This is a genomic window from Desulfocicer niacini, from assembly GCF_054657595.1.
The window spans coordinates 1-57,671 of the sequence record NZ_BAAHYK010000003.1 but is presented as its reverse complement, the minus strand read 5'-3'; the positions used below and the strand labels follow the sequence as shown (position 1 = coordinate 57,671).

The 57,671-nt window shown below is 45.7% G+C and carries 40 protein-coding genes; 19 read left to right on the top strand and 21 right to left on the bottom strand.

The window, feature by feature from the left end:
• Positions 1-47: 47 nt before the first annotated feature.
• Positions 48-2,366 (top strand): phosphoenolpyruvate--protein phosphotransferase, encoded by a 2,319-nt coding sequence (ptsP, locus tag ACYQ2M_RS02195; RefSeq protein WP_459914672.1) that lies wholly within the window; start codon positions 48-50, stop codon positions 2,364-2,366.
• Between the two features lie 34 nt (positions 2,367-2,400).
• Here ptsP and recD2 read toward each other — a convergent pair whose 3' ends face one another.
• The 8 genes from recD2 to nifJ form a co-directional block, all read right to left on the bottom strand.
• The gene (gene recD2 / locus ACYQ2M_RS02190) at positions 2,401-4,572 is read right to left on the bottom strand and encodes an SF1B family DNA helicase RecD2 (RefSeq protein ID WP_459914671.1); all 2,172 of its coding nucleotides are present in this window, start codon (positions 4,570-4,572) and stop codon (positions 2,401-2,403) included.
• A gap of 9 nt (positions 4,573-4,581) precedes the next feature.
• Positions 4,582-5,139, bottom strand: coding sequence for a D-glycero-beta-D-manno-heptose 1,7-bisphosphate 7-phosphatase (gene gmhB, locus ACYQ2M_RS02185; protein ID WP_459914670.1), 558 nt, complete (start codon positions 5,137-5,139; stop codon positions 4,582-4,584).
• 9 nt (positions 5,140-5,148) lie between these two features.
• Complete coding sequence (locus ACYQ2M_RS02180) at positions 5,149-5,946, bottom strand: septal ring lytic transglycosylase RlpA family protein (RefSeq protein WP_459914669.1); 798 nt, start codon at positions 5,944-5,946, stop codon at positions 5,149-5,151.
• Positions 5,939-8,296, bottom strand: coding sequence for an endopeptidase La (gene lon / locus ACYQ2M_RS02175; protein WP_459914668.1), 2,358 nt, complete (start codon positions 8,294-8,296; stop codon positions 5,939-5,941). Before lon ends, ACYQ2M_RS02180 begins: the two co-directional genes overlap by 8 nt.
• A 24-nt stretch (positions 8,297-8,320) precedes the next feature.
• Positions 8,321-8,764, bottom strand: coding sequence for an Hsp20/alpha crystallin family protein (locus ACYQ2M_RS02170; RefSeq protein WP_459914667.1), 444 nt, complete (start codon positions 8,762-8,764; stop codon positions 8,321-8,323).
• A gap of 195 nt (positions 8,765-8,959) precedes the next feature.
• Positions 8,960-10,180, bottom strand: a complete 1,221-nt coding sequence (locus ACYQ2M_RS02165; protein ID WP_459914666.1) for an MFS transporter — start codon at positions 10,178-10,180, stop codon at positions 8,960-8,962.
• Positions 10,181-10,260: 80 nt separating this feature from the next.
• Positions 10,261-10,740, bottom strand: a complete 480-nt coding sequence (locus ACYQ2M_RS02160) for a shikimate kinase (RefSeq protein WP_459914665.1) — start codon at positions 10,738-10,740, stop codon at positions 10,261-10,263.
• 213 nt (positions 10,741-10,953) lie between these two features.
• Positions 10,954-14,463: a pyruvate:ferredoxin (flavodoxin) oxidoreductase gene (gene nifJ, locus ACYQ2M_RS02155; RefSeq protein ID WP_459914664.1), complete on the bottom strand. Its 3,510-nt coding sequence runs from the start codon at positions 14,461-14,463 to the stop codon at positions 10,954-10,956.
• 1,039 nt (positions 14,464-15,502) lie between these two features.
• Between nifJ and rdgC the strand changes: the two genes are divergently transcribed.
• From rdgC to gyrB, 4 genes are all read left to right on the top strand, one after another.
• Positions 15,503-16,117 (top strand): recombination-associated protein RdgC, encoded by a 615-nt coding sequence (gene rdgC / locus ACYQ2M_RS02150; RefSeq protein WP_459914663.1) that lies wholly within the window; start codon positions 15,503-15,505, stop codon positions 16,115-16,117.
• Between the two features lie 3 nt (positions 16,118-16,120).
• Positions 16,121-16,654, top strand: coding sequence for a hypothetical protein (locus ACYQ2M_RS02145; protein ID WP_459914662.1), 534 nt, complete (start codon positions 16,121-16,123; stop codon positions 16,652-16,654).
• Positions 16,655-17,213: 559 nt separating this feature from the next.
• Positions 17,214-18,329: a DNA polymerase III subunit beta gene (gene dnaN / locus ACYQ2M_RS02140; protein ID WP_459914661.1), complete on the top strand. Its 1,116-nt coding sequence runs from the start codon at positions 17,214-17,216 to the stop codon at positions 18,327-18,329.
• Between the two features lie 14 nt (positions 18,330-18,343).
• A complete protein-coding gene (gene gyrB / locus ACYQ2M_RS02135) occupies positions 18,344-20,785 on the top strand; it encodes a DNA topoisomerase (ATP-hydrolyzing) subunit B (RefSeq protein ID WP_459914660.1) in 2,442 nt (813 codons plus the stop codon).
• Positions 20,786-20,917: 132 nt separating this feature from the next.
• Here the strand turns inward: gyrB and ACYQ2M_RS02130 are convergent, their stop codons facing one another.
• The 3 genes from ACYQ2M_RS02130 to ACYQ2M_RS02120 form a co-directional block, all read right to left on the bottom strand.
• Positions 20,918-21,493 carry a 1-acyl-sn-glycerol-3-phosphate acyltransferase gene (locus ACYQ2M_RS02130; protein ID WP_459914659.1) on the bottom strand — a complete coding sequence of 192 codons (576 nt, stop codon included), beginning with the start codon at positions 21,491-21,493 and terminating at the stop codon, positions 20,918-20,920.
• 7 nt (positions 21,494-21,500) lie between these two features.
• Complete coding sequence (locus tag ACYQ2M_RS02125; RefSeq protein ID WP_459914658.1) at positions 21,501-22,715, bottom strand: aminotransferase class I/II-fold pyridoxal phosphate-dependent enzyme; 1,215 nt, start codon at positions 22,713-22,715, stop codon at positions 21,501-21,503.
• 86 nt (positions 22,716-22,801) lie between these two features.
• On the bottom strand, positions 22,802-23,611 hold the full coding sequence (locus tag ACYQ2M_RS02120) for a ZIP family metal transporter (protein ID WP_459914657.1): 810 nt from the start codon (positions 23,609-23,611) through the stop codon (positions 22,802-22,804).
• Between the two features lie 695 nt (positions 23,612-24,306).
• Here ACYQ2M_RS02120 and ACYQ2M_RS02115 point away from each other — a divergent pair.
• From ACYQ2M_RS02115 to ACYQ2M_RS02100, 4 genes are read left to right on the top strand one after another with little or no spacing between them, the layout of a single operon-like run.
• Positions 24,307-24,921: a precorrin-8X methylmutase gene (locus ACYQ2M_RS02115; protein WP_459914656.1), complete on the top strand. Its 615-nt coding sequence runs from the start codon at positions 24,307-24,309 to the stop codon at positions 24,919-24,921.
• A gap of 8 nt (positions 24,922-24,929) precedes the next feature.
• Positions 24,930-26,408 (top strand): cobyrinic acid a,c-diamide synthase CobB, encoded by a 1,479-nt coding sequence (locus ACYQ2M_RS02110; RefSeq protein WP_459914655.1) that lies wholly within the window; start codon positions 24,930-24,932, stop codon positions 26,406-26,408.
• Positions 26,405-27,631, top strand: coding sequence for a cobalt-precorrin-5B (C(1))-methyltransferase CbiD (gene cbiD, locus ACYQ2M_RS02105; protein ID WP_459914654.1), 1,227 nt, complete (start codon positions 26,405-26,407; stop codon positions 27,629-27,631). Before ACYQ2M_RS02110 ends, cbiD begins: the two co-directional genes overlap by 4 nt.
• Entirely contained in the window at positions 27,632-28,300 is a 669-nt protein-coding gene (locus ACYQ2M_RS02100) for an endonuclease III domain-containing protein (RefSeq protein WP_459914653.1), read from the top strand. It abuts the gene before it with no gap.
• A 53-nt stretch (positions 28,301-28,353) separates the two neighbouring features.
• On the opposite strand, the gene pncB is transcribed toward ACYQ2M_RS02100, so the two are convergent.
• The gene (gene pncB / locus ACYQ2M_RS02095) at positions 28,354-29,523 is read right to left on the bottom strand and encodes a nicotinate phosphoribosyltransferase (protein WP_459914652.1); all 1,170 of its coding nucleotides are present in this window, start codon (positions 29,521-29,523) and stop codon (positions 28,354-28,356) included.
• Between the two features lie 123 nt (positions 29,524-29,646).
• The gene (locus ACYQ2M_RS02090) at positions 29,647-30,153 is read right to left on the bottom strand and encodes a shikimate kinase (RefSeq protein ID WP_459914651.1); all 507 of its coding nucleotides are present in this window, start codon (positions 30,151-30,153) and stop codon (positions 29,647-29,649) included.
• A 275-nt stretch (positions 30,154-30,428) separates the two neighbouring features.
• Between ACYQ2M_RS02090 and ACYQ2M_RS02085 the strand changes: the two genes are divergently transcribed.
• On the top strand, positions 30,429-33,233 hold the full coding sequence (locus tag ACYQ2M_RS02085) for a DUF1638 domain-containing protein (RefSeq protein ID WP_459914650.1): 2,805 nt from the start codon (positions 30,429-30,431) through the stop codon (positions 33,231-33,233).
• Positions 33,226-34,212 (top strand): hypothetical protein, encoded by a 987-nt coding sequence (locus ACYQ2M_RS02080; RefSeq protein WP_459914649.1) that lies wholly within the window; start codon positions 33,226-33,228, stop codon positions 34,210-34,212. Before ACYQ2M_RS02085 ends, ACYQ2M_RS02080 begins: the two co-directional genes overlap by 8 nt.
• A 128-nt stretch (positions 34,213-34,340) precedes the next feature.
• Here ACYQ2M_RS02080 and ACYQ2M_RS02075 read toward each other — a convergent pair whose 3' ends face one another.
• The 6 genes from ACYQ2M_RS02075 to ACYQ2M_RS02050 all read right to left on the bottom strand — a co-directional run bounded on the left by ACYQ2M_RS02075 (position 34,341) and on the right by ACYQ2M_RS02050 (position 40,267).
• The gene (locus tag ACYQ2M_RS02075; protein WP_459914648.1) at positions 34,341-35,102 is read right to left on the bottom strand and encodes a DnaJ domain-containing protein; all 762 of its coding nucleotides are present in this window, start codon (positions 35,100-35,102) and stop codon (positions 34,341-34,343) included.
• A 36-nt stretch (positions 35,103-35,138) separates the two neighbouring features.
• Positions 35,139-35,612 carry a CBS domain-containing protein gene (locus ACYQ2M_RS02070; protein ID WP_459914647.1) on the bottom strand — a complete coding sequence of 158 codons (474 nt, stop codon included), beginning with the start codon at positions 35,610-35,612 and terminating at the stop codon, positions 35,139-35,141.
• Positions 35,613-35,872: 260 nt separating this feature from the next.
• Positions 35,873-36,661, bottom strand: coding sequence for a LutC/YkgG family protein (locus ACYQ2M_RS02065; RefSeq protein ID WP_459914646.1), 789 nt, complete (start codon positions 36,659-36,661; stop codon positions 35,873-35,875).
• A complete protein-coding gene (locus tag ACYQ2M_RS02060; protein ID WP_459914645.1) occupies positions 36,645-38,165 on the bottom strand; it encodes a LutB/LldF family L-lactate oxidation iron-sulfur protein in 1,521 nt (506 codons plus the stop codon). The genes ACYQ2M_RS02065 and ACYQ2M_RS02060 overlap by 17 nt, the downstream gene beginning before the upstream one ends.
• On the bottom strand, positions 38,158-38,898 hold the full coding sequence (locus ACYQ2M_RS02055) for a (Fe-S)-binding protein (RefSeq protein WP_459914644.1): 741 nt from the start codon (positions 38,896-38,898) through the stop codon (positions 38,158-38,160). The genes ACYQ2M_RS02060 and ACYQ2M_RS02055 overlap by 8 nt, the downstream gene beginning before the upstream one ends.
• A gap of 19 nt (positions 38,899-38,917) precedes the next feature.
• On the bottom strand, positions 38,918-40,267 hold the full coding sequence (locus ACYQ2M_RS02050; protein ID WP_459914643.1) for a peptidoglycan DD-metalloendopeptidase family protein: 1,350 nt from the start codon (positions 40,265-40,267) through the stop codon (positions 38,918-38,920).
• A 610-nt stretch (positions 40,268-40,877) separates the two neighbouring features.
• Between ACYQ2M_RS02050 and fdhF the strand changes: the two genes are divergently transcribed.
• From fdhF to ACYQ2M_RS02010, 8 genes are all read left to right on the top strand, one after another.
• Positions 40,878-43,643, top strand: a complete 2,766-nt coding sequence (gene fdhF / locus ACYQ2M_RS02045; RefSeq protein ID WP_459914642.1) for a formate dehydrogenase subunit alpha — start codon at positions 40,878-40,880, stop codon at positions 43,641-43,643.
• A 541-nt stretch (positions 43,644-44,184) separates the two neighbouring features.
• Entirely contained in the window at positions 44,185-46,422 is a 2,238-nt protein-coding gene (locus ACYQ2M_RS02040) for a vitamin B12-dependent ribonucleotide reductase (protein WP_459914641.1), read from the top strand.
• Between the two features lie 225 nt (positions 46,423-46,647).
• Complete coding sequence (locus ACYQ2M_RS02035; protein WP_459914640.1) at positions 46,648-47,727, top strand: flavin monoamine oxidase family protein; 1,080 nt, start codon at positions 46,648-46,650, stop codon at positions 47,725-47,727.
• A gap of 195 nt (positions 47,728-47,922) precedes the next feature.
• On the top strand, positions 47,923-48,486 hold the full coding sequence (locus ACYQ2M_RS02030) for a manganese efflux pump MntP (protein WP_459914639.1): 564 nt from the start codon (positions 47,923-47,925) through the stop codon (positions 48,484-48,486).
• A gap of 402 nt (positions 48,487-48,888) precedes the next feature.
• Positions 48,889-49,413, top strand: coding sequence for a (Fe-S)-binding protein (locus tag ACYQ2M_RS02025; RefSeq protein WP_459914638.1), 525 nt, complete (start codon positions 48,889-48,891; stop codon positions 49,411-49,413).
• A gap of 256 nt (positions 49,414-49,669) precedes the next feature.
• A complete protein-coding gene (locus ACYQ2M_RS02020; protein WP_459914637.1) occupies positions 49,670-50,104 on the top strand; it encodes a MarR family winged helix-turn-helix transcriptional regulator in 435 nt (144 codons plus the stop codon).
• A 22-nt stretch (positions 50,105-50,126) separates the two neighbouring features.
• Complete coding sequence (locus tag ACYQ2M_RS02015; RefSeq protein ID WP_459914636.1) at positions 50,127-50,624, top strand: PaaI family thioesterase; 498 nt, start codon at positions 50,127-50,129, stop codon at positions 50,622-50,624.
• Positions 50,614-51,255, top strand: coding sequence for a flavodoxin family protein (locus ACYQ2M_RS02010; RefSeq protein WP_459914635.1), 642 nt, complete (start codon positions 50,614-50,616; stop codon positions 51,253-51,255). Before ACYQ2M_RS02015 ends, ACYQ2M_RS02010 begins: the two co-directional genes overlap by 11 nt.
• Before the next feature lie 48 nt (positions 51,256-51,303).
• Here the strand turns inward: ACYQ2M_RS02010 and ACYQ2M_RS02005 are convergent, their stop codons facing one another.
• Both ACYQ2M_RS02005 and ACYQ2M_RS02000 read right to left on the bottom strand, forming a co-directional pair.
• Positions 51,304-51,747 carry a DUF3783 domain-containing protein gene (locus tag ACYQ2M_RS02005; RefSeq protein ID WP_459914634.1) on the bottom strand — a complete coding sequence of 148 codons (444 nt, stop codon included), beginning with the start codon at positions 51,745-51,747 and terminating at the stop codon, positions 51,304-51,306.
• Positions 51,744-57,248 carry a RecQ family ATP-dependent DNA helicase gene (locus ACYQ2M_RS02000; protein ID WP_459914633.1) on the bottom strand — a complete coding sequence of 1,835 codons (5,505 nt, stop codon included), beginning with the start codon at positions 57,246-57,248 and terminating at the stop codon, positions 51,744-51,746. The genes ACYQ2M_RS02005 and ACYQ2M_RS02000 overlap by 4 nt, the downstream gene beginning before the upstream one ends.
• Positions 57,249-57,671: the final 423 nt, after the last annotated feature.

Sequence of the window (57,671 nt, the reverse complement as noted above, 5' to 3'; positions counted from 1 at the left end):
AACAGGCATAAAAAAAACTGAAACATCGGGGATGAAAGGAAAATAAAATGCAAAAAAAAGATCACCTCGAACTGCTCTGTGATGCCGGAGAAATGTTTGCCCTTCTTTCCGGGGTTTCAGACACGAAAGAAATCTTACAGCGGTGCGTACGTCTTGTGGCAAAACACCTGAAAGCGGAGGTGTGCTCCATTTATCTGCTTGAAACCCGACAACAGGAACTTGTACTCCGGGCCACCACAGGTCTAAATCCGGATTCAGTGGATGTGGTTAAAATGAAGGTGGGCGAAGGGCTTGTGGGAAAAGCCATGGAAACCATGGAAATTATCCTGGAAGATCATGCCAGCCTGAATCCTGATTTTAAATATTTTCCCAGTGCCAGAGAAGAAGCCTTTGAATGTTTCCTGGCCATTCCCATATTAAAGGGAGCTCGGGGAATCGGAGTCATGGTTGTCCAGCGCCAAGCCAACCGCCATTTTTCCCATGATGAGGCCATGGTGTTGCGCTCCATTGCCTCCCAACTGGCCATGCTCATTCAAAATGCAAGGATACTGCTGGGTGTCAAAGAAAACGACTCCCTCCAAAAACATCCCCACTCCCCGCCGGTTTTTGATGAAGAACAGGAGCTTCCACGAATCATTCAGGCCCGGGTGGCATCCCGGGGAACGGCCATGGGAAAAGCCATGCTGGCCCGGCAAAATCCCATACTTGACATGCTCCGAAGTAATCAGAATATCATGGATGATCCTTCCCGAGGTATCGTTGCCCTGGAAGATGCCATTGCGCGGACCATCAGCCAGATCGAATCCCTGGAAAAGGAGATATCCCAACGTATCCCGGAAGCTGTCAGTCTTATTTTTGATGCCCACATCATGATATTAAAGGACAAGGGGTTTTCCGTAAAAATGAAGGAACTCACCAGACAGGGACAGTCTGCCCTATCTTCGGTGGTCAATGTTGCCCGTAAATATATGAACCTGTTTGGTTCAAGCCAGGACACCTATCTCCAGGAAAAAGTGGCGGATGTGGAAGACATTGCCGTACGCCTCATTGAAAATCTGATGCAAACCAGCCAGGAAGGCAACCCAAGCCATGAAGATAAAATATTAATTGCCCGGGATCTGCTGCCATCGGCAGCAGTGCGGTTTGCCATGCAGGGGGTTGCCGGCATTATTCTCACCGGGGGCGGTATCACCTCCCATGCGGCCATTCTTGCCCGCTCCCTGGGGCTTCCCATGCTCATCACCGAACACCTGGATCTGCTCTCCATCACCGGAAATCCTTCCATTATCATGGATGCCGAAGTGGGCAATATTTATTTTAATCCAAATCCAGAAATTGAAGCCAAATTTCATAAATCCATGGCAGCCGATCCCCTGCCCGGTGAAATTCCCCACAAAGAGACCCGCACCGCAGATGGCACACCCATTTCACTCATGGTCAACATCAATTTACTGGGAGAACTGGATTCCGCTGTTCGACTCAATGCATTTGGGGTTGGTCTCTATCGATCGGAATTTCCCTTTCTGGTGAGAAGTAATTTCCCATCGGATGCAGAGCAGACACGGGTGTATGATATTCTTCTGTCAAAAATGGCAGGAAAACAGGTGACCATCAGAACCCTGGATGTGGGGGGCGATAAAATGCTGGGCTACTTTGACAATGCCGGAGAAGCCAACCCAGAACTGGGGCTTCGCTCCATCCGGTTTACCTTTAAATACCCTGATATTATGGCCCAGCAGATACGGGCCATCCTCAGGGCTGCAGCCAAAGCGGACCCGGTCACCGAGGTGAGAATCATGTTTCCCATGGTCTCCTCCCTGGATGAATTTAAAAGGGCAAAACAGATGGTGATGAACTGTTACGAAGAATTAAACAATTCAGACACAAAACACCCGCCCGGAACAATAAAAAACACCGGTCTTACAAAACTTCCCCGCATCGGCATGATGCTGGAACTGCCATCGGTGGTGGAAATCATTGATGATCTTGCAGCGGAGGCGGATTTTTTTTCCATCGGTACAAACGATTTTGTCCAGTATATGCTGGCCGCCGATCGCACCAACGACCGGGTGGCTGACTATTATACCCCACATCATCCCGCTGTATTAAGGGCTTTAAACCGCATTGCAACGGCCGTCACCAGTGCTGGAAAGGACATTTCCGTGTGTGGTGAAATGGCCAAGGAAAAGGCCTTTATTCCATTTTTTATCGGTATCGGCATCCGAAAACTCAGCGTCAACCAGCATTTTCTCTATGCTGTGCAGCAATACATCAACCAATGGACCGTTCTTGATGCACAAAGATATGCGGAACAGCTTCTGAAGCAGACCAGCGAAAACAGTATTGCAAGACTTTTGGCCCGCTGACAAAACAGACATCATGCCTACCATTATAATATCTTTAAATTCGGTCACTTAACCCGGACAACCGGTAATTTGTTCTATTGTTGTTCAACGCAATTTCCACGGCCCTCCGGGAACCCACCAAAATAACAAGGTGCTTTCCCCGGGTCATGGCCGTATACAGAAGATTTCGCTGGAGCAGAGGATAATGCATGGTGGTGATGGCAATAACCACCGCAGAATATTCCGACCCCTGGGATTTATGCACGGACACCGCATAGGCCAGGGTCAGTTCGTCCAGTTCCATGATATCGTAATCCACCAGCCGCCCGTCATAATCCACCACCAGACGGTTCTCCGATGATATCACCTCATCCACCACGCCGATGTCACCGTTAAACACATCCTTCTGATAGTTATTTTTAAGGTGCATTACCTTATCACCGGTCTTAAAAATCATGCCACCGGCATTTATTCCCCCAGGGGTTTTGTTCAGCACTGACTGAAGCTGCTGATTTAAATTAATGGTACCGGCCTCTCCTTTATGCATGGGGGTCAGCACCTGTATTTCATCCACATGGGAAAAGGCTTTTTTAATTCTGCCATGGCAGAGCTCTAGAATGGTTTTCACCACCCGGTCGGGATCATTGTTTTCAATGAAATAAAATTCTGACAGGGCTTTATCCGATTTATCTCGATCCAGACAGGGCATTTGGCCATTTCGGATGCAATGGGCATTTCTCACAATGGGGCTTTGTTCAGCCTGGCGGAAAATCCGGGTCAGGGAAAAGGTTTTCACTGCCCCTGAACGGATGATATCCGAAAGGACATTTCCCGGTCCCACCGAGGGAAGTTGAAAAATATCCCCCACCAGAATCAGTACGGAATTTATGGGAACCGCCTGGACCAGGTGATACATGAGCATGGTATCCACCATGGAAGACTCATCCACAATCATCACATCAATGTCCAGGGGATTTGTGATGTTTCTGCCAAAACTGGCATCATCGGGGTCATACAGCAAAATTCTGTGCAGGGTAAATGCTTTTTTACCCGTAACTTCGGCAAGACGCCTTGCGGCCCTGCCCGTGGGGGCCGCAAGCAGAACCTTTTGTCTCAGTTTGGTAAAAACGGCGCACACCGATCGTACCAGTGTGGTCTTGCCGGTGCCGGGACCGCCGGTGATCACCACCACCCGGTGGGTAAGAATCTGTTTCACCACGGCCATCTGCTCTTCGGAAAGTTTTAATGCCAGCCGGGTAAGGATCTCATTCTCAATGGCATCCTCATCCATTGAAACGGCAGGCGAACCAATGGTAAGCATGGCTCTGATCCGCTGGGCAATACCTTCTTCGGCCTGATGAAGCCGTTTAATGTATATTTTTTCATCGCTTTGTACGGAATCATCTTTTTGACTGTCCAACGACGCTTCAACCACAATCTCTCCACTTTTCTCAAGACCATTCAGGGCCTGGGTCAAATCGTCTTCCACGGCAGATGTCATCTGGCTGCACCGCTGCAGCAGCTGGGAAGCCGGGGCAAACACATGGCCGTCAGATTCCCATTTCAACAACAGATAGATGATACAGGCCTTGATCCGTTCGGGATCATCGCGCTTTATACCGGCGTTAAGGGCAATGGTGTCTGCCACCTCAAACCCGGCTTCGGGAATATCACGGCTGATCCAGTATGGTTTTTTTTGCAGAATATCGAAGGCTCTGGGTCCATAAAAATTAAGAATGGCAGCGGCATGGGAAATACCAATGCCGTTTTTCTGCAGAAACTGCATGACCCGGCGAACGGCATGGTGACTGTCCCAGGCTTTTGTAATATGCCCGGCCTTTGCCTTTCCTATTCCCTGGATTTCCCGGAGGCGATGGGGCTCATTCTCAATAATATCAAGGGATCTCTCCTGAAATCTCTCCACTATTTTATCGGCCATGGTTTTACCGATGCCCTTGATAATACCGGAAGCCAGATATTTTTTAATGCCACCCACCGTGGCAGGCAAAATCACCTCAAAGGATTCCACCTTGAACTGTTCGCCATATTTTACATGGGTAATCCAGGTGCCCTCCAGGGAAAGGGTTTCCCCCTGGGCCACCCCTGCCATGTGTCCCACCACCACAATGGGCTCTTTTGTGCCATGGGCTTTCAGCCTGGCGATGGTATAGTGGTTTTCCGCATTGCGAAAGGTAATCCGCACCAGGGTACCTTTAATGATAATCATGATTCAGGATCACCGGTTATCATCTTCCATCACAAGCATGGCTGCGGCCATTAAATCCGGCACCACATGATCCGGAGATTGGTTCAGGGTTTGAAGTTCTTTAAGGGCCTTTTCGCCATTACCGGTCTGCACCAGTACAGCCTTATGGCAACCGGCATTGCGGGCGCACACAATATCCTTTGCACTGTCTCCCACCATCCAGGTGGTGTCGATATCAATATTATATTTTTCCCTGGCCTGGAATATCAGACCGGGAGAAGGTTTTCGACAGGAACAGTTGTCATGGGGCATGTGGGGACAGAAAAAGATATCTTTGATAGCACCACCTGCCAGACGAATAACTGAAATCATTTTGTTAAAAATGGCATCCAGTCCTTCAGGACTGACCATTTTTCGATTGATGACAGATTGATTAGTGATGATAATAATATCAAAACCATGGGCGGTCAGAAGGGCGATGGCTTCCTTACTGCCGTCAATGAAATGAAATTCATCGGGGGTTTTTATATAATCCGGGGAATCCACATTAATGACACCGTCCCGGTCAAGAAAAATGGTACAAGGCATGATGGGTCTTTATTCCGCCACGGGAAAAGCGTTGTCAACACCGGAAGACATAAGTTTCCGGCTGAAATTTTCGGCATCTTCAAGCTGGCTGAATTTTCCAACCCGAACGCGATAAAAAATTCCACGATAATCGTTATAGGTGGTGATATGGGCATTGTTATACCGGGCGGACAATTTTGCTCGGTACCTGCTGGCATTGGCCGGAATAGAAAATGCACCCACCTGAACGGTGAAATCTCCTTTCCAGTAATCCACCGGAATATAGGTTTTACTCTTTCCACCGTCATTTTTTCCCAGTGCCACAATCCTTACCGGCGCAGTTCCCGGACCCAGCACCCCAAGTTTTTTTGCTCCGGTGTGAGATAAATCAATTATTCTACCCCGGACAAATGGTCCCCTGTCATTGATGCGCACCACTATTTTTTTCCCATTGTTCATATTGGTCACCTGGACCCAAGTGTTAATGGGAAGAGTTTTATGGGCCGCAGTCATGGCGTACATATTATATGTTTCTCCATTGGCGGTTTTTCTACCATGAAATTTTTTACCATACCAGGAGGCCAAGCCCTTTTGAACAAATCCCCTGGCATGGGCCAGGGGATGATAAGTTGTTCCATTGATTTTATAGGATTTAAATGTTCCCGATTGACCTGGTTTCTGGCCGGGGCTTTCCCCCGATGGACCCGTTATAACCGATCCTCCGGGTTTTCCAGGTCCGGGAACAGAGGGAGATCCACCGCAACCCCATATACCCGTAAGGGAGAATATGAAAATAAGAATATATGTGGATCTTGAAAAATTAACCATCCAGCTCCAAGGCCTGATGAATGACATCATCCATCTTGTCAGTGAAGTGAAAGGAAATAGATTGCCTGATATTCTCCGGTATATCTTCCAGATCTTTCTCATTCCACAGGGGCAGGATAAGATTTTTAATACCGGAGCGGCTGGCCGCAATAACTTTTTCCTTGATACCTCCCACGGGCAGGACTTCTCCTCTAAGGGTTATTTCACCTGTCATGGCCAGCCTGGCCTTCACCTTTCTACCGGTAACAAGGGAAGTTAAAGCCGTGAGCATGGTCACTCCGGCGGAAGGGCCATCCTTAGGTATGGCACCGGCCGGTACGTGTATATGTATATCGTGGGTGTCAAAAAAATCTTCCGCAATCTTAAATTTATCGGCATGGGATCTGATATAACTCATGGCCGTGTGGGCGGATTCCTTCATGACATCGCCCAACTGTCCGGTTAGCATCAATCCCTTGCTGCCCTTCATGGCCGTGGCCTCCACAAATAAAATATCCCCGCCAACGGGGGTCCACGCAAGCCCCACAACCACACCTGGCACATTGATATTGGTACCGTTTTCCACCATATTTCTAATGGGACCCAGGTATTCATGGAGATCATTTTTACCCACAGAAATTTTTTCCGCCTCACCCTGGGCGATCTTGCTTGCCACGCCCCGACACACGGAACCAATTTCTCTTTCAAGATTTCTCAATCCTGATTCCCGGGTATATCCTGAAATAATACGCTGTAATGCAACTTTACTGATGGTGATGTCTGAGGCTTTTAATCCATTGGCAATGCGCTGCCGGGGCAAAAGATACTTGGTAGCTATTTTTAATTTTTCTTCTTCTGTATACCCACTCAGCTCCAGCACCTCCATGCGATCCAGCAAAGGAGCAGGAATGGTATGAAGGACGTTTGCGGTGGTCAGAAAAATAACATCTGTCAAATCAAAGGGAACATCCAGATAATGATCGGTGAACGAATAATTCTGTTCCGGGTCCAGAACTTCAAGAAGCGCACTGGAGGGATCTCCATGATAGGAGGAGTTGACCTTGTCAATTTCATCGAGCATGAACACCGGATTACTTTTTCCTGCCCGGCGAATCTCCTGGATAATTCTTCCGGGCATGGCCCCCACATAGGTGCGTCGGTGGCCACGGATTTCGGCTTCATCCCGAATACCACCCAGGGCAATACGAACAAATTTACGCCCAAGAGATCTGGCGATGGACTTACCAAGGGAGGTTTTACCCGTACCCGGAGGGCCTGAAAAGCAGAGAATGGGACCCTTGGAATCATTTTTAAGTTTTCGTACTGCCAGGTATTCAAGGATTCTTTTTTTGGGCTTTTCCAGACCATAATGGTCCTGATCCAGAATCTTCCGTGCGGCTTTTATATCCATCTTATCTTTGGACTTTTCCGCCCAGGGAAGGGAAGTAAGCCAATCAAGGTAGGTGGATGCCACCACATATTCAGAAGAGGACGGATGCATGCGAGACAACCTTGTCACCTCACGTTCCGCCTCTTTTTGGGCTCCTTCCGGCAATTTCTTGGAGGCTATTTTTTTACGATATTCTTCAATTTCAACGCTTTCATCATCGCTTTCCCCCAACTCTTCCCGAATGGCTTTCAATTGCTGGCGCAGATAATACTCCCGCTGGCGTTTATCCATATCCTCCTTGACCTGAGTCTGTATTTTGGAACCCATTTCAAGAATTTCCAACTGGTCATTCACAAGTCGGGTAACCTTGGTCAATCTTGCCTTTACATCCAGAATTTCAAGCACTTTCTGTTTTTCAACGATGGGGGCATTGATGGTAGATGCCACCATATCAGCCAGAACATCGGGCTCCCGTATGGATTTGACCATGCCACCGATCTCGGCCGGTAATCCCGGAGACAGAGATACTATCTTTTCATATTGATCCACCACATTGGACATCAGTGCCCGGGTTTCTTTATCGTCGCTGATATTCCTGCTCTCCACCATTTCAATCTTTGCCTGAATATAAGGTTTACCTTCTATATATTCAGTCACCTTGAATCGGCTCAAGCCCTGAATCAACAGCTGTGCCTTGTTATCCTCCATTTTTGCCATTTTTAATATAATGGCCACGGTACCAATTTTATGCAGATCCTTTGAAGAATGGCGTGAAGATACATCGGAACGTTTTGATAACAGCACCCCTAACATTCTGTCCCCTGCCATGGTTTCATCTATAAGCTTGATGGCCTCATCCTGCATGATCACAAGGGGAAGCACCATTTTAGGAAACAGATTGGTATCCACAATGGGTAAAACGGGAAGGATCTCCGGTATATGATCTGGATTTACATTCACTGAAGACTTAAGTTCACTCATGGGAAATTCCTATGCATTATGCTTTTATCTGTATGATATTTCAACTGTTTCTGTTCGTTCCACGGGAAGCTTTGCAAGGCTGATTTCAAGAAAACCATTGGCGTATGTCGCTGAAACATTATTAACATCAATCAGCGTGGGCAGATAAAGTATCCGCTCAAATCTGCCAAACTGAATTTCAGCAAGTCTGAAAGTGGCCGGGTGTTCCGGTGGTTTTCGACATCGACTCCCCGATATCTTGACAGCCTTGTTGCTTACCTGAATGGTTATATCATCTTTTTCAACACCTGAAATTTCAGCTTGAATGGTGATATAATACCTGGACTCAAATATGTCCATCTGGGGTTTCCAGATACGCTTTGAAAGGCAGAACATGGGATTAATGGAGTGAAACATATCCTGTCCCTCTTTTTCTCCCCGTGAAGAACGATCAAAATCCTCGCCAAAGATAATTTCTAAATATTCCATTACAGAAAACTCCTGAAGCTGTGTTGATTTGAATGAACACTGCAATTAAAAACAGGCAGTTAATGGATAAAAGAATACCACCGGGCTTCCTGCTTGTAAAGCAGGAATAATAAGTCGTTAAAAGGATTGGTAATAAGAATTTAAACTTAAACATCAAGTATAGAATAAAACCTTAATCAAATGCCTGACAGAGCTCTATAATGTTTTTTTATTATCGTCAAGCCCCGTAGATTCCGGATTCCAATTTTTTATCCCCCTCACCAGACAAACATAGGCTGCCAGGTTTAATAGAAAAGATATATAACAAACGGTATTGATCCCCCAATTATGCCATATCATTCCACCGCAAACAGCCCCTATCACCCGCCCCAGTCCTGCTGCACCGAAAAACAGAGACATCATGGTGGCCCTGGCACCGGGAACCAACTCCGTGCACATGGAAATAAAAGACACAATGGTGAATTCAAAAAGAAAAAAAAGAACGAAAAGTGAACCTAAGGCTGCCCCGGCCCAGTATTCAGACAAAGGAATAAGTAAATATGCCAGGGAACACAAAAAAACACCATATTTCACGGCCCGTTTCAATCCCATACGGTCTGCAAGAAGAGCTGTTCCCACAGAACCACAAAGCTCTCCCACACCGATAACAGCCGTACCAAGACCCAGGTCCACCACTGAAAAATGAAACAGTTTTTCCAACCATGCTCCATAAATAACAAAAAGATTATCATTGGCAAAACTGACGAAAAAAGCAAATCCCATGGCACCAATAGCCCGGGGATTTTTCATCAATTCTGCCATGGATAATAAAAATGGCGTATTTTCAACCCTGGATGTTTTTTTATTAGAATCATCTTTTATATACAGCATGACCATGCACAGACAGATTACACCACTGCCTGCCAGAACCCAAAAAGGGGACTGCCATCCCAGCCTGGCAATAATAAGGCCTGCCAGGGGTATTCCCACAAGGGTTGCCACAGACCAGCTGATCTCAAGCACCCCCACCACAAAACCCCTGCGTTTATAATTCACCCGGGTACCCACATAGGCCTGAATGGCAGGATCAAAAAGATTTTTACCAAGCCCGCTTAAAAACATGGCCAGTACAAAGCTGTAATAGAAAGGTAGACACCCCGCCAACATCATGCCGCTGACCATAATAGCAAGGCCCATAATCATCATGGGTTTATAACCGGTGCGATCACCAAAACGGGAGGTGAAAAGACCTATTAGAGCTGTTGCCTGATTCAGGGCAATCACCGATGTCACATCTGTGAGGGGAACCCCAAGTCCCCTGCTTATAACCGCGGCAAAGGGATATATAAATCGGTTGGCGGTGTTTATAACAGAACGACTTGCAAAGGCTGCCAGCAGTGTCCCCAGAATTTTATGTTTATGTTTATGTTTATCCATGTCTATTTCCCTTTGCCGGGATTGGCTTTAACGGGTTTGGTTAACCCATCTACCACGTCATAAATTCTGAGCCAATGAAATCAAGCCTGAAAACGGCCAAAAATTTCAAAGACAACTTCTTCAGGGGTTTTTCCAGAGGTTGATATTTGCGTAAAATCACCATAAGCAGACTCTCGCTCCTTCATTAATTCTTCAATGCGCTGCAAGGGATTGGCAGTTTCAAGCAAAGGTCTTTTTATGGCAGAAGGTTTTGAAACACGACTAAAAATTTCCTGTGCAGTGGCAACCAGACAGAAAACATGCCCCTTTTCATTCAATGCTGCTTTATTGACTGGGTTCAACATAACCCCCCCGCCGGTGGAAATAACAAAACCTTCTTTTTGTGAAAGTTCAAGAGCCATCTCGGATTCAAGTTTACGGAAGACCGCCTCTCCTTTTTCACGAAAGATATCGGCAACAGACATTTGAGCTTTTTTAACAATCAGTTCATCCGTGTCAACAAAGGTATAGCTTAATTGTTCTGCTAAAAGTTTACCAACGGTGGTTTTTCCCGTTGCCATGAATCCTGTTAATATAAGGTTGGGCCTGGACATTTTTAACAATAGACTCCTTTGGAGGTTGATTGAATGATATCGTTTTTAAAAAAAAACTCGATGATCCCGGTTTTTTACCTTAATAACACCTGGGCCGGGGGAGCCGAGGGAGGGTAAAGAACAGGACCATCGAGTTAGAGATAAATCAGCTTTATCTTAAATACAATTTAAAACAATAAATTATTCATCAGCAGCCAGTTTTTTAAGCTGGGCATATTTTGCATTTACTTCTTCTTCAATCTTGGCTTTCAGTCGTTCGGACTCTGCCGGGAAAGATCTTGACAGGGCAGCAAAACGGTTTTCACCGGCCAGGAATTCCTGGAGGGTTCCGTCAGGAGCCTTGGAGTCCAGAATAAAGGGATTTTTGCCTTCGGCCTTGAGCAGGGGATTATACCTATACATGGGCCAGAATCCTGAATCCACCGCCAGCTTGGTTTCCAGTTGGGTTTTTCCCATACCCTTGCGGATACCCTGATTAATACAGGGGGCGTAACAGATGATCAGAGATGGTCCATTGTAACTTTCCGCTTCAATAAAAGCCTTCATCAACTGCTGCTTGGAGGCACCCATGGCAACGGAAGCCACATAAACATAACCATAACTCATGGCCATGGCACCCAGATCTTTTTTGCCGATTTTTTTACCGGATGCCGCATATTTAGCTATGGCACCTGTGGGGGTTGCCTTGGAGGACTGGCCACCGGTGTTGGAGTAAACCTCTGTGTCCATGACGAGGATATTTATATCATCTCCAGAGGCAAGCACATGGTCCACTCCGCCAAATCCAATGTCATAGGCCCAGCCATCACCACCAAAAATCCAGTGGGATTTTTTGGTGAACAGGTTCTTATCCCTTGCAATGTCATCAAGGATATCAATACCGGTATTCCCGGCGAGCAATGCCTTAAGCTTATTTCCGTATTCCATGGACGCAGAAGCATCGGTCATACCTGAAATCCAACCAGCCATAGCGTCTTTGATATCAGAAGATATATCCGTATCAAGGGCTTTTTTCATTTTTGCAGCCAGGGCGGCTCGACGGGTATTGGTGGCCAGCATCATACCATACCCATATTCAGCAGCATCTTCAAAAAGAGAGCTTGCCCAGGCAGGTCCATGACCGTCTTTATTGGTGCAATAAGGTGCAGAAGGCGCAGAGCCTCCCCAGATGGAGGAACAGCCAGTGGCATTGGCAATGGTCATGCGTTCACCAAAAAGCTGGGTCAACACCTTTACATAGGGAGTCTCACCACATCCTGCACAGGCACCGGAGAACTCAAACAAGGGTTGAACAAACTGACTGCCTTTGACGGAATCCCTTTTACCCAGATTTTCCTTAAAGGGAACGGTGATGGAAAATTCATGGTTGGCAACTTCCGTGAGGGTCTGGCTGGCAATGGGTTTCATCACAAGGGCGGTTTCCTTGGCCGGACAGATATCCGCACAGTTTCCGCAACCCTGGCAATCCAGGGGATTGACCTGCATTCTGAACTGAAATTCTTTAAGTTCTTTGCCCTTACCTTCAATGGTGACAAAGGTTTCCGGTGCTCCTTCAAGCTCTTCTTGGGTGGCCACCACAGGAATAATGGCAGCATGGGGGCAGACAAATGCACATTGATTACACTGGATACAGTTATCCGGAATCCATTGGGGAACATTAATGGCAACACCGCGTTTTTCATACATGCTTGTGCTGTTGGGAAAGAAGCCGTCGGGGGTAAATGCACTCACTGGCAGTTCATCCCCCTTCTGGGACAGAATGGGTTTCATTACTTTCTCAACATAATCGGTTCCCACGGTACCTGATACCGGCCAGCCGGAAGCTGTTTTCCAGGAATCAGGAACGGCAATTTCAATAAGGTTATCAAGGGTCTGATCCACAGCCTCAATGTTCATATTAACAATGTGATCGCCTTTTTTGCCGTAGGTTTTCTTAATGTCAGCCTTCAAAAGTTCAATGGCTTTTTCAAAGGGAAGTACATTGGCAAGCTTAAAAAAGCAGGTCTGCATAATCATGTTGATGCGAGTGCCAAGACCAACGGCTTCACCAATTTTAACGGCATCCACATTGAAAAATTTTAATTTTTTATCTGCAATGGTCTTTTTAACATCACCGGGGATGTGCTGTTCCATTTCTTCCACGGACCAGGGAGAATTCAGCAGAAAGGTGCCACCGTCTTTTATCCCCTGAAGCACATCGTATATTTCAACATAGTTTGATTTATGCACAGCCACAAAATCGGGTTCAGTTATGAGATATGTGGATTTGATGGGTACATCGCCAAATCTAAGGTGGGAAATGGTGATACCACCTGATTTCTTTGAATCATAGGCAAAATAACCCTGGGCATACTTATCGGTGTTGTCGCCGATTATTTTAATGGCGCTCTGGTTGGCACCAACCGTACCATCTGAGCCAAGGCCCCAGAATTTAGCACTCACCGTACCTTCCGGTGCCGGGTTAAAATCAATTACTGGTTCCAGGGAAGAATAGGTGACATCATCCTTGATACCAACTGTGAAATGATTTTTTGGGCCCACGGATTTCATATTGTCAAAAACAGCTTTGATCATGGAGGGGTTGAATTCTTTGGAACCAAGTCCATACCTGCCACCCACAATTCTGGGACCTTCGCCCTTTTCCATGAAAGCAGTGCAGACATCCATGTACAGCGGATCACCAAGTGCACCAGGCTCTTTTGTTCTGTCAAGCACCGTCAGAGTTTCTGCCGTGGCAGGAACTGCGGCCATGAACCCTTCCACATCAAAGGGTCTATAAAGGCGTACTTTAACCACACCCACTCGTTCGCCGTTCTTGTTTAACTGTTCAACGGCCTCTTCAATAGCCTCACAGGAAGAACCCATGGACACGATAACTCTGTCAGCTTCGGGATCACCGGCATAGTCAAACAATTTATAGTTACGTCCAGTGAGCTGCCCCACCTTGTCCATGTACTTTTGAACCACATGGGGAATTTTGTTGTAAAAAGCATTGGCCGCTTCTCTGCCCTGAAAATATATATCAGGATTCTGGGCTGTACCCCGGGTATCGGGTTTTTCAGGATTCATGGCCCGGGCTTTAAATTCATTATAGGCATCCCAGTTAAAAAGCGATGCCATGTCTTCGTAATCAATCATTTCAATTTTCTGGATCTCATGGGAGGTTCTGAACCCATCATAGAAATGCATGAAGGGTACCCGACCTTCCACTGTAGCAAGGTGGGCAACCAGTGCAAGGTCCATGGCCTCCTGAACAGAACTGGATGCCAACATGGCAAATCCGGCCTGGCGGGCAGACATTACATCGGAATGATCGCCGAAAATAGAAAGGGCATGGGCGGAAAGCGCCCTTGCTGTTACATGAAACACACAGGGAAGCAGTTCACCGGAAATTTTGTACATATTGGGTATTTTCAGCAAAAGCCCCTGGGAAGCGGTGAAGGATGTGGTCAGGGCACCAGCGGACAAAGAGCCATGCACGGTTCCGGCAGCACCAGCTTCAGACTGCATCTGTTTGATTGCCAGCACCTGTCCAAAAATATTTTTTCTACCGGCCGAAGCCCAACTGTCTGCTATTTCGCCAAGGGGGCTTGAGGGGGTAATGGGGTAAATAGCTGCAACATCGCTCATTGCGTAGGCCACATGGGTTGCTGCGGTATTACCATCAATTGTCTGCATTTTGTGTTTCATGAAACCACCTTCTTTGAAAAATTAAAATCCATTGTCAAGTCTACAAATCTGTTTCAGCAATGAAAAATATCATAATATCCAACTGATATTGTGTCTCTTTAACAATCATCATTGTTGCTTAAGGTCTCAGTATATTCATCAGGTACCATGACCATTGGGAGAGGAAAAAAGCAACACAAAAATTAGTTTAATGCCTTTTTTTCTTTCAATTTGAATATATATTTTTATTCCGACCCTATTTATAATATATGAATACAAAAGTAAATAAAAATAATGGAACTTTAAAAATACCAATACCTCATATAAATTTTTATCTAAAAACATTTTCACATCAACAGCCATATATTAAAAACGTTGCCGATGTATATAATTTTATTAAATAATATTAAATGTTTTCTTCTAATAAAAAGAAAATATTTACAAATAAATATATGAATCAAAAACTACATATATACCTATATAATTATTGGTATTACCTTTTATTATTTTCATATAAAACGACTTCCAGCAAACGGCATATACGATGTATATATCTATTTCCAAGCAAATATTATACCGTATTTCATCAAATATCCGCCAGGGGTCGCCCATAAGGTCTGCCACTCTGAAAAGACTTTAGACTTGCGTTATTGATATTTTAGCTTAGCGCAACTCCATTATTAAGCAAAAGGCGGATTTTCGCCTGATATCGGTTATTTTCCGCCCGACGATATTAACAAAAGGGTTGGGTGTCCGCATGGGGGTGGGGTCATGGGAAACTTAAAAACAAACAGGACAACGAAAAACCGGATAAATAAATTTTCTGTCCGTTGCAGTAAACTTGCCCGATGTGTATATTAACCCGTTGCTCAAGATTTATTCTTTAAGGAACTTGAACATCGAGTGTTTATAACTGTTTTTCAAAAAGAATGGTATACTTTAAGAAACTATAACCAGCAATGAAAGATGCCAATTTTTTTATCTAATCGATTTTCGGAGTTGGCCGCCCCTTCTTATCAAAGCCGATCTCCAAAAAATTATCTATGAATGGAGTGTATATATGGGTTTACTATCGTCAAGCGTCTCTATATCCAGATACAGAGTGGAAGGAGATATAGAAGAACCTGTCCTTGAAACGGTCCGGAACGGGCTGACACGAAATGTTATCAGTCATATTGAAGATGAATATGCAGAAATATCCGTGGGATGGACACCAATGGAAAGTGCATTTGATCCTGATTTTGAAAAATTCACCTTCTCCTTTGGGACATATTTTATATTTTCTCTCAGGATCGATAAAAAAAGTGTTCCATCGAAAATAATTAAAAAATATGTATCCCTGGAAATTATAAAAAAATTAAAAGAAACACACCGTGATTTTCTTTCAAAAAACGAAAAAAAAGATATCAAGGATATGGTTACAGAAAAATTAATGCGCCAGATGCCGTCCACACCCAATATATATGATGTCATGTGGGATTACGAAAATGCCAGTGTTCTTTTTTTTTCCACCCAGAAGGCTGCCAACGAAGAACTTGAAACCCTGTTTAAAAAATCCTTTCAATTAACACTGATCCGTCTTTTTCCCTTTACGATGATTGAAGGATCATCCTTTCTGAAAAGTGATGAAAAAGATCTTGCTGCAAATTTAGCTTCCACTAAACTGTTGAGGTAAAAAATGTTTGATATCGCCGTATCGTACAATAAATACAAATTTCTTGGTGACGAATTTCTCACATGGGTTTGGTATCTTGTGGAAAAAAATATCAATCTTAAAACCATGGTTAACATGGAATACAATAAAATATCCCTGGAACTTGGTAACAGTATCGTACTTGAAAATTCGCTGGGAAATGAGTCCAGCGAAAAAATATCCATCAAAGGCGATGATGCGGGTCTTGAAGAGGGGACAACTGCATTAAGAAAAGGTGCTGTTGTAACGGATATGAATCTTATCCTCACAGTTGATGAAAACGAATGGAGATTTTCAATCAAAGGGGAAAGTATGAATATCACCAGTCTTAAAACCCCTGCCACAGGCAACATTGAAAGCCAAGATGACATAGAAGGTGCAGTTCTGGAAAAAATAGAACTTTATGCCATTCCCTTTAAAGTTATTGACACCCTTTTTGATAACTTTATTAAAAAAAGAGTCTCAGATCAATGGAAGGATATTGAAATCCCTGCCATGAGACAATGGATTGCACTGTAAGACAAGAGATGTTTATAAAGTGTTCATAAAAAAGGAGTTATGAACACTTTATGTAAACAGGTATAGAAACAACCTGTTATGAACAGATAAGAAACATTTATTTAAACATAGATATTGAGATATATTTATATAAAATTCAATGAATTATATATTCAACAAACTTATTAACACCCTTTATTATGAATTATTAAAAAAATGAATATTTAAAAAACGGAAGACATAAAAGCATTCCCACTTTTATTTTCCAGAGCTCAGTTAAAGATTAGAATCAGACGTGAGTGATTGGCACCATCGGAGATAATGCCACTTAATAGGGCAATTGGGTTCAGGCTTGGATTACGGATATTATCGATAGTCTTTTGGGTTAGCCCCGGCATTGCTCTTTAAAGCCAATACCCTGTTTTCGCAAAATCGGCAAAAAAACTTGAACATCGAGTTAAACACCTGTGTTTAAAGCGTCTGATAAAAAATATATTGAAAAAAATCAACAAGATGATATAATATTCCATTTGGATAAATGTATTGGATTTTGTGTGAAACTTTTACTTTGGGTATTAAAATGAAATTTTCAGCAGATAGAAAAACACTAAGTGGGGCGCTAGCCCGGGTCCAGGGTATAACAGGCCGTAAAACTAACCTGAGTATTACGTCGGATGTCCTTATCAGAGCAGAGGGATCGGAACTGATTATAACTGCCAACGACCTTGAAACTGTTTTTTGTGGTACCTATGAAGCTGATGTTGAATCAGAGGGCATGATTTCCATCAATTCAAAGAAAATTTTTGAAATAATAAAAGAGTATCCAGACACACAATTTCCTGTAAATGAAATAGAAAACAGGTGGGTTGAGATTGGAAAAGACAATATTCAATATCACATTGTTTCTTCAGACTGTGAAAACTTTCCGGAAACACCGATCATTGAAAATATTTCATTTGTTGAAGTCGATTCTATTCAATTTAAAAAAATGGTTGATGTGGCATCTGTTATTGGTTTTTCCCCGGATGAAAAACGAATTTATGTTCTAGGAACCCTGCTTGAAAAAATAACGGAAGAAGACGGAAATAAACTCAGAATGGTGTCAACGGATTCCAGGCGGCTTAACAGTATTGATATTCCTTATGCCGGCCAGTTCAATATCCCAGAAGATACCATTATAATTCCTAAAAAAGGCCTTTCAGAACTGTCAAAATTCATTGATAATACGGGTAGCATTCAGATCGGTGTAAAAGACAATCATTTCATTGCCAGAAAAGAAAATGAAATGGTGATGATAAAACTCCTTTCAGGGGATTATCCGGATTATAGACGTGTGTTAAATACCGAATCTTTTACCCCCATTGAAATTGACAGAAACATGTTTTTTCTGATGATGAAACGTATGTCCATCCTGGTTTCAGAGGATTATAAAAGTGTTATTTTTAATTTCATGGAAAACAAACTGGTGGTGACCATCACCAACCCGGAAATTGGTGAGTCCAAAGAAGAATTCCCCATATCATACAACGGAGAACCCTTTGAGAGCGCCTTTAATCCTAAATTCTTCATTGATGCAATCAACGTCATTAAAAATGACACTATAACCCTTCATGTCAAAGACAGTAGAAATCCCTGCGTGGTTCAGGGTAGTGATGATACGCAATTGATCTGTGCTATTATGGCAATGTCGGTCTGATAAACGGGATGATCATGGAAAAAAATAATTTGATACAAGATTACGGTGCTGAAAATATAAAAATCCTTGAAGGGCTTGAAGCCGTTCGCAAAAGACCTTCCATGTATATTGGTAATGTGGGAATGGAAGGTCTACATCATCTGGTATATGAGGTGGTTGACAACAGTATTGATGAAGCTATGGCTGGTCATTGTGATACCATTACCGTGCGTATTCATCCTAATATGCAGGTAAGCGTAGAAGATAATGGACGTGGTATCCCCGTTGGCATGCATGAGCAGGAACATATCCCCGCTGCTGAAGTAGTTATGACCAAACTTCATGCCGGTGGAAAATTTGATAAAGATTCCTACAAAGTTTCAGGCGGCCTCCACGGTGTGGGGATTTCCGTTGTAAATGCCCTTTCCGACAAGCTTGAAATGGAAGTATACAAAGATGGTAAAATTTATTTTCAGGAATATTCAAAGGGTGCCAAACAATGTGAGTTATCCATCATCGGTGATACGGATAAAAGGGGGACAAAAATAACCTTTTTTCCTGATTTTACCATAATGAACGAGAATGATTTTCAGTATGAAAAACTCTCCCGAAGACTTAGGGAGCTGGCTTTTTTAAACAGAGGCGTCCGCATTATTATTGAAGATGAACGTTCTGCAGACAAGGATGATTTCTGCTACGAAGGTGGCCTGGTTTCCTTTGTTGAATATCTTAATCGAAATAATACGCCCCTGCATCCTCCCATCCACATTGAAGGGGATAAAAATGATGTCCAGGTGGATGTTTCCATCCAGTACAACGAAACCTTTAAAGAAAAGCTGTATTCCTTTGCCAATAATATAAATACCATTGAAGGTGGTTTTCACCTTTCCGGTTTTAAAGGTGCACTTACACGAACATTGAACACCTATGCCACCTCTGGTAATCTTCCCAAAAATATGAAGAATATTAAAATTGGCGGAGATGATGTGCGAGAGGGCCTGACAGCCGTTATAAGTGTTAAAATCATGGACCCCCAGTTTGAAGGTCAAACAAAGACAAAACTGGGTAACAGCGATGTAAAGGGAATTGTGGAATCCCTGGTTAATGAAAAACTGGCTCTTTTCCTTGAAGAAAATCCGTCTGTTGCCAAAAAAATACTCATGAAAGCCGTGGATGCGGCCAGGGCCAGGGATGCCGCCAAGCGGGCTAGGGAACTTGCCAGGAAAAAAGGCACTTTGCTTGATTCTACTCTGCCGGGTAAACTGGCAGAATGTCAATTTGCCGATCCCAAGGAGCGGGAACTGTTTCTGGTGGAGGGAGACTCTGCAGGGGGCAGTGCCAAGCAGGGTCGTGATCGTCGATTCCAGGCCATTTTACCCCTTAAAGGTAAAATCCTCAACGTGGAAAAAGCCCGTTTTGACAAAATATTAAGAAGTGATGAAATAAAAAATGTGTTCACCGTTCTTGGTACGGGTGCTGGTAAAGAAGAGTATGACATTGAAAAACTTCGGTATCACAAGGTTGTTATCATGACCGATGCCGACGTGGATGGTTCACACATTAGAACTCTCTTGCTCACCTTTTTTTATAGACAGATGCCTGAACTTGTCACCAAGGGTTACCTTTACATTGCACAACCCCCCCTGTTTCGGGTGGGAAAAGGCAAAAGTGGCATCTACCTTAAAGATGAACCGGAATACAGGGATTATCTGGTAAAACGAATATGTGCCAATAAAGATGTCTACATCGATGGCCAGGAAACACCCCTTGAAGAGGAACAGTTATACGTATTTTTAAGGGAACTTGCAGAGTATCACAGTGCTGTAGAACGTCTTCAAAGAAGAGAATTTGATATAGAACTTCTGCATATTCTCATTAAAGAAGGCGTCAGTGACAAGTTTTTTCTGGAAGACAGGGAAAAAATGGACCAGCTTAAAAATATGCTGGAAACATCTCAATACGACACCGGAGACATTGAATTTAATGAGGTGTTTAATATCCATGAGATGGATATTCCAGGCAAAATAATCAATAACAATGAGGAATATTCCCAGAATATATCCAAGGCACTTCCCATCCGGGTAGGTAAAGAGCTTATCTCCACCATTGATTATAAAATCATGCTGAAAAAACAAGGAAACATTGAGCTCTTTGACTGTCCTCCCTTTCATGTATTTACAAAAGGTTCCACTGAAAATGGAAAGGATTTTTCAGATAAGCTTGAATTTTTCACCCACATGATGTCCGAAGCGAAAAAGGGAATAAATATACAGCGATACAAAGGTCTGGGGGAAATGAATCCAGATCAGCTGTGGGAAACCACTATGGATCCTGAAAAAAGGGTGATGCTCCAGGTAACGGTTGACGATGCCGAAAAAGCCGATGAAATTTTTTCTTTGCTCATGGGAGAAGAGGTGGAACCCCGGCGAAATTTTATCCAGACCAATGCCCTTGAGGTCTCTTCTCTGGATTATTAAGGGAATGGACGCGTTCCCATTTTTCTATTCGCAAGCTTCATAGCGATGGGGGTCAGACTGATGTCTATAACAAAAGTCTGCCCCCTTCCCGTTATATCTCAATATAAAAAAGCTTGAACATCGAGTAAAAGATCAATTCTTTTTGCTTTGGTATTGATCCATGTCTCCCAACGGAAGCTCATATCCATGTGCCTGGTAGAGGGCATTAATTTTTAACAGATCGCCTTTTAAATCGTCACTGGGAATAATCTGTCCCACCCAGCAGGTTTTCCTATTTTTATTGTCAAGAAACCAGCAGATGACAGGTACCTGGGCAGCCCTTGCAATATTCCAAAAACCCGTGCGTATCCGTCTGGTTTTTTTCCGGGTGCCCTCTGGTACCAGGGCAAGAACAAACTCATCATTTTTATGATATTCCTCGGCAATACTTGCCACAAATCCATGGGCTTTATTCCTGTGAACCGGAACACCTCCAAGATTTTTAAGAAGTATGGACATGGGCCAAAAAAACCAATCTGCTTTGACCAGCAATTTTGCATTGATGCGACAAATTTTTATATAGGTAAGTGCTCTTACCGTGTCCATGTTAGCGGTGTGAGGAAAACCGATTACCACGGATTTCTTGGCCCAGTAAGAAGGTAAACCATCATAGGTCCAGCCCATTAAGTGGTAAATTAATTTACCGCACATACTTAAAAAAGAACTCATAGAGGGATTATCCTTCATATTGTTTCATGTCTATTTCCTGCAATGCCTTTCTCATCTGACGTACTGCCTGTCGAAGACGTTCTTCATTTTCCACCAAGGCCAGACGTACATATCCTTCGCCTTCTTCACTGAACCCAACCCCTGGAGAAACTGCCACATTGGCTCGGTTCATCATTTCAATGGCAAATTGCATGGAACCCATTTTACGGTAGGGTTCGGGTATTTTAATCCAGGCAAACATACCGGCTCCAGGCCAGTCAACATCCCATCCCATGCGCTCCAGACCACTGCAAAGTGTGTCTCTCCTTGCCTGATACAAAGCCACCTGTTCTGGAATAACTTCATCGCAGTCCCGCAGGGCAATGATGCCGGCGATTTGAATGGCAGAGAAGATACCATAGTCAAAATAGCCTTTTATTTTACTCAGGCCTGCTATGATTTCAGGATTACCCACACAATAGCCCAATCGCCATCCGGCCATGTTGTAGGATTTGGAAAAAGAACCAAATTCAACCCCCACATCCCTTGCACCGGGTACTTCCAGAAAGCTTGGGGCCTTGTATCCGTCAAAGGTTATCTGGGAGTATGCAAAGTCATGGATAACCATGAAGTTAAATCGTTTGGCCAGGGCTACGATTTCTTTGAAAAGATTAATATCTCCAAGAGTTGCTGTGGGATTATGGGGATAATTAAGCATCAACACCTTGGGTGTGGGATAAAAAGATTCACAGATGGTCACGATGCGTTTTAAAAATGATTCCGGGGGAGACAGAGGCACCCGGACCACATTGGCCCCGGCAATGACGGCTGCATAAATATGAATGGGAAAAGCCGGTGCCGGAACCAGTACGGAATCCCCAGGCCCCAGAAGAGTTAGGCACAGGTGGGAAATACCTTCTTTGGAACCAATGGTCATCAGGGTTTCTTTATCCGCATCAATGTCAACATTATAATGACGTTTATAGTAAAGAGAAATTTCCCGTTTCAGATTTTTCATGCCCGAAGACACCGGATAACGATGGGTTTTCGGATCCCTAGCCACTTCAATAAGCTTTTCAATGACATTGTCAGGGGTGGGGTCAACGGGATTGCCCATACCTAGATCAATAACATCATCTCCTCGACGTCTTTTTTCCATTTTTATCTGATTAATCATGCCAAACAGATAGGGTGGCAGTTGGTCCATACGACTGGCAAATCGTATAATATTATTTTTTTCCATTAAAAAGACTCCTGTAATTTCAAGTAAATAAACTGTAAAATTGTATTGCTTTAACACACCGTCCTGAAAAATCCACAATAATTTTATCAGCCCAATGCCACATCCAGTGTCATCATGATGGCAAATCCCACCATGACACCAATGGTGGCCGCATCACTGTGGGTATCGGATTTTCCTTCCGGTATCAACTCTTCGGCCACCACATAAATCATGGCACCGGCGGCAAAGGCAAGTGCATAGGGTAAAACAGGGCGCATGAAAATAACTGTGGCAGCACCCACAACACCTGCAATGGGTTCCACCACACCAGACATCTGTCCATAAAAAAAGGCTCGGGATTTGCTTAATCCTTCCCGTCTGAGTGGAACAGACACCGCTGCCCCTTCAGGTAAATTTTGAATTCCAATACCAATGGCTAATGCTATAGCTCCCACCAGAGTGGCAGAGGGAAGTCCTGCTGCTGCCGCCCCGAAGGCAACTCCCACGGCAAGCCCTTCGGGTATATTGTGCAAGGTAATGGCAAGTACCAGAAGTACGCTTCTCTGCCAACTGGTTTTGATACCCTCGGCATTTTCCATTTTCATACCCATGTGAAGATGGGGCAGGGTTTTATCCACAGCCCATAGAAAAAATCCACCGGATAAGAATCCTATAAGCGGCGGAACCCATGGAACCATATCCATGGATTCAGCCAAATCAATGGAGGGGGCTAAAAGAGACCAGAAACTGGCGGCAATCATCACCCCTGATGCAAATCCCAACATACTATTGAATAGGTTTTTTTTAATGTTGGTGAAAAAGAAAACCATGGCAGCACCCAATGCTGTCAATGCCCAGGTAAAACAGGTTCCTAGAAATGCCTGTGTAACGGGTCCCATTTGTTGAAACCATTCCATTGATATTCTCCTTTATTTTTTGAGGGGTGGTTAAAACATATCTAGCTATATAGGTAAGGGGCAATGGTTTTGGCCTACCCGATGTTACGGGTAAACCATGTGGTGACCAAATCCAAGTTTGTCATGAATGGACGGTGTTTTCAATATTAACCTTAAACTCAAAAGGTTTTGTTATCCGAATTGTGTATTTGCAAAAACGAAGTCAGGCTATAAATAAAGATGAATTTGTTTTTTATGGGTATGTATATTTTTTTATATATATTCTTTTATTTAATAATAAATAATAAGCAATGTCTAAAATTCTATTAAGATTGTATATTACTGTAATATAAGCATATTATTCTATATTGGGTGTTTAAAACAATGCTTATATAAATGTTTATAAGCCATACTTTTTGTATGGGTTTAAAAAAAATGTTCATAATATGCCTTTTATAAACATTTTATAGACACCATTAATTTGATAACTCAAGTGTTGATATTTATGCATTCATGAGTTGTCCAGATTGTGTTTTTATCAAGTGGTTATGTTTCAATGCAAATTTTAATAAAAGTTTTACCCTTCTCTGATTAAGTGTTGAACCGAGAAAATGCGAATGCACCCCTCAGACTTGCCTTATTATTATTTTTGCTATAGTTTGATGAATGCTGAAAAAAATTGTATGATAAATAATAAATGAATCGGAGATAAGATATTGAAACCCCAGGAAATAGAAGACTTAAGTTTTAAAATGATAGACAAAGAGGCTGGTGCCCATGGATTTGATGAAAAGCATTGGCAGGTGGTCAGACGAATGGTGCATACCTCTGCGGATTTTGAATATATAAAAACGGTCCATTTTCATCAGGACGCGCTCCTGTCAGGAATAACAGCAATTCAAAATGGCTGTACCATCTTTACGGATACCAATATGGCCCGGGTGGGTATTCGAAAGGGTGAAATTTTAGGGTTTGGCGGTGAAGTGAAGTGTATGATTGCCGATGAAGATGTGGCAAAAACAGCAAAGGAAAAGGGCGTAACCCGGGCACTGGCCGCCGTGGATAAAGCCTGTGAAAAAATGGACGGTGCCATATATGTGGTGGGAAATGCTCCTACAGCCCTTTTGCGTCTCATTGAACTTATAAGGAAAAATAAGATAAAGCCAGCTCTTATTGTGGGGTTGCCCGTGGGATTTGTTAATGCGGCAGAATCCAAAGCGGATCTGATGATCCTGGATTTTCCACATATTTCCAACAGGGGACGAAAAGGTGGCTCCAATGTGGCCGCCAGCATCATCAATGCCATGGCTATCATGGCGGCAAAAAAATAGGACAGACCATGAAAGGATTTGTCATAGCAGGTACAGGCAGCGGCAGTGGAAAAACCACAGCAGCCCTTGGTATCATGGCCTGGCTGGCCGGTATGGGACATCGTGTGGCCCCTTTTAAAGTGGGACCTGATTTCATTGATCCCGGACATCACACCGCTTTGACCGGAATTCCCAGTCGAAATCTTGATTCCTGGATGCTCACAAGAGAAATGAACCAGCGTATTTTTGCCCGGGGATGTCAGGGGCGGGACATGGCCGTGGTGGAAGGCGTCATGGGGCTTTTTGACGGATATAGCGGGGTTTCAGAGGCAGGGTCTACGGCCCAGATGGTCAAATGGCTGAAACTTCCGGTGGTGCTGCTTGTGGATGCCAGGAGCATGGCAAGAAGTGCTGCTGCCATTGTCAAGGGATTTGAAGATTTCGATGCGGATCTTGAATTTGCCGGGGTTATATTCAGTAAAACTGGTAGTGACCGTCATTATCAATACCTGAAGGAGGCGGTGGAAGATAAATGCCGTATGAAGTGTCTGGGACATATTCCCCGCAATGAACATCTGGTGATGCCGGAACGGCACCTGGGGCTGGTTACCTCCGATGAGCATATGCTTTCATCCGGTATGATGAATACCCTTGTTGGACTGATTGACGAACACACCTTTTTGAATAGCATGCTTTTAACCCTTCCCGATATCAATATAAATAGTAAACTACTTGATGGAAGTAGGGTTTCTGATATTTCAATATCAGGTAAACCTGATCATTCATATCAGTTAAAAGAAGATTTTTTATCCGGGGAAAAAACAGACAGTATCAAATCGGTCAAAATTGCCGTAGCAAGGGATAAGGCTTTTTGTTTTTATTATCCGGAAAACCTTGAATTCCTGTCAGATGCGGGAGCCGAGCTTGTTTTCTTTTCCCCCATTGAAGATGCTGTGTTACCCAAAGATATTCAGGGTATTTACCTGGGGGGTGGATATCCCGAATTGTTTGCACAGGAGTTGTCTCAAAATAAAACTCTTACCAGACAGATCAGGGATAAAAGTGATAGGGGAATGCCTGTTTACGGTGAATGTGGTGGTTTCATGTATCTTTGCTCTCATATTATCGGCATGGACGGATTAACTAAATATCCCATGGCCGGATGTTTTCCATTTACTGCGGTAATGTCTAAAAAAATGAGATCTCTTGGATATAGAGAGATAAGCCTGGTTTCGGATTGTCCCGTGGGAAATAAAGGCGATGTGTTAAGGGGGCATGAATTTCATTACTCTTCCCTGGAAGATGGAAGCCTTGCGTGTGAGGGCATGCATGGCATTTACAGGGCATCTGCCAGGGCTGGCAGTGAAGTTCTGCTGGAGGGATATCAAAAAGGCAATACCCTTGGCAGCTATATGCACATTCATTTTGGCAGCCATCCGGGGGCTGCAAAGTCCTTTGTTGCATCATGTCGTAAGTTTCAGGCTAAAACAGAGGAACAGGCAGGATGACACAAAATAAAACATTAAAGGGTGGATTTACCACGGGTGCCTGTGCGGCTGCTGCCACCAGAGCGGCCCTTCATTGCCTGGTGTTTGATGAATATATTGATGTTGTCAATATCCCAAGCCTTACCCATGAATCCATCCGTATTCCTGTACATCTTTTAAACAGATTGTCGAAAAATAGAGTGGAATGTGTGGTAATTAAGGATGCCGGTGACGACCCAGATGTCACTCATAAGGCGGAAATTGGTGCCAGGGTGGAATGGTGTATATCCGGATCGGTCAAAAATATCGATATTGCCTGGAAAGATATTGAAATTGAAATTTGTGGTGGACAGGGAGTGGGAACGGTGACAAAACCCGGTCTTGAGGTCATGCCTGGAAACCCAGCCATCAATTCCGGGCCTGTAAAGATGATTCGTCAGGCCGTTCACCACGTTTTGGAAGAGTTCATGGAAGTTTGTTCAAGTCGGAAAAATACCATGAAAAAGGCTTCCATGCTAGGCAAAGATATCTGTGTAAGGGAGGTGCCGGAGAAGATCATTGTAGAAATATTTGTGCCGGAAGGTGAGGCCCTGGCACAAAAAACCCTCAATGCACGTTTGGGTATCCTGGGGGGCATTTCCATTCTTGGTACCACCGGGATTGTAAAACCCATGTCCCATGATGCTTATATTGCCACCATTAAATCCGGGATTTCCGTTGCCCAGGCCATGGGGGATGATACCCTTGTGTTTACCACCGGCAGAAGAAGTGAACGTTTTGCCATGAGTCTGTTTCCCCATTTCAGAGAAGAGGCTTTTATCCAGACAGGGGATTTTTTTATGGCTTCCCTTGAAGCGGCAGCTGCATCCACCACGAAAAGGGTTATTATCACTGTTTTTTTTGGAAAAGCTGTTAAAATGGCCATGGGGTTTCCCCATACCCATGCTGCAAAATCAGAATTGACCCTGCAGCGTCTGGCCATGTGGGCAACTGATATTACCGGAGACAGAGGGTTGAGTAGAAATATAGAATCATCCAACACGGCTCGCCATGCGTTCAGCTATATTCATCCTGATTTTCCGGACCTTATATCTCATGTGGGACACATGATTATTAAATCTGCAGAAAAATTTTCCCATGGAAAAATAAAAATTGATGCGGTTATTTTTGATTTTGAAGGCAAGCGGGTATTTGATTCCATGGTAGGATGCCGATCCCCGGAATTTTCCGGGGGTACAATATAAATGGCTGTCAATATCTCCCTTTTCATTGAACGATTAAAAAACGAAATTCGTGATTATAAGGTCCCGGTGGTGGATCTCATCGGCGTTCAGACAAAGGACCCTTTTAAAATATTGGTGGCCACCATTTTATCTGCCCGCACCAAGGATGAAACCACGGCCGCAGCGGCTGAAAGATTATTTCAGGTGGCGCCGGACACGGCGGGTCTTGCAAAATTATCCCAGGACGAAATTAAACAAAGGATATATCCCGTAGGTTTTTATAAATCCAAGGCGGGATATCTTGCAAAACTTCCCCAGGCCATGGAAAATTTCAACGGCAGGGTACCGGACACCATTGATGAACTGGTGACCCTACCCGGGGTGGGACGAAAAACCGCAAATCTGGTCATGAGCGTGGCCTTTGACAAGGATGCCATCTGTGTGGACACCCATGTTCACCGCATGATGAACATCTGGGGATATGTCAAAACAAACACTCCCCTGGAAACAGAAATGGCCCTGAGAAAAAAATTGCCCAGGAAACACTGGAAAGAGGTAAACGCGGTGCTGGTGGCCTTTGGTCAGGGGACCTGCCGGCCGGTGTCTCCCCATTGTGATAGGTGCGTAATTGGAGATCTTTGTCCTAAAAAGGGAGTGAAACCCCGGAAGATAAAAAAAACACAGGCTTGAAGGTCCGGTTAGTTACAACAATATGCCGGGCTTACAGGGTCGGAGCATATCCCTTAAATTCCCCGCTGCAGCACCTTGATGCAGTGATCAAGCTCTTCCTGATCTCCGGTATGCTTGGCGGTATTATCTGATAGCTTAATGGCCTTGTGCCACGCCTTGTCCGGGGCGGTTCTGCATTTTGCAAGTTTGATGACAATGTTTAGAGGAGTAACCCCCACATCATTGGTGAGATTGGTTCCTATGCCATAGGAATCATTGATTCTACCCACACATTTTTTATGAATGTGCACGGCTTTCTCAATATCCAGACCATCTGAGAAAACAATGGTTTTGGTGATGGGATTTATGTGCAGTTTTTTGTAGTGGTTGACAACTTTTTCTATGTATTCAAAGGGGTCTCCGGAGTCGTGGCGGACACCGTCAAAAAGTTTGGCATGCATGGTATCAAAGGTGGAGAGAAAGACGTCCGTGGTAAAAGTGTCGGTGAGGGCAATCCCAAGGTGACCGTGGAAGGCACTGGTCCAGGCATCCACACCCGTGGAATTTGCCATGCGGTAGCCATTCAGTACGGCATGGAACATGAACCATTCATGGGCCAGGGTACCGATGGGCTTGATATTGAAATACTGGGCCAGGTGTACATTGCTGGTTCCAATAAGGGTATTGCCTTCAACCCCCAGCATATCCCGAATCAGGCTTTTATGGGCCGAAGAGGAAAATCGTCTCCTTGTTCCAAAATCGGCAAATTTAATACCATTCCGGCTTAATACCCGTGTTTTGTTTAAATTAATGGCCGTTTGTTTTGCATTGGAGAGGGGTTCTGCATGGGTGAGGACAAAATAAAGTTCACTGATCATCGCCATCAAGGGCACTTCCCACAAAATGGTTCGGTACCAGGGGCCCTTTATGGTGAGATTTAAGTCTCCCCCTTGCTGCTCAATGTGCACTTCTGCTGGATCAAAAGTGTAATGCTCCAGAAAATCAAGATATACCGGGGTCATGAAATAACAGGTTTCAGCAAGATAGTTTTTTTCTTCAGGAGTTAACTTGAATGTTGCCATACGGTTCACTTCTATCTGCAGTTTTTCTGCGAATCCTTTGGGAAAGGGGGTGTTGCTCCTGTTTATAAATATATACTCAACATCCACCCGGGGATACAGCATGTGTACGGCCTGTTGCATGGTGAATTTGTATAGATCATTGTCAAGAATACTCTGAATCATCTGCCTTCACTTTCCTTAAATATAACAATATGTTGTTATTAAGCTCGTATTTGTTCGTTTTTTAAACATATAACAGATGCTGTATTTTTTCAATTTTTAAGGTCTGGTCCCTGTTGCTGTGTTCTAAAAAAAAGATCCGGTTAATTTTCTAATTTCATCGGCTATTTCATTTTGGTTAAGGCCAGCACCGATTATTGTAATTTCTGCATATTTTTCATAAAGTTCTTGTCGCTCGTTAAAAAGCTCCATGAATGTCTGACTGGGAGCTTTGGCAATTCCCCGGGTTTCATAGTTGTGGATGCGTCTTTTAAGCTCTTCAATGTCTACCTTTAAAAAAACAATGCGTGAAATTTTACGGAGCAGCTCCATGGCGCTGGGACTGTATGCCACACTGCCGCCTGTGGCTATGATATGTTTTTGAACATTTAGTTTCAGGATCTCTTTTTCTTCAATATTTCTAAGTGTTAAATGATCAGATTCATCCAGAATTTGTTGTAAAGTCTTCTGTTGATTGATCTGGATTAGCACATCGGTGTCTATGAATCCAAAGCCCATGTCCTTGGCCAGAATTATGCCCACAGTACTTTTTCCAGCACCGGGCATGCCGATGAGTGTAAGGTTGCTCTTCATATTTATAAATTCCTTTACATTACTTGATAATTGAGGTCTTTCTGGGCCTGACTTATCCCATGGGTGCTAGATTGTTGTGACTAGGGCCAATTCCACTATGCACCATTTTGGAATATTTTTGAATATTTTGCAAATAGATTGACTGTTTGAAAGGGCGTGGTTATACAAAGCAGAGTTTGGATGAACACATTAATGGGGTGGCCAGACATTTAACTTAGCAACTCAGATATTTACCATAATTATTTGCTGTAAAACAGGAATTTGGGACTATTCAAATGGAAAAAAACAATATTATCCACGTAATAGGGTGCGGTGTTCTTGCGCCGGATATTAATCATATTGCCCGGGAAAAAGGCCTGCATTTAAAGACTAATTTCTTGCCTGGTGGGCTGCACAGCACCCCGGATATACTGCGTATACGACTTCAGGAAGCCATTGATCAGGCGGCAACGGATCCCCAATGCTGTCGGATTGTGGTGGGCTACGGACTTTGTGGCAGGGGTACCATTGGAATTCGTGCACCACGGGTCCCCCTTATTTTTCCCCGGGTACACGACTGTATTGCTCTTTTCATGGGCAGTGATAGTGCCTACAGGAAAGAATTTGAAAAATATCCCGGTACTTTTTACATTTCCGCTGGATGGTACAGGGAAAAAGAAGCGCCAAGAGAAAAGGAACCTGAAAAAATATGGGTGGGAGCCGAGTCCATGGGATGTCGGGAATTAAGAGATAAATACGGCGAAGAAGGTGGGGGCAGAATCATTGATTTTTTCAGTTCTTGGCACCACAATTACCAGCGGGCCGCCTTTATAGACACCGGTATTGGCACAGAGAAAAAAAGTGCGGAACATGCCCTTAAAATGGCGGAAAAATACAATTGGAAATATGAATCTATTCCCGGGAATTTGTCTTTACTCACCCGGTTGTTGACCCAGGAGGTTTCAGATAAAGAGATTGTGGTTATTCCTCCGGGACATGTTACCATATTTTCCGCTCTGGAAAATGGTTTGGATTCTGCACCGGAAAGTGACAACACACTTCCTGGTAAAAACAAGCCAAGACATTTGGTGTTTGATAAGGAAGATAATAAAAGCCTTTCCATCACCCATGGTCTGGGCATTGATGCCGGGGGTACTTACACCGATGCTGCCGTGTACGATTTTAATGCCAGAAAAATTATTGATAAACATAAAGCTTTGACCACTAAATGGGATTTTTCCATCGGTATTGACGAAGTCCTGTCCGGCATTGATGCCGAGGTTCTTGCCCGGGTGGAACTTGTATCTGTGTCCACCACCCTTGCCACCAATGCCATTGTGGAAGGAGAAGGGCAAAAAACCGGCCTGATTCTGATGATCAACGGTGGTCATATGGCAGACGATTTGATTTCCCATACCCCCAGATGCAATGTCAAAGGACAGATTAATATAAGTGGCGTTGAAGTGGAGCCTGTGGATGAAGAGGAAATTCGCAAAAATGTAAGAAAAATGGTGGACCGGGACGGTGTAACCGCTTTTGCCGTATCGGGATTTGCCGGTGCGGTGAATCCGGCCCATGAGCTGGTGGTTAAACGTATTGTCGAAGAGGAAACAGGTATGGTGGCCTGTTGTGGTCATGAACTTTCCGATCTTTTAAATTTTGTGGTTCGCGCCCAGACAGCCGTACTCAATGCCCGCATTATTCCCCGTATGATTAAATTTTTCCGGGAACTGGAATTTGTGCTGAAAAAAAGAGGCATCCATGCACCGGTGATGGTGGTAAAGGGCGACGGTACCCTGATGTCTGCGGAGATGGCAGCCCAGAGGCCCGTGGAAACCGTATTATCAGGCCCTGCGGCCAGCGTGGCAGGTGCCCGACTTTTAACCGGCCTGGAAGAGGCCATGGTGGTGGATATGGGTGGTACCACCACGGACACTGCAGATATTTGTCAGGGGGTTGTGTCGGTGTGTGAACAGGGAGCCAATGTGGGGGGCTTTGTCACCCATGTAAAGGCTTTGGACATGCGCACGGTGGGCCTTGGAGGGGATAGCCTGATTCGATGGCACCATAATGAATTTATCATGGGGCCCCGCCGAGTGGGTCCCATGGTGTGGGCCAATGCCGCCCATCCCCTGGGGGTTAGAGCTGCGATTAAATACATGGAAGCCCATCAGCTGTCCCGGGTATCGCAGACATTGCTTGTGGCCATGGAAGGACAATTTGCCTTTGAGCCCACCCCCACTGAACAAAAAATCTATGACCTTCTCCGCAAGCGTCCCCACGCACCAGAGGAACTCCTGCCACATCTTGGCATGCTTGCAATACAATTTCTACCTCTGGAGCGCTTGGAGGAAAGTGGTCTGGTGCAAAGATGTGGATTAACCCCCACGGATCTTCTGCATGTCACCGGGGAGTTTGCCAGGTGGGATGCAGCCCCGGCCAGGGATATGGTGAACCTTATGGCCCTTTTTGCAAAGAAATCTCAAAAAGAGTTGATGGACACGCTTTTTGAACACATGGAAATAGCCCTGGCTCTGGAGCTTTTAAAAAAGCAGATGGCCCGGGATTTTGCCATTGATGACATGGAAAAAACACCGGTATTTCAACAGTTGATGCAACAAATTGTAAAACCGGAAAACAACCGATACACCATTAATGCCACCTTGAATCATCCGGTCATTGGCATTGGTGCGCCGGTGCATTATTTTTTACCCCAGGCCGGAAAAAGGCTCAATGCACAGGTCATTATCCCGGAAGATGCCGATGTGGCCAATGCTGTGGGTGCCATCACCAGCCATATTCTTATCCGCAGAAAAATTTCCATTAAGACCAACAGTCTTGGAAGATTTGTGGTGGAAGGGGTGACAGGTGCCCAGCAGTTCATGAGTATTGACAAGGCAGAAGAATGGGCGTTGGCATATCTTAAGGATCAGGTCCAGGAACTTGGACGAAGTGCCGGTACCAGTCGTAAAACCGTAGCAGTGGATATAAATGACAGGGTTGTGAATACCGGTGGTGGGATTCCGCTGTTTCTGGGACGCACCATTGTCGCAACTTTATCGGGAAGCCCGGACAGGGTGCTTTGTGCGGTCAATGAATAAATTTATTTTAAAGGTTGTATTGTCGGTTTTTGTTTGTTGTTTTTGCCTGGCAGCTATGGCTGTTTCCCAGGAAAAAGATAATTTCATTTCCCATGAATCGCGGTTTGGAAATGCCCGGTTCATGGGATATCTGTCGGACAATAATATCAGCGAATCCTCTGGGATGGCAGCATCACGCAGGACAAAGGATCTTTTCTGGACCCATAATGATGGTGGTAACCCGGCGGTTATTTATGCCCTTTGGGAAAATGGTACTGTCCTTGGCCAGGTGCGCCTGACCCAGGCAAAAAACATTGACTGGGAAGATATGGCATCCTTTACATGGAAGAATAGACACTTTCTTTTGATTGCCGATGTGGGGGATAACCGTTCAAAACGAGAAAAATGTACCCTTTATATTATAGAAGAACCATCACTGATCGATATAAAGGGGCAAAATACTGGAATTAAAACCCGTTGGCAGATTGATTTTATATATGAAGACGGCCCCCGGGATTGTGAAGCAGTGGCCGTGGATGTCAGTACCGGTAATTGTATGTTGTTAAGTAAACGGGATGATCCGCCAAGGCTTTACCGTCTTAAACTTCTTCCCGCACCGGATCAATCCCCTGCGGTGGCAATCAAGACAGCCATTGTGTCCTCAATTCCCCCTCCCGGTCTGGAAGATCTACTTCAGCCCTATGGTGGAAACAGATCACAGCCAACGGCCATGGATATGACATCCGATGGACATACCCTGATTATACTGAGCTATAAAAATGCCTATCTTTATTCAAAAAATATTCATCAGACCTGGGCTTCCCGCATGGAAGAAGCTCCTGCAATCATTTATCTTCCACCGGTGGGGTTTAACTCACTGATTCAAAGAGAGGGGCTTTGTTTCAGTTCCGACGGCATGTCTTTGTATCTGACTTCTGAAAAATTGCCCACACCTCTGTTTCGGCTGGACAGGGTTTTAACAGTTCCTTCGCCAAATTAAAAACAGAGTTGTTAATCCTAAATATCAATATATTATGCTGTATTTTTGAGTTTGAATTAGCATGGGCGCATTCCCATAAGTACAATATAGAAACTGTTATTTGGATTAAAATAAAATTGGCGAAGGTATTATTTAAGTAATTGTTTTTTTAGTTTTGATAAAAGACTCTTTTTAATGGAGACAGTGAGATAAAGATCCCCTGTTTCTCCGGTGACAGTATCTTTGTTACCCAGCCCTTTTAATCTTATTTTTCGACCCTCCTGTATATTTTTCGGTATTTTTACAATGAGTTTCTTATCCTGTTTGCTGTGATAATAGGCATATGGGCCACCTTTTGTGGCATGCTGTTCTGATAAAAAAATAGTCTCATGGATGTCTTTGCCCATGTCCGGGGGATTTAAGGCATTGGCAATGACATTATTTAACAGGGTTCTGCCAATACCCTTCAGAAACCCGCCGCCACCGGTGGCCTTTGCTTTTCCATTGGGAAAGCCAAAGGTACCGAACATGAACATACCTCCCCCGTGCATTTTTCCGTATTTAAAAATTTCCTGAAATCCCCGAAGGCCAAAACTGTCGGATATTTCCTGAAAAATTTTTTCAATGTCTGATTCGCGCAGGATATCTTCATATGTATGTGTCTGCCTGAATCTGCCAGCGGCATCATCTCCGAAGCGTTCCCTCAGCTGATCATAATTTTGTCTTTTTTCAGGATTTGACAAAACGGCGTAGGCCTCGTTAAGCTGTGCCATTTTTTCTGCAGCCTGCGCATCATCGGGATTTCTGTCTGGATGCACTTTGATGGCAAGTTTTTTGTAGGCCTGTTTTATCTGGGCGGTGTCGGCCTGGCGGCTGACACCAAGGATGTTGTAATAATCAATGGTTGTCATAATATTTTTTTTGTAAAAATCTCTTATTCAATGGCGTTACGAAGTTTTGGCGAACAGATGATAATAGATATCCGCCACGTAAACCACACCGATGGGTCGGTTGTTCTCCAGCACCGGCAGGCGATGATAATTATTTTTAATCATTCGATCCAGAATCACAATGATATGATCATCCGGTGAGGCCCCGGTGATCACATTGCTCATGAGCTGACTTACTTTTTTTGCCTTGAGTTCATTAATTAATTTGGCCAGTTGGGGTTCCTCCCACACCAGCTCATCGCCGTTGATGCCAAAATTAAGAAATGAGGGTCGCAGATGATAAAGGATGTCAAACATGGTTATCACCCCGGCCAGGCGGTTGTATTCATCAATAACCATAAGGCTGTTGGTTTTATCCCCTGTTTCCCTCACCTGGCCATGGGTAATTTTTTCAATGGCCTGTGCAATGGTTGCATCTTTGTGGATCATATCAAACGAGGTTACCATGATATCCCTGGCCTTGAGTGTCATAATGAACTCCTTATTCTTTATAGTTTGATGATGGGGTGAAGTGGGCAGGCGGATATTTCATGAATATTATTTATGAAATACTCTTTGTTTAAAAATTGCCTGTTGTTCACATGATGGCTGGGGTCATGGTAAATAAAAAATATATTAAAATCAAGAAAGATCGGTTTCTATTTATGGAATGAATACCTTTGAAGAATACTGGGTTTTACATCGGCCTTTTTTAATGGATGTTGTGGCACCTTTCCACTCCACGGAGAGCATCAGCTGTTTTTAATGACATAGATATATAATTCCCTGGGGCCGTGGGCACCGTGGATCATGGTGGCTTCAATGTCTGCGGTTTTGCTGGGGCCGGAGATGAGGGTCAGATTTCGGTCTGGACCCCGCAGGGCAGGATCTTCATCCCATTGTAAAATAGTGTGGAGTTCTTTTATGTCCTTAATGAGCTGGGATGCCTTTATAACAGCCACATGAATGGATGGAAGAAGGCTTGCGCTGCGTGATTGTCCTCTGCGGGCGGTGATAACCAAGGTGGCGGTACTGGCTATACAGAAATCTGCTGATGTTATTCCTATGAGGGCACTGGATGCGTGAATATGCATTTCCTGCCGTTGTTCCGGAGATGGTCCATTTTCTTGTTCACACCATTCCCGGTGACAGGCAATGTCCGTGTTTTTTAATGAATTTTCAAGGCACAGGGCATCCACCAGGGGGTGTGCCCATGCCACAAGGCTGGCGTTTTGACTCCATTCCGGAGGTTTTGATCGGGCCATATTCGCAATGGAATGGGCTGCGTCTTCAACGGTGTTGCATTGGATGACACCAATATTAAGGGGGGCAGCTGCAGTTTTTAACTGTTCAATCAGTTCCGCAGTTTCCTTAACGGTGCGGTTGAGTCTTTTGCTGCCCATTGAGTTGCCGGTATGGTGTTTTGTCTCTTCCGGGGGAAGATGAGTGGGAATTTCGTGGGGGTGTTTTTTGCCCAGGGCCTGCCTTATCCGTGAAAGAAATTGCGATTCGTTATTCAAAGGCTCAGTGACGATGCTCATGGCAGCCTCCCTTTTTTTCTGGTGTACAATTTTCCTGCATTTTTATTGTTTTGCCTGGAGTTGGGTATGAACAGGGGTTTTTCTGATGATTGAAGCTGGTTACAAAACTTTTTCCCGTGATTCGTCCCACCCCTTTGTTGTTGCGAAATCCCTGCAAAGGTGGCGGTATGGTTCCTGGAAAAAACTGTGCGTCGGGGAACAGGGGTGCAAGTCTACCTGCCAGAGTCAAGAACCATTTAAAAAAGAGGCGATGGCGGTTGGCCAGAGACCATATCACCATCGTTAATTTGTCCATGTAACTGTCTGGCTTTACCTGCCATTGGGGGTCTCCATCTGCCAGTTTTCTCCTGAGTTCCAGGAGCATCCTGGGAATTTCCATCTGCACCGGGCAGGCTTGTTCGCATGCCCCGCAAAGGGTTTCCCCACGGCACAGGTCGCTGTATTTATTGATTCCGAAAAGAAGGGGGCTGATGACGGCACCAATGGGGCCGGGGTAGGGGGATCCATAGGAATGGCCGCCAATTTTGCCATACACCGGACAGGCGTTGAGGCAGGCACCGCATCGTAGACAATTTAAGATGGGCCTGAAGGTGGTGTCTGCCAGAATTTTTGATCGGCCATTGTCAAGGATGATCAAGTGAAAATTTTCGGGACCATCATTGTGTTCCTTTTTACGGGGACCGCCGATGTAACTCATGTAGGTGGCCATTTTCTGCACGGCGGCAGCCCTTGTTAAAAGCGCCAGGAGAAGTTCATGGTCGGTGAGCCGGGCTGTGATGCGTTCCATACCCATGAATGCCACATGCACCCGGGGCAGGGTGGTTGCCATGCGGATGTTACCCTCATTTGACACTGTGGTGATGTGACCGGTTTCGGCACAGGCCATGTTGCAGCTAGATATCCCCATGTCTGCTGCCAGAAATTTTTTTCTCAGGGCTTTTCTGGCCGCCAGGGTCAGTGTGCCCGGGTCATCAGTGTAGTCAATGCCCAGTTTATCTGCAAACAGTCGGCCTATTTCTTCTTTGGATTTATGGATGGCCGGGGCAATTATGTGGGAGGGTTTTTCACCGGCAAGCTGGATGATATACTCCCCAAGATCCGTTTCAACGGTTTCAATGCCGGCATTTTCCATGGCATGGTTGAGCCCGATTTCTTCGGTAACCATGGATTTACCCTTTACCGCAAGCTTCACCCCGTTTTCTTTTGCCACCCGGATGCAGTGGTCACAGGCTGCCTTGGCATCTTCTGCAAAATACACATGGCCGCCGTTGTTTCTTATTTTCTGTGCCAGGGCTGCCAGATGCACATCCAGATGTTGAATGGTTTCTTGTCTGAGTTCTTTGCCCTGTTTTCTTGCATTTCTTCCTCCTGGTAGCTGGTCCAGGGCCGGACCGGCATTTTTTCCGATGAGTTCCTGTATGTTGGCAATGGAGCCCTGGAGTCGGAGATTGTTAATGGCATCCGATGCCATTTGTCTGTAAGTCAATGGGGATTTTTCAGTCATGACAGTCTCCTGCCAGAAGTTGTGCAATGTGCAGGCAACGGATGGATGGGTTCATTTCGTGGAGAATTCCTTCAATATTCATAAGGCATCCCACATCCGAAGATACCACAGCATCTGCACCGGTTTCCACAATGCGCATGGCTTTGTCCCGGGCCAGGGATTGGGATATTTCGGGATATTTTACTGAAAACAGACCACCAAACCCGCAGCATTTATCCGAAGGGGTCATTTCTTTGAAGGTTAAGCCCTTTATGTTTTGAATCAACTGACGGGGCGCTTCGGTGATGCCAAGGCCCCGGTGCATGTGGCAGGCATCATGGTAGGTTATTGTGCCGTTGAAACGTGCACCCACATCGGTGATGTTCAGCCGGTTCACCAGAAATTCTGTAAACTCAAAGGTTTTTGCCGCAACCTGTATGGCACGGGCATGCCAGGAGGAGTCATCTTTAAATAAAATAGGATAATGGTGCCGGACCATGTGCACACAGGATCCTGAAGGGGAAACAATAGCTTTGCTGTTTTCAAATACCTCAATAAAATGGCGTGCCACCCGCCTTGCTTCTTTTTGATATCCAGCGTTGAATGCTGGTTGGCCACAGCAGGTCTGATCCGGGGGGCAGTCAATATTAATGCCGCATTTGTTTAAAATGGCGGTAACGGCATGCCCTGCCCCGGGGTACGTGGTGTCCACAAGGCAGGTTGCAAAAAGTGATACTGTGAAAGGGTAATTCATATAGATGTCCATATCTGAATTAATTCGTTGTTATCACAATGGGTTGTATGTCTGTTTCCAGGTCTGTTTCTTTTTCGGGCAGATTCAGGCTTATCATGGTTTCATTATCCCAGACCTCTTTGATCATTGCTACCTGTTTAAGAAACTCCTCTTTATTGGATTTTTCAAGGGCATTTCCAGTGGGCAGGTCCATTTTGCTGTAATCGACATATTTGCCGTTCTTTTTAAATCTTAAATCCAGGTGGGGGCCTGTGGCATAGCCTGTGCTGCCCACATATCCGATGACCTGGCCTTTTTTGATTTTTTGGTTTTTTTTAAGGCGGGCATAAAATTTAGAAAGGTGCATATATTCGCTGGTGCCAAAGTCGGCATGTCTAATTTTTATATAATTGCCTGCACTTTTGGAATATCCCATGAACGTTATGATGCCGTCTCCCACGCTTCTCACCGGGGTCCCCCTGGGGGCAGCATAATCAATGCCGGGGTGGGCAATATATTTCTGTTTAATGGGATGAAGCCTTCTGGTGCAGAATTTAGAACTGATCCGGCTGTATTTCAAGGGGCATTTTAAGAAAGATTTTTCCAGACTGTTACCCTCCTCATCATAAAATTTGGTTACCCCGTTATATTCGAAGGCAAAAGCCTGAAAGGTCTGATTACAGCAGGTGAGACGGACGGCTTTTATGTTGCCGGTGCCAATATATTTACCCTGGATAAAGCGTTCTTCAAAGGTGACCATGAATTGATCGCCTTTGTGAAAATGACGAAAATCCACAGTACTGGCAAAAATATCACCCATAGCATAGATCAGCTCCTGGGTCATTCCAGACTGGGTTGCAGAATTCCACAGATTACTTGTAATGGCACCGCATATGGTTCTGGTTTTTATTTCTACCTTTTTTAGGCCTGTGTAAACCTGAATGGGGGTATCAAGGGCAAAGACCACGTAATTTTCAAGATTTGGATAATAGATAAAATATTTGATCCGTTCATCATTATCGGGGTCATAGATCAAGGCGTAAGAATTGCCCGCTTTAATGCGACGAACGTTAAAAACCGTTTCAGCAATTTTGGCTGCTTTGAAAATATCGGATTTGCTGATCCCATGGGGATTGAGCAGTTGGGTCAGGGTCTGGCCCGATTTTACCACTCCGGTTTTTAAGCTATAACCATCCATGGCAATGCCGCAATATTTTTTTTTCGGGGTTGGGTGCAGGGAAGGGGCCGGGAGTGCTCCCCCCCGGAGGGCGGATTTACTTATTGCCTGTTTTGAGGCCGGATGATCTGCCTGTCGGGAAACCATGCCGGTCAGTGATATAAAAAAGATTATTGATATAAATAAGAAAAAAAGACGGTATGATAAGTTCAAATGAACCCCTTTGGGGGCTTGATCACACATGGGTCACCAGTGCTGGCCCCACCTCAAATTGACAATTTTATGATCAAATCCCTATTTTTTGTAAACGTATTGCTCAGGAGATTTATGACTGTGGGGCTTGGTCATAATCTGTGTCGACCATCTAATTGTCGACATCTACAAGTGGCCAGTGTTGTTATAGTGCCCTGTCTTTATGACACAAAAGCATATCCTTTTAAACGATCCTTAAATAATCACAAAAATGATGAACATACAATTAAAAGATTATGGCTTCAATGATTATCTTCATTGCCCTTGTATTTAAATTTCATTTTCAGGCCTTGATCATAATATTTGCAAGCATTCATAAGTGCTGACGTTCTACCCAGATTGGTCGATGCTATGACCAGCTCCGACCTTATTTTCCGTATTTTTCGTTTAGAGTGTTCGTATGGGTCTTTTTTAGATATTAAAATCAGCTGTGGTTTTTAATAGGAATTTTATTCGTATTTTGTTGACAACATATTTTAAAATATCTAATATTGACAAAAATTAACTATAAATGATTCATCCATTAAACGTCAAATAACGTAGCTGGAGAATAAAATTAAAGGAGTTGGCTGTGGTTCAACCCACTATTACGATAAATGGTATGAGCTGTCTGTTTGAATCGGGAGAAACTATCCTGGAGGTTGCAACCAGGAATAAACTGGAAATCCCCACCCTTTGCCATTTAAAGGGAACCACCCCCACAGGCACCTGCGGTATCTGTGTGGTGGAAATTGAGGGGCATCGGGATCTTGAATTGTCATGCTCCACCATGGCGCAGGACAATATGTGTATAAAAACAGCATCTTCCAGAGTTGTAGCCCAGAGAAAAGCGGTTCTGGAAAACATGCTGTCATCTGGAAATCATAACTGCACCATAGGTTCTTCGGGGGATGATTCCTGGTCTCAATTTCAGATGGATGTTCTGTCCAATGATGGATATGAAAGTCTTTGCCCTGCCTGGGGAGATTGCAAGCTCCAGGAACTTGCGTATAAATATCAGGTCCAGGGAAAACATTGTGATGCACCTGCAAGGGAAATTCCCCTTAAGATGGATAACCCCATGATCATACGGGACAGTTCCCGGTGCATTATGTGCGGCAGATGCGTGGCTGCCTGCAATGAAGTCCAGGTTAACCGGGCCATTGCCTTTGAAGATCAGGTCGGTGAACGCAGGATCGTCGCTGGAAAAGATGATTCTCTGTTGACATCGGACTGCGTGTTCTGCGGCGAATGTGTGCAGGTCTGTCCTGTGGGTGCCCTGGTGGAGAAAAAGGCTCTCAATGCCATACGGCCATGGGAGGCAAAAAAAATCAGAACCACCTGTCCTTATTGCGGTGTGGGGTGCCAGCAGTGGCTCCATGTAAAAGAGGGAAAAATTATCAAGGTAACAGGTGTGGAAGAGGGAAAACCCAACCAGGGACGATTGTGCGTAAAGGGACGTTTCGGGTATGATTTCATCTATTCAGAAGATAGAATAAAAACACCTCTTATTCGGGAAAACGGTGAGCTTAGAAAAGCTACCTGGGATGAAGCCCTGGATCTTGTGGCGGCAAAATTTATCCAAATTATTAAAGAGGATGGGCCCGATGCCTTGGCCGGTGTCAGCTGTGCCAGGAGTATTAATGAAGATTCTTATCAGATGCAAAAGCTGTTTCGGGCGGTGTTTAAAACAAACAATATAGATCATTGTGCCCGCACTTGACATGCTCCAACCGTTGCCGGGCTGGCAACATCATTTGGTTCAGGTGCCATGACTAACTCCTTTGGGGAGTTTTCCAAGGCAAAAATGTTTCTGGTTATTGGGTCTAACATGACCGAGGCCCATCCTGTGGCTGCCACTTTTTTGAAAAATGCTGTGGAAAAAGGTGCACGTCTCATCGTCATTGATCCCCGGCGTCATCGCTTGGTGGATTTTGCAGAAATGCACCTTCCTTTGAAGGTGGGCAGTGATATTGCCCTTTTAAATGGCATCATGCATGTACTTATTGAGGAAAATCTCTACGACAAAGAATTTGTTTCTTCCTGTTGCGTGGGATTTGAAGAGTTGAAAGAAAACGTAAAGAAGTATCCACCGGAAAAGGCGGCTGAAATTTCGGGCATTGATGCTGATACCATTCGAAAGACGGCGCGTGTACTGGCATCGGTTAAACCGGTGATGCTGTGCTACACCCTTGGTATCACCGAGCACACCTGCGGTAAGAACAATGTCATGGACACCGCCAATTTACAGATGCTTTTGGGTAATATGGGTAAAGAATGCGGTGGCGTTAATCCGTTGAGGGGACAAAATAACGTCCAGGGGGCCTGCGATTGCGGGGCACTTCCCAATGTATTACCTGGATACCAGGCGGTGACGGACAGTTCTGCCCGGAAAAAATTTGAAAAGTTCTGGGGGGTATCAAACCTTCCGTCCCGGAACGGGCTGATGATTCCCCAAATGATGGACGGTCTTGTGGATGGGTCCGTGCGGGCATTTTATATATTCGGCGAAAATCTTGCCAATACAGAACCGGATATCCGCAAGGTAGAACATGAGCTGTCATCGGCGGAATTCATTGTGTGCCAGGATATCTTTGAAAACGAGACCACCCGGTTTGCCCATGTGGTGTTCCCCGCTGCTGCCTGGAGCGAGAATGACGGTACCTTTACTAACAGTGAACGACGGGTGAGCCGGGTTCGTACGGCCAGCATTCCCCCCGGCTATGCAAAACCCAATTGGTGGATTTTTAAACAAATTGCCCGGCGTATGGGACAGGAATGGACCTCCAACAGCGCTCGGGAAATCTGGGACAATGAAATTTCCATGCTGGCCCCCAATCTTGGGGGAGTTAAATATGATCGCATAGAAAATGACGGACTACAGTGGCCCTGTCCCGATACGGCCCATCCCGGGACCTGCGTTCTTCACCAGAATGGTGAATTTTCCTGCGGTTTGGGAATATTTAATCCTGTGGAGTGGACCCCGCCCGCCGAGGTTCCGGATAAAGAGTATCCCTTTGTACTCAGCACAGGCCGACGGCTTTACCATTATCACACCAGAACCCAGACGGGGCGTTGTGAAGGGTTGAATACACTTCTGGGGGAAGAGACCGCAGATATATCTCCTGTGGATGCCCGGAAGATGGGCATTGAATTCAATGATTTTGTTAAAGTAAAATCCCGACGGGGGGAGGTGTGTGTCAAGGCAAGAGTCACCCCCGAGGTACCCGAAGGTATGGTGTGGATGGCCTTTCATTTCCGTGAAGGCAATGCCAACTGGCTTACCAATCCGGCCTTTGATCCAGATACTCTTACTGCTGAATATAAAGCCTGTGCGGTGTCTCTGGAAAAAGCATAGGCCCTTTATGCAAGTTTTAATAAACGTATTATGAGATAACAGTGACGGTTTGGCTTAATATTAAAGCGAAACTTAGCTATGGACGCATTTCCATTTTCCAGCTCTGATCACAATGTGGTTTATTTGTTATAGTTGGCAAGGCCAACGGGGTCAGATTATGTGATATTAGAGCCTGAGTTTTTTTATCAGGCTCTTTTTTTTTGTCAAAATCCTGTATTGAAGGATAAATTTCAACAAAAGCGCCAATAACGCAAGCCTGAATCCAGGCTTATTAAGCATCGAATCGGAAAAATGGGAATGCACCTGTCTGGAGAAAATTCTAACGCATATAACTTCAGGCTTGGACGCTTGAGTTTTAGTCAGGAAAAATGTGTCTGTTACCAGACATGGCTGTCTGGAATGCTGATGTCAGATCGTTTTATAAAAAACCATATGTTGCGCTTGTCTTTTTTTAAAAAACAATATACAGTCCCCTCCCCTCGTGATAATCAATAATATTTTTAAGTTCTGAATTTTAAATCAGTCTAAAGGAGTTGTGTAAATGGGTGGTGGGAAAAAAAAGACAGATCAGGTAGTGTTTTTGACAGAAAATGCCAGAACCGTTCTGGAAAGGCGTTATCTGAAAAAAGATGCATCAGGAAAAGTATGTGAATCACCGGAAGATATGTTCCGACGGGTGGCGGCCCACATAGCCCTGGCTGAAAAAAATTATGATGAAAAAGCCGATGTCCAGAAATTTGAGGATTTATTTTACAGCCTGATGGCCGAGTTCCGGTTTTTGCCTAACTCCCCAACACTGATGAATGCCGGAAGGTCTTTAGGGCAGCTTGCGGCCTGCTTTGTTCTTCCGGTGGCAGACAGTATTGACGGTATTTTTGGAGCGGTTAAAAATGCTGCCACCATACATAAATCAGGCGGTGGGACCGGTTTTTCCTTTTCACGGCTGCGACCTGCAAACAGCAAAGTCGGTTCCACCGGCGGTGTGGCATCAGGCCCGGTCTCATTTATGAAAATTTTTAATACGGCAACGGAACAGATCAAACAGGGTGGAACCAGACGAGGGGCGAACATGGCTGTCCTTCGGGTGGATCATCCGGATATCATGACCTTTATCACCTGTAAGAACAATAAAGAAGAACTTAACAACTTTAACATCTCCGTGGGCGTGACCGATAAATTCATGGCTGCAGTGGCACAAAAACAAGAGTATGACCTCATTGATCCCCATTCAGGGCAAATAAGTTCCCGCCTGAATGCGCCTGCTGTGTATGATGAGCTGATCAAACAGGCATGGGAGACGGGCGATCCGGGAATAATCTTCATAGATGAGATCAACCGGTTTAATTCAACTCCGGGTCTCGGAGAAATTGAATCAACCAATCCCTGCGGAGAGCAGCCGCTTTTGCCCATGGAGGCCTGTAATCTGGGTTCCATCAATCTGACCCGGTTCATTAAGGGAACAGAAAATCAACCTGAAATAGATTTTCAAAACCTTAAAGAGACCATTCACCTTGCTGTTCGATTCCTGGATAATACCATAGATATGTCCAGATATCCCATGGATGAGATCAATGAAATGGTCAAGGGAAATCGCAAAATAGGCTTGGGAATCATGGGGTTTGCAGATTTGCTATATATGCTTGACATTCCCTATGATTCAGAACAGGCCCTTGCCCTTGCTGAAAGCATCATGTCATTTGTTCAAAAAGAATCCCACAAAGCCTCCTGTGATCTGGCAAAAGCAAGGGGTGTTTTCCCCAATTTTGATAAAAGCATCTTTAAAGATAAAAAAGATCAGCAGATGCGCAATGCCACCACCACCACCATTGCCCCCACCGGAACTTTAAGTATCATTGCCGCTTGTTCCAGCGGTATTGAACCGGCCTTTGCATTGAGTTATGTGAGAACGGTGATGGACAATGACCGGTTGATTGAGGTGAACCCGATTTTTAAACGCCTGGCCATTGAGAAAGAGTTCTACAGTGACGCCTTAATGGGGGAAATTGCGGAAAACGGTACGATTAAAGGCAATTTTAAAGTGCCTTTAGAGATCCAAAAGGTTTTTGTCACCGCCCATGATATTAAACCAGAGCATCATATAAAAATGCAGGCCGCGTTCCAAAAGTACACGGACAATGCGGTTTCCAAAACGGTGAATCTCCCCCATGAAGCCACCCAAGAGGATGTCAGGTATATCTATGACCAGGCGTTTAAGCTGAAATGTAAGGGGGTTACCATATATCGGGACGGCAGCAAGGATAACCAGGTGCTTTCGGTTTCCAGTAAAGACCATAAGCCCGATGATGATTTTCTCAGTGCGGGTAAGGCCCGTCCCAGTGTCCTTGAAGGGTTCACCGAAATGATCAAGACCGGCATGGGAAATCTTTATGTGTCGGTGTCCGAGTACAATAATCGCCCTTTTGAGCTGTTTGCCATCATCGGAAAGTGCGGGAAATCCACCACGGCCAAAACCGAAGCCATTGGCAGGCTGATCTCCCTTGCCTTCAGATCCGGCATCCATGTGGAGGAAGTCATCAATCAGCTCAAGGGCATCAGCGGAGAGCATGCCGTGTTTCAGGAGGGCGGGCTGGTTCTTTCCATTCCGGATGCCATTGCCAAAGTGCTGGAAAAAAGATATCTGCCCAATGGGAATGGAAACGGAAAAAAACAGTATAAAAACACCCTTAAATCCGAGGTGTGCCCGGAATGCGGCCAGAGCATAACCTTTGAGGAGGGATGTAAAACCTGCCATTCATGTGGTTTTACTAAATGCGGGTAAACGGGGGGGCTCGGGCACTGGGCCAATTTGGGGAGGGCCAACTTGATTTTGTCTGCCCTGAGTTTTGCAGCGCCCATGAGAATGTATCGGGCTAACAGCCGGAGATTGTAAAGGTGATGAGCCGGGGGGACAGCGCTGATTCAATGATGAAAAAATTATCCTGTACATATATTTTTTTATCTTTATTCAGAGGTATTGTTTTGTTTGGAGGCATTGAAAACAGATATGCAAACGGAAAAATTTGATACCATCATCATCGGGGGAGGGCTGAGTGGGATTTATGCAGCCTTTCTGCTGGCGGCAAAGAACAAATCATTTGTTCTGCTTGAAGCCCGTTCCCGGGTGGGGGGCAGGATTTTAAGCCCGTCCCACCAAGGTTTTTTTACGGATCTGGGACCTTCCTGGTATTGGCCCATGATTAACCCCAGGGTAAAGGCGCTGGTAGAGGCTTTGGGTCTCAGGGGATATTCCCAGTTTGAGAGGGGGCTGGCAAGGTTCCAGGCAAAGGATGGGCATGCTGAAACCATTGATGGTTATCCCATGAATCCCCCGGGATGGCGCATTGACGGTGGCATGTTTGCCCTTGTAAAGGGGCTTTGTGAGCGGATTCCTGCAGATGTCATCCGGCTTGAGCATCCGGTAAGTGAAATTCAGCGGCTGGATAAGGGGGTGCTCCTCACTGTGGGTCACCATGACCAGGCACCCATGTGCCAGCTGCAGGCATCCCGCATCATTCTTGCCATTCCTCCCCGCCTGGCTGCCGGTTCCATCTTGTTTACCCCGGATCTATCCCATGGGCTTACCCAGGCCATGTTAAAGACAAGCACCTGGATGGCGGGGCATGCAAAATTCTTTGCCCTGTATGACAGGGCTGAGTGGCGCAGGATGGGGTTTTCCGGCCAGGGGTTCAGTCTGTGTGGTCCCCTGGGGGAGATTCATGACGGGTCAAGTGAGCTGAACAGTCCCTGTGGTCTGACCGGATTTGTGGGTATACCGGCATTGCGGCGTAAAAATAGCGAGGTCATGATCCCGGCCATACTTTCCCAGCTTTCTCTGCTTTATGGTCAGGAGGCCGGACGTCCCATCCGTGTCTATTATCAGGATTGGGCAAGGGAAGCGTTTACCGCCATCGATTATGACCAGCGCTCTGCCCACAATCATCCCGAATTTCAGCCGCCTTCAGGAGAAACAAGCATCTGGGATGGCCGTTTTCATTTTGCCGGGACAGAAACAGCAGTCCATATGGGTGGTTATCTTGAAGGTGCATTGGCGAGTGCGGAACGGGCTGTTTTATCGGCATTTTGAGAGCCGGGGCCATTGCTTTGCCATCCTTCATCTATCCAATATGTCCTGTGGGGCTGAATGATCTGGCTCCGGTGCCCCTTGGGGCTGTGCTGTCACACGGTCTTGAATCAGGCTTTTAAGCTACTCAAGAGTGTACGATGTGTTTGAAGAATTATAATTTTTTGGGTTATTTACCTGGAGATATTGTATTAAATCATGACCTTGATTGAAGTTGTTCTTATTGCCATGGGGCTTGCCATGGATGCATCAGCGGTTTCTTTGGCAGCGGCCGCAGCTGGCTTTGCCACCGATGCCCGGGCCATTTTTCGGCTATCCTTTCACTTCGGGTTGTTTCAGTTTTTGATGCCCGTCATCGGCTGGTTCATGGGTATTGCCTTTGTCTCGCAGTTTAAGGCTGTGGATCACTGGATTGCCTTCGTGTTGCTGGCAATCGTGGGGGGACGCATGATCCAGGAGGGATTGGATCACTCCTGCGATGCCCCGGTAAGTGATCCGTCCCGGGGAATGACCATGGTCATGCTTAGTGTTGCCACCAGCATTGATGCCCTGGCTGTGGGGTTGAGCCTTTCCATGCTGGAGGTGAGCATCTGGTATCCCAGCATCATGATCGGCATCATAACTTCAGCCATGTCATTTCTTGCCATCAAGCTTGGTACACGCCTGGGACTTTTATGCGGTAAATATATGACCGTTGCAGGCGGTGTGATTCTGCTTTTCATTGGTGGGCGAATTTTGTTTACACACCTTGAAATTTTTTGATGCGCATGGGGCTTTTATCCACAGGGGCACTCAAGGCAGTGCAGCTTTCTCTCATCGTGGTGGACCTGCTGATGCTTCCCGTGCTTATTATCATGGTCTTTTTCCTGATTTTGATTTGACATAAACTTGCATAAAAAAAACTTGCGGTTATTATCACTCTCTAAAGAGAGGTAAGGTTCGCGTCACCAATTGTGGATAGAAAAAAATTAGCATCGTTTATAAAATTCTAGATCAAAAGGTTTTGATTAAAATAATTGCCATTGGGAAGAGATGGATGCCTCTCAAAACGCTTTGGATCGAATTGATGCATGAAAAAATTAAAATACTAAAATACTAAAATATTGATATATTGATATATTGTTTGTGGCGCTAAGAGCGATAATAGCAAAAAGGAGAATCTTTATGTTGGTTGAGAATTACCAACTTGAAATTGTCAATTCCGAATGCATGCCCGGGGCAATGGGCGTTCATTGTTTTGCCCATCTGGATCAGGACGTTGCCGAGGCCATTCCCTATGTGAATGCCGTGCTGGGGGGCTCTGTTTTTATAAAATCTCCCCCGTCTGTGACCTTTAAATCCCAGGGAAAGTTGCTCACCATTCATCAAAAAAAGATCAGCGTCAATGCCTTAAAAGATGAAGCTGAAGCCCGTAAAATTGTCGAATGGCTCATACGTGAAATTAATGATGCCTGGAAAAACAGAGATAGCATTACACCCAGCTATGAAGCCATGCCCCAGCCAAAGCTCATGGAGATATTAAAACTGCTGCCCAAAACCAATTGCAGGGAATGTAAAGAACCCACCTGCCTGGTTTTTGCCACCCGTTTGGCTGAAGGGGCCAAGGGTGTGGAAGACTGTCCGCCCCTGACACCCGAGAACCGCAAAAAACTTGAGAGTTATCTTGGTGGGTTCAATTTTAATTTTTAAGGGTGTGATCCTTATTTTCATCTGCGGCAATATTTTTTTTGGGGCCGTGGAAACGGCTTTTCTGCCATATTTCAGTATAGCGGAAGGGGATAGATCATGCTTTTTTAATCTGACAAACGTGGTCTGTCCCCTTTAATTTTTGTTTTACTTTGAATGTTCGCTTGTTTTTGGGCGATGCATAGATATAATTTGTATATAAACTATATCTATGCTAATCAGTCAGAAAATTTCACAAACCCGTTAATTGGAGGGGCCTTTGGTATTTCAAGACTGTGTATGTTTCAAGCTGGGTAAAACAGTACGCCAGGTGACAAAGGCGTATCGCAAAGAAATTTCAAACTATAAACTGACCCACGGGCAGTTTTTCATGATGGTGGCAATTCTGGAAGAAGACGGTTTATTGCCAAGTGAACTTGCTGATAAGACCTCCCAGGATAGAGCTACAACAACAGGCCTGCTCGACCGGCTTGAAAAAGAGGGATGGATAGAAAGAAAAGCACACAAAGATGATCGCCGCTCCTTGAGAATATTTCTTACCCCCCATGCACATACTCATAAAGAGAATCTATTGAAACTTTTTGAGGAAACAAACCATAAATTTCTGAATCGTTTCAGTCAGGAAGAGTGGGGTCAAATGCAAAATTTTCTCCGTCGGCTGGAACAAATTAATGAAGCTGATCAGGTTCGTTAATTTGATCATGGGAGATAAGACAATGAAACTTAATCCGGAACATATCAAAGCAGTTCTTGAAAATATAAATAACGGCCCATTTTTTAAGCATATATCCATGCAGGTAACAGAATTGGGCATCGGTTATTCCAAAGTGGTCGCCCATATCAGTGAAAAACACATGAACCCTTTTGGTGGGGTCCATGGAGGCGTATTTTCTTCACTTCTTGATACAGCTGCCTATTGGTCTGCTTACTGTGATTTACAGGAAAGACAAGGTTTGATTACCATTGATCTAAAAGTAGACCTTCTTGCCCCGATTCTTGATAAAAAGATTACCGTAACAGGTAAAAGAATTAAATCAGGAAGAACCCTGTTTCTTACCGAAGCCCAGATGTTCAATGGGGATGGAAACATCCTTGCCCACGGGACATCAAAGTTGATGGTCACCCAGAATAAACAAACCATTGATGATGTCGTTGATTACCTCGGAACAGATCCATTACCATCAAAATTTTTAAGGAGATCCCATGCCGTTTAAAATTGTTGGCATTTCCGGAAGCCCTGTTAAACAAGGGAATACAGACAGCTTTTTATCAACTATCATAGACAATGCCGCAGCAAAAGGGCTTGAGACGGATATCGTAACCCTTGCTGAAATGAACATCAAAAATTGCATTCACTGTAACTATTGTCTCTCCAAACAAAAGCCGGGCAGATACTGTTCCCTTAATGATGATGCCCAACAGATATATGAAAAATTAGAAACGGCAGATATCATTGTATTGGCAAGCCCCGTGTATTTCATGCGGACCAGCGGGATGATGGCAACATTTATTGACCGCCTTCGGGTGTTTATTTTCGGGAATATTATCGGCGGGAAATTACGAAATAAAATAGGCATCAGTGCCGGTGTCTCCTGGTTGCGGCACGGGGGGATGGAGACAACACACCTTTCTCACATATTTGCTTTCATGACACTGGATATGATACCGGCAACGGTTCATTCCTCCATCAGCCCCATGGGGGCCTCTGCTGTGAGCAGCCAGCATGGAGAAGGTGTGTTTGACGCTTCTGTGCGTATTGGGGTAAATGAGGACCTGGCCGGAATTAAAACTGCCGGTGCACAACTATCCCGGGCTTTGGAACTGCTGGAACTGATTCATAAATAACGGTCAAAAATGCAAAAATGGGGAGAGACCACGTTTTTTGTATTCAAATCATCGTGATTTTGACCCTTTGCGTTTATGTCTTTCCATTGCAAGTCGTTCCTTTTTAAGTTCGCCAAGAAGGGCTGAAAGTGCCCATTTTTCTGAAAATGGTGTTAAGGTCGCCCACAACGGACGGGGCAGACCGGACGTTTTGTAAGAGGAGAGGGTTGCTTGAAGTTCTTGTTCCGTAATCCCGGACATTATTACAGCCCGGGCAATATCCGATTTTTTATTCTGTCCAGACTGATCCGGCCTGGTGAGTAATTCATCCAGAGGTTTCCCGGTATCAGCTGCTGTGGCAAAGGTCACGGAAAGAGCCGTAAGCGGGATATTGTCCAGCGCTTTCATTAGTTTTTCCTGTTCCAACGGTGTAAATCCACACGCCAGTATGGCCCTCGGGCCGTACATGGGTTCTGTGGATTCTCCGATTTTTGTAAATGTTCCTTTGCTCACGGTTTTCTCCTTTTTTTGTTGTGATCGTTTGGGGTTATTGCGAGTCCCAAGTTTTCATTGTTCATACCACATGTATTGGTTTGTTTCAATTTTAGGCGAATCTCCACAATGGGAATCTCCCATTCCGGGCAGGCGATGGCCGGCTGAAAATCGGGCTGGCAATCGGTTATTTTCCGCTGGACCATGGCCAGAACCTCTATTTTTTTAATCAAATTGCCTTTTTCGATCCAGCGAGGCCGGGCCTCCCGGGATAAGGCTGCAACCATAAGTCCATTTTCAGTACAGAGACCGACCATGGTTCCGGTTTGTTTCAACGTCAGTGTATCACCGGGGGTAAGTTCCTTTAATGCCGCGTGGATGGGATGAGCGGGTGACTGTCTGCCTGCATAATCCAGAAAGAGATCCTTCAGCGGAAGAATTTCGTAGGAAAGAATGGGAGCACATGGTGGCTCATCGGGCAACATGCTGACATCGGACCCTGCAAACAGGCTTTCATCAAGTCCGGTTTCACGGACCAGAATGTCCACATGGGGGTTTTTGCTCTCTTTCAGAGAAAAAATTCCCAGCCATTGTCTGGCCCGGGTCATGGCCACATAGTAAAGGCGTCTCTCCTCCTCCATCTCTTCCACCGTCCGGGGCCGGGTCCAGCCCCCGTCCAGTATGAAAACATGGGAAAACTCCATGCCCTTGGCACTGTGAACCGTGCCAAGGAAGATCCCCTTTCCCAGGCGCTGCTCCCGTTTCTGTTCCAGGATCAGCTGGGAAAAAAAGTGGTGAACCTGGAACAGGCTGATTTCACCGTCCCCGGTTTCCGCCGCCAGGGCTTGCAGTCCATCTTCTATGAATTGATGCCATGGGTTGATTTTTTCAGGATTGATGGGATGGTCATCCATGGTATCACATCTGTCTGGCAGGTTTTCTTTAACCGGATGTTCTTCAACGATTGCGGGCGGTTCATCGGCATCATTGGCATCATCTCCTGATGTGCCACTGGATGTGTCCGGTGAAAAAAGGGATGTAATGCGGTTGTCTGCCCTGTAGCGTGCCAGAAGTTGGGATGCCCGGGAAAAAATTTCAGGGTGGTCAGCGAGATCCCCCATGAAACAGGCAATTTCCCGGACCCGGAACAGGGAAAAACGGTTGGATCCGGTGAGGGGCAGACTCATGGGAACCCCCTGTGCCTCCAGCACCGTTCGTACGGCAAGAAGCATGGGAAGGGCCATGCCGTTTCTTGAAAGTATCGCCATCTGTTCCAGGGGTGGGGCAGGGTGTTTCCTTGTGATCTGCGCCAGGGCTGCGGCCAGCTGCCTTGCCTGATCCATCACATCCCGGACCTGGAAAAAGACCACTTCCCCCCTGCCACGTCCGGCCAGATACTGGGGGCTGATTTTCATGGGATACCCTGTTTTCATGCGTTCCCGGTTATGGGCGATAAGGGCGTTGCCAAGATCCAGAAGGGCAGGGCCGGACCGGAAATTTTCCGTAAGGTGGAACACCTCTGCCGCATAGTCTTCCTTGAATTTGCGGATGAATTTAACACTGGCATTTCTGAATCCGTAGATGGACTGATCATCGTCCCCCACGGCCATGATATTGAGTTTCCCTGATCCCCCTTCTTTGGTGTCGGATTCAAGGCTTCTGCCGGCCACGGCGGAGATAAGATCGTACTGGGTCTGGTCAATGTCTTGGTACTCATCCACCAGGATATGTTCGTACCCGGACAGAATTTTTTCCCGGATTTCGTCCATGTCCAGGCCGGGCAACTCTTTTTTACCTGACAAAATCGCTGTGGCTTCGGTGATAATGGTATCAAACCACTGGGTCAGGGATTGCTGCCGTGGGGTGTTTCCCTCCATGGTCATGCCGGGTTCTTTGCCGGTGATCTGCATGGCAAGGCTGTGAAATGTCATCACCGACACACCCCGGGCATCTCTTTCTATGAGATCCAGCAATCTTTTGCGCACCAGCACAGCGGCACTGTGGTTGTAGCATAACACCAGAATGGCTCCGGGTTTTATCCGTTTGACCCTCACCAGCCAGGCGCACCGATGCACCACCGTGCGGGTTTTTCCCGAACCCGGTCCGGCCAGCACCAGAAGATTACGATCCGGACGAAAGGTGACGATGCGCTCCTGGTCCGGGTGTTTGAGGCTGGATACGATTTTTTTAAACGAGGCTTCGCTGGTGGCCATTTTCAGCATCCCCTTTCTGCCCGGGAAAAACTTTTTGATGAACGCCTCGGTGTCCATGGAAAAATAGGCCAGGATCATGGCCAGGGCCTGTTGGAGCTTTTCCGTGCCCATACTGGCAAAGGCGTTCATGATGTGGATCTGGAATATGCGCTGGGTGTAATGCAGGGACAGGGGCTCAAAATCCGACCGGGTGTAACGTTTGGCTGCGTCGGTTTTGTCCATTTTCAGGGTCATGGCCTGGCGGAACACGGCCATGCCGTGCTGGAGACTGATCACCTTGTTGTCATGGAGAAACAAAAGACCTGCCTCCAGGGCCGCCATCATCTTACCGGGTTTGACATCAATGGTGGCAATGCTGGTGTTGAGATAGTGGGAGAGATAATCGTAGGAGAACTGAACCAGAATCTCCTTTTGTTTTTTATCCCCTGCCGGAGCGGCATCCCTGATGGCCTGGAGAAGCAGGGTTGCAAGATCGTGGCGTCGTTGGCTGATGGTCTCCATGGTGGCCCACTCCCGTCGCATGCGAAGCTGGCACATCTCTCGATTCTGGTAGGAGAGCTCCAGGCTGGGAACCGTGTTGCCAAAACCCCTGCCATCGGAGGACATGGTTTTTAAAAGCTGCTTGATGAGTTGAACACTGGTGCCCTCCACCCCCATATCCACTATTTTCTGGTTCATGGCCCGGAAGGTGAGGTGTACGGTTTCGCCGATCTCCACCAGGGGATACTCCTGGGACATCACCGACAGCATGGCTTTTTCCACCCTGCATACCTGATCCAGGGTATTTATGGCGCTGTTTTTTCCGGATTGTTTCAACCAGGCGGACAACATCATGCTGCTTTCAATGAGGCCTGCCTCTGCCATGTCATTCATCACGGATATGATTTTCCGGGTTTTACGGAACTCTTCCGGTAGCTGGGGGATCTGCCCCAGAGATTCACAGATTTGATCGGCATTGAGCCCCATATCCTTGGGCGCATTGATCAATGCAGAAAGGATGGTGGTCCAGATTTTCCGGTTCATGGTCGAAAGATTCAGGGCTTTCATTCTCAGGGCGGCCTCTTCCATGTCCAGGAACTTGGGTTTTCCCTGGAACACCGAGGTGCGGTTCTCCTCCCGGGATAAAAATCCCCCCCGCTCCAGCCAGGAGATGGCGGTTCTCACCCGGGTGTCATAATCCCTGTCGGACAGGTCAAATCCGGTATCCACACGGTTGTCCCGGAGAATCTCCCCGGCGGTGATCACGATGTCTCCATCCCGATTCCGCCGGGCCTTTCGGATACCCTTTAATATCTGGGAGATATCCCGGGTGGTGAGCCGGGTGGAACTGCTGAGTCGAAATTGCTCTTCAATGTCATTTTCATCGTACAAAAGGATGCACCTTGCGTCCTTGTTGTCCCGTCCGGCCCTTCCTGCCTCCTGGAGGTAATTTTCCATGGATCCGGGGATGTCATAGTGGATCACAAGACGCACATTTTCTTTGTCAATGCCCATGCCAAAGGCGTTGGTGGCGGCAATCACCGGAATGAGTCCCGAGATAAACCCCTCCTGCACCTCTCGTTTTTCCGGCGGTGTCATGGTGCCGTGGAAAAAGGCGGCCTGCCAGCCTTTCCGGTTGAGATATTCGGATACTGCCTGGGTTTTTTTCCGGGTGGCGCAGTAGACAATGGCGGCCCCGCTGCTTTCGTGGGGCAGGCGATGTTTGAGCATCGCATGGAGGGTCTCAAGCTTTTCGTGGGCAGAAACCGCATGGATCTCAATGTGAAGGTTGGATCGTTCCACCCCGCCCTGGAACAGGGTCAGATCAAGGTTGAGCTCGTCCTTGAAGTGGCCTACGATCTCTTCCACCACCTCCTGCCGGGCCGTGGCCGTGAAGCAGGACACCGTGGACCTCAGTTTTTCCTTTGACGCGAACTCCCGGATGAACCGGGAAGCATAGAGATAGTCCGGTCGAAAATCATGGCCCCATTTGGAGAGGCAGTGGGCTTCATCAAACACCCAGCAGCGAATCTGCCGGGTGGTGAGAATTTTTCTCACCGAGCCATTGCGAAGCTGTTCCGGAGAAATGTAAAGGATGCCGATGTCCCCCATGGCCACCCGGTCCATGACCATGCCCCGTTCCGGCGGTGTGAGAAGTCCGCTGATGGCGGCAGCGGCCATGGCGCCTGTGCTGATGTTGAGATTGTCCACCTGATCTTTCATCAGGGCCTGGAGGGGGGAGATCACAACGGTGAGGCTGCCGGTGTTGAAATAGCCTGCCAGGGCCGGGATCTGAAAACAGATGGATTTCCCCCCGCCGGTGGGCAGAATGGCAAGCAGAGGGGTTCCTGCAAGACCGTGGGTGACAATGTTTTCCTGGAGTGGAGTGCCGTCGGGAAGTTTACGGTAGGACGGGAAGCCAAAGAATCGGGTCAGATGTTTCACCGGATCATGGGTGGTGGTGCAATGGGTGCAGGTTTTGTCCAGACAGGGTTTCTCCCGGAGCCCGGAGAGGAGAGAAACAATGTCGGGAAACTGTTTTCTCACCCAGGCCGGCAGCACGGAATTGCCCCCGGATACCTGCAGCCAGGCCAGGGCATAGGAGAGGATGAACCGCAGGTGGGGCGTTGTCCAGAACTCTAAAAAAAGCGGTTCCCAAAAAGTGTTACACACGTTGTTTCGGGTTTTTTCCCGGAAGATATCCATGGCCCGGTCCCGGGTGATCAGGGCCGTTGCCCCGCATAATTCAAGACATGCGGCAAGGCCCCGGCCAGGTGGCGAAAATGCTTTGCCAGGGGATACCTGAAAAAAACTTGTTGCTTCAGGCAGTTCCATGTGTTGAAAACAGGCCCGGTAAAACAGCAGCAACTCCCTGTCCATGGCAGAAAAGGCATCCACCTGATCCCGGAGCAGGATGGCGGCTAGCCGGGCATCGGACACCGGGTTGTTGATACTTTCCTTCACCAGCTTGTAATTTTTCACCAGCCGATGGTAGGGATTCCGGGGAAAGGCCAGGGGGGAGAGCCACAGGGTGTCAATGATGGGTTTCTTAAAAAGAGCCAGGTCCGGGGCCTTGTGGGCCATGATCGGCAGATCATGGAACAAAATGTTGTGACCGGCAATGTATTGGGTCCCTTGGGCAAAGGCATCCAGATCCCTAAGGGCGGTCAGGGTATTAAACCGTCCTTTTCTTTCAAATATATCATCCCCCCGCACGGCCCCCATCTGGATGATCTCCCCCTGGGGGATCATTTCCAGATCAAGGAAGAGGGTATTTTGTACATCAACCGAGGCATGGGCCTTCATGTCAGCATGGGCATCGTTATTCATGGAAAAGGTTTACCAGTAAGGCATCTGTTTGATCAAGTGTTTACTGTTTCTTCCGCAAAGGAAAACAGGTATCCTTCCAAAGTACTTTTAGGGTGATATGAAGGATGCCGGAAAACATATTCTTTCTTGACCTTGCACTTAAATGTATTTACAACTTCCCCATTGTTTTATTCAGGCTTGCTTCTGAGTTCGCCCACCCAAGTGGTCGAAGTCAGGGCCATGCCCCTTTGTTTATAACCGCCACGGGCGGACCTTATTCTCACCCGGTTCCGCCCACAACAAAGCATGAAAGTAATGTCAGGCAAGCTTGGACTTTCTTATAAAACATGCATGGCAGTAAACACCTGCCACAACGAAAATTGAAACTCTCATCATTGCAGTACCTTGGACGGAGTTTCATATAACGGCCATGTCCTGACGGAC

Excerpts from the sequence above, each read along its gene's own strand:
- ptsP (WP_459914672.1), top strand. The coding sequence starts at position 48 with ATGCAAAAAAAAGATCACCTCGAACTGCTCTGTGATGCCGGAGAAATG.
- recD2 (WP_459914671.1), bottom strand. The coding sequence starts at position 4,572 with ATGATTATCATTAAAGGTACCCTGGTGCGGATTACCTTTCGCAATGCG.
- gmhB (WP_459914670.1), bottom strand. The coding sequence starts at position 5,139 with ATGCCTTGTACCATTTTTCTTGACCGGGACGGTGTCATTAATGTGGAT.
- ACYQ2M_RS02180 (WP_459914669.1), bottom strand. The coding sequence starts at position 5,946 with ATGGTTAATTTTTCAAGATCCACATATATTCTTATTTTCATATTCTCC.
- lon (WP_459914668.1), bottom strand. The coding sequence starts at position 8,296 with ATGAGTGAACTTAAGTCTTCAGTGAATGTAAATCCAGATCATATACCG.
- ACYQ2M_RS02170 (WP_459914667.1), bottom strand. The coding sequence starts at position 8,764 with ATGGAATATTTAGAAATTATCTTTGGCGAGGATTTTGATCGTTCTTCA.
- ACYQ2M_RS02165 (WP_459914666.1), bottom strand. The coding sequence starts at position 10,180 with ATGGATAAACATAAACATAAACATAAAATTCTGGGGACACTGCTGGCA.
- ACYQ2M_RS02160 (WP_459914665.1), bottom strand. The coding sequence starts at position 10,740 with ATGGCAACGGGAAAAACCACCGTTGGTAAACTTTTAGCAGAACAATTA.
- nifJ (WP_459914664.1), bottom strand. The coding sequence starts at position 14,463 with ATGAAACACAAAATGCAGACAATTGATGGTAATACCGCAGCAACCCAT.
- rdgC (WP_459914663.1), top strand. The coding sequence starts at position 15,503 with ATGGGTTTACTATCGTCAAGCGTCTCTATATCCAGATACAGAGTGGAA.
- ACYQ2M_RS02145 (WP_459914662.1), top strand. The coding sequence starts at position 16,121 with ATGTTTGATATCGCCGTATCGTACAATAAATACAAATTTCTTGGTGAC.
- dnaN (WP_459914661.1), top strand. The coding sequence starts at position 17,214 with ATGAAATTTTCAGCAGATAGAAAAACACTAAGTGGGGCGCTAGCCCGG.
- gyrB (WP_459914660.1), top strand. The coding sequence starts at position 18,344 with ATGGAAAAAAATAATTTGATACAAGATTACGGTGCTGAAAATATAAAA.
- ACYQ2M_RS02130 (WP_459914659.1), bottom strand. The coding sequence starts at position 21,493 with ATGAGTTCTTTTTTAAGTATGTGCGGTAAATTAATTTACCACTTAATG.
- ACYQ2M_RS02125 (WP_459914658.1), bottom strand. The coding sequence starts at position 22,715 with ATGGAAAAAAATAATATTATACGATTTGCCAGTCGTATGGACCAACTG.
- ACYQ2M_RS02120 (WP_459914657.1), bottom strand. The coding sequence starts at position 23,611 with ATGGAATGGTTTCAACAAATGGGACCCGTTACACAGGCATTTCTAGGA.
- ACYQ2M_RS02110 (WP_459914655.1), top strand. The coding sequence starts at position 24,930 with ATGAAAGGATTTGTCATAGCAGGTACAGGCAGCGGCAGTGGAAAAACC.
- cbiD (WP_459914654.1), top strand. The coding sequence starts at position 26,405 with ATGACACAAAATAAAACATTAAAGGGTGGATTTACCACGGGTGCCTGT.
- ACYQ2M_RS02100 (WP_459914653.1), top strand. The coding sequence starts at position 27,632 with ATGGCTGTCAATATCTCCCTTTTCATTGAACGATTAAAAAACGAAATT.
- pncB (WP_459914652.1), bottom strand. The coding sequence starts at position 29,523 with ATGATTCAGAGTATTCTTGACAATGATCTATACAAATTCACCATGCAA.
- ACYQ2M_RS02090 (WP_459914651.1), bottom strand. The coding sequence starts at position 30,153 with ATGAAGAGCAACCTTACACTCATCGGCATGCCCGGTGCTGGAAAAAGT.
- ACYQ2M_RS02085 (WP_459914650.1), top strand. The coding sequence starts at position 30,429 with ATGGAAAAAAACAATATTATCCACGTAATAGGGTGCGGTGTTCTTGCG.
- ACYQ2M_RS02080 (WP_459914649.1), top strand. The coding sequence starts at position 33,226 with ATGAATAAATTTATTTTAAAGGTTGTATTGTCGGTTTTTGTTTGTTGT.
- ACYQ2M_RS02075 (WP_459914648.1), bottom strand. The coding sequence starts at position 35,102 with ATGACAACCATTGATTATTACAACATCCTTGGTGTCAGCCGCCAGGCC.
- ACYQ2M_RS02070 (WP_459914647.1), bottom strand. The coding sequence starts at position 35,612 with ATGACACTCAAGGCCAGGGATATCATGGTAACCTCGTTTGATATGATC.
- ACYQ2M_RS02065 (WP_459914646.1), bottom strand. The coding sequence starts at position 36,661 with ATGAGCATCGTCACTGAGCCTTTGAATAACGAATCGCAATTTCTTTCA.
- ACYQ2M_RS02060 (WP_459914645.1), bottom strand. The coding sequence starts at position 38,165 with ATGACTGAAAAATCCCCATTGACTTACAGACAAATGGCATCGGATGCC.
- ACYQ2M_RS02055 (WP_459914644.1), bottom strand. The coding sequence starts at position 38,898 with ATGAATTACCCTTTCACAGTATCACTTTTTGCAACCTGCCTTGTGGAC.
- ACYQ2M_RS02040 (WP_459914641.1), top strand. The coding sequence starts at position 44,185 with ATGGGTGGTGGGAAAAAAAAGACAGATCAGGTAGTGTTTTTGACAGAA.
- ACYQ2M_RS02035 (WP_459914640.1), top strand. The coding sequence starts at position 46,648 with ATGCAAACGGAAAAATTTGATACCATCATCATCGGGGGAGGGCTGAGT.
- ACYQ2M_RS02030 (WP_459914639.1), top strand. The coding sequence starts at position 47,923 with ATGACCTTGATTGAAGTTGTTCTTATTGCCATGGGGCTTGCCATGGAT.
- ACYQ2M_RS02025 (WP_459914638.1), top strand. The coding sequence starts at position 48,889 with ATGTTGGTTGAGAATTACCAACTTGAAATTGTCAATTCCGAATGCATG.
- ACYQ2M_RS02015 (WP_459914636.1), top strand. The coding sequence starts at position 50,127 with ATGAAACTTAATCCGGAACATATCAAAGCAGTTCTTGAAAATATAAAT.
- ACYQ2M_RS02010 (WP_459914635.1), top strand. The coding sequence starts at position 50,614 with ATGCCGTTTAAAATTGTTGGCATTTCCGGAAGCCCTGTTAAACAAGGG.
- ACYQ2M_RS02000 (WP_459914633.1), bottom strand. The coding sequence starts at position 57,248 with ATGAATAACGATGCCCATGCTGACATGAAGGCCCATGCCTCGGTTGAT.